The sequence below is a fragment of the Pseudoalteromonas sp. S3178 genome (assembly GCF_005886985.1).
Lineage (GTDB): Bacteria > Pseudomonadota > Gammaproteobacteria > Enterobacterales > Alteromonadaceae > Pseudoalteromonas > Pseudoalteromonas carrageenovora.
Genome location: NZ_PNCW01000012.1, coordinates 1 through 57,671 on the forward strand (window position 1 = coordinate 1; position 57,671 = coordinate 57,671).

The 57,671-nt window shown below is 39.5% G+C and carries 59 protein-coding genes (1 of these 59 running past the window's edge); 12 read left to right on the plus strand and 47 right to left on the minus strand.

The genetic code is table 11. The features are described 5' to 3' along the window. Positions 1-95: 95 nt before the first annotated feature. The 5 genes from rplS to ffh form a co-directional block, all read right to left on the minus strand. On the minus strand, positions 96-455 hold the full coding sequence (rplS, locus tag CWC11_RS02480; protein ID WP_058548501.1) for a 50S ribosomal protein L19: 360 nt from the start codon (positions 453-455) through the stop codon (positions 96-98). A 33-nt stretch (positions 456-488) separates the two neighbouring features. Next, entirely contained in the window at positions 489-1,256 is a 768-nt protein-coding gene (gene trmD, locus CWC11_RS02485; RefSeq protein ID WP_058548502.1) for a tRNA (guanosine(37)-N1)-methyltransferase TrmD, read from the minus strand. Further along, positions 1,256-1,792, minus strand: coding sequence for a ribosome maturation factor RimM (gene rimM, locus CWC11_RS02490; RefSeq protein WP_058548503.1), 537 nt, complete (start codon positions 1,790-1,792; stop codon positions 1,256-1,258). The genes trmD and rimM overlap by 1 nt, the downstream gene beginning before the upstream one ends. Positions 1,793-1,809: 17 nt before the next feature. Next, complete coding sequence (rpsP, locus tag CWC11_RS02495) at positions 1,810-2,058, minus strand: 30S ribosomal protein S16 (RefSeq protein WP_058548504.1); 249 nt, start codon at positions 2,056-2,058, stop codon at positions 1,810-1,812. A gap of 250 nt (positions 2,059-2,308) precedes the next feature. Next, positions 2,309-3,688 carry a signal recognition particle protein gene (gene ffh, locus CWC11_RS02500; RefSeq protein ID WP_138681431.1) on the minus strand — a complete coding sequence of 460 codons (1,380 nt, stop codon included), beginning with the start codon at positions 3,686-3,688 and terminating at the stop codon, positions 2,309-2,311. A 251-nt stretch (positions 3,689-3,939) separates the two neighbouring features. Between ffh and CWC11_RS02505 the strand changes: the two genes are divergently transcribed. Both CWC11_RS02505 and CWC11_RS02510 read left to right on the plus strand, forming a co-directional pair. Continuing rightward, the gene (locus CWC11_RS02505) at positions 3,940-4,746 is read left to right on the plus strand and encodes a cytochrome C assembly family protein (protein WP_138681432.1); all 807 of its coding nucleotides are present in this window, start codon (positions 3,940-3,942) and stop codon (positions 4,744-4,746) included. 61 nt (positions 4,747-4,807) lie between these two features. Beyond that, positions 4,808-6,076, plus strand: coding sequence for an HlyC/CorC family transporter (locus tag CWC11_RS02510; protein ID WP_131692458.1), 1,269 nt, complete (start codon positions 4,808-4,810; stop codon positions 6,074-6,076). A 46-nt stretch (positions 6,077-6,122) separates the two neighbouring features. Here CWC11_RS02510 and CWC11_RS02515 read toward each other — a convergent pair whose 3' ends face one another. Together CWC11_RS02515 and gshA are read right to left on the minus strand one after the other, a co-directional pair. After that, complete coding sequence (locus CWC11_RS02515) at positions 6,123-6,734, minus strand: transglycosylase SLT domain-containing protein (protein WP_058548507.1); 612 nt, start codon at positions 6,732-6,734, stop codon at positions 6,123-6,125. A gap of 138 nt (positions 6,735-6,872) precedes the next feature. Then, positions 6,873-8,447, minus strand: coding sequence for a glutamate--cysteine ligase (gene gshA, locus CWC11_RS02520; protein WP_138681433.1), 1,575 nt, complete (start codon positions 8,445-8,447; stop codon positions 6,873-6,875). Positions 8,448-8,907: 460 nt separating this feature from the next. Between gshA and CWC11_RS02525 the strand changes: the two genes are divergently transcribed. Continuing rightward, on the plus strand, positions 8,908-10,455 hold the full coding sequence (locus tag CWC11_RS02525; RefSeq protein WP_138681434.1) for a methyl-accepting chemotaxis protein: 1,548 nt from the start codon (positions 8,908-8,910) through the stop codon (positions 10,453-10,455). 45 nt (positions 10,456-10,500) lie between these two features. Here CWC11_RS02525 and clpB read toward each other — a convergent pair whose 3' ends face one another. The 3 genes from clpB to rluD form a co-directional block, all read right to left on the minus strand. Further along, entirely contained in the window at positions 10,501-13,077 is a 2,577-nt protein-coding gene (clpB, locus tag CWC11_RS02530; protein WP_138681435.1) for an ATP-dependent chaperone ClpB, read from the minus strand. Positions 13,078-13,174: 97 nt separating this feature from the next. Then, entirely contained in the window at positions 13,175-13,906 is a 732-nt protein-coding gene (gene pgeF / locus CWC11_RS02535; protein ID WP_138681436.1) for a peptidoglycan editing factor PgeF, read from the minus strand. Then, complete coding sequence (gene rluD / locus CWC11_RS02540) at positions 13,906-14,883, minus strand: 23S rRNA pseudouridine(1911/1915/1917) synthase RluD (RefSeq protein WP_058548510.1); 978 nt, start codon at positions 14,881-14,883, stop codon at positions 13,906-13,908. Before rluD ends, pgeF begins: the two co-directional genes overlap by 1 nt. A gap of 141 nt (positions 14,884-15,024) precedes the next feature. Between rluD and CWC11_RS02545 the strand changes: the two genes are divergently transcribed. After that, the gene (locus CWC11_RS02545; RefSeq protein WP_058548511.1) at positions 15,025-15,789 is read left to right on the plus strand and encodes an outer membrane protein assembly factor BamD; all 765 of its coding nucleotides are present in this window, start codon (positions 15,025-15,027) and stop codon (positions 15,787-15,789) included. Between the two features lie 208 nt (positions 15,790-15,997). On the opposite strand, the gene glnB is transcribed toward CWC11_RS02545, so the two are convergent. After that, complete coding sequence (gene glnB, locus CWC11_RS02550; protein WP_058548512.1) at positions 15,998-16,336, minus strand: nitrogen regulatory protein P-II; 339 nt, start codon at positions 16,334-16,336, stop codon at positions 15,998-16,000. 159 nt (positions 16,337-16,495) lie between these two features. Between glnB and CWC11_RS02555 the strand changes: the two genes are divergently transcribed. Together CWC11_RS02555 and CWC11_RS02560 are read left to right on the plus strand one after the other, a co-directional pair. After that, positions 16,496-17,047, plus strand: coding sequence for a GspH/FimT family pseudopilin (locus CWC11_RS02555; RefSeq protein WP_138681437.1), 552 nt, complete (start codon positions 16,496-16,498; stop codon positions 17,045-17,047). Between the two features lie 79 nt (positions 17,048-17,126). Further along, on the plus strand, positions 17,127-17,657 hold the full coding sequence (locus tag CWC11_RS02560; protein WP_058548514.1) for a GspH/FimT family pseudopilin: 531 nt from the start codon (positions 17,127-17,129) through the stop codon (positions 17,655-17,657). Between the two features lies 1 nt (position 17,658). On the opposite strand, the gene CWC11_RS02565 is transcribed toward CWC11_RS02560, so the two are convergent. The 13 genes from CWC11_RS02565 to murJ all read right to left on the minus strand — a co-directional run bounded on the left by CWC11_RS02565 (position 17,659) and on the right by murJ (position 32,718). Beyond that, positions 17,659-18,081, minus strand: a complete 423-nt coding sequence (locus CWC11_RS02565) for a type IV pilin protein (RefSeq protein ID WP_058548515.1) — start codon at positions 18,079-18,081, stop codon at positions 17,659-17,661. A 9-nt stretch (positions 18,082-18,090) separates the two neighbouring features. Continuing rightward, a complete protein-coding gene (locus tag CWC11_RS02570) occupies positions 18,091-21,312 on the minus strand; it encodes a PilC/PilY family type IV pilus protein (protein WP_138681438.1) in 3,222 nt (1,073 codons plus the stop codon). A 1-nt stretch (position 21,313) separates the two neighbouring features. Then, the gene (locus CWC11_RS02575) at positions 21,314-21,817 is read right to left on the minus strand and encodes a pilus assembly PilX family protein (RefSeq protein WP_058548517.1); all 504 of its coding nucleotides are present in this window, start codon (positions 21,815-21,817) and stop codon (positions 21,314-21,316) included. Beyond that, a complete protein-coding gene (locus CWC11_RS02580; RefSeq protein WP_138681439.1) occupies positions 21,805-22,788 on the minus strand; it encodes a PilW family protein in 984 nt (327 codons plus the stop codon). The genes CWC11_RS02575 and CWC11_RS02580 overlap by 13 nt, the downstream gene beginning before the upstream one ends. Before the next feature lies 1 nt (position 22,789). Continuing rightward, positions 22,790-23,350, minus strand: coding sequence for a type IV pilus modification protein PilV (gene pilV, locus CWC11_RS02585; RefSeq protein ID WP_138681440.1), 561 nt, complete (start codon positions 23,348-23,350; stop codon positions 22,790-22,792). 303 nt (positions 23,351-23,653) lie between these two features. Then, complete coding sequence (locus CWC11_RS02590) at positions 23,654-24,358, minus strand: LytR/AlgR family response regulator transcription factor (protein WP_138681441.1); 705 nt, start codon at positions 24,356-24,358, stop codon at positions 23,654-23,656. Continuing rightward, positions 24,355-25,392 (minus strand): sensor histidine kinase, encoded by a 1,038-nt coding sequence (locus tag CWC11_RS02595; protein WP_138681442.1) that lies wholly within the window; start codon positions 25,390-25,392, stop codon positions 24,355-24,357. The genes CWC11_RS02590 and CWC11_RS02595 overlap by 4 nt, the downstream gene beginning before the upstream one ends. A 40-nt stretch (positions 25,393-25,432) precedes the next feature. Next, positions 25,433-26,362, minus strand: a complete 930-nt coding sequence (ispH, locus tag CWC11_RS02600) for a 4-hydroxy-3-methylbut-2-enyl diphosphate reductase (RefSeq protein WP_138681443.1) — start codon at positions 26,360-26,362, stop codon at positions 25,433-25,435. Beyond that, positions 26,362-26,802 carry an FKBP-type peptidyl-prolyl cis-trans isomerase gene (gene fkpB, locus CWC11_RS02605; RefSeq protein ID WP_138681444.1) on the minus strand — a complete coding sequence of 147 codons (441 nt, stop codon included), beginning with the start codon at positions 26,800-26,802 and terminating at the stop codon, positions 26,362-26,364. The genes ispH and fkpB overlap by 1 nt, the downstream gene beginning before the upstream one ends. Beyond that, entirely contained in the window at positions 26,799-27,299 is a 501-nt protein-coding gene (gene lspA / locus CWC11_RS02610; protein ID WP_058548524.1) for a signal peptidase II, read from the minus strand. Before lspA ends, fkpB begins: the two co-directional genes overlap by 4 nt. Before the next feature lie 12 nt (positions 27,300-27,311). Further along, the gene (gene ileS, locus CWC11_RS02615) at positions 27,312-30,140 is read right to left on the minus strand and encodes an isoleucine--tRNA ligase (RefSeq protein WP_138681445.1); all 2,829 of its coding nucleotides are present in this window, start codon (positions 30,138-30,140) and stop codon (positions 27,312-27,314) included. Between the two features lie 29 nt (positions 30,141-30,169). Then, a complete protein-coding gene (gene ribF / locus CWC11_RS02620) occupies positions 30,170-31,096 on the minus strand; it encodes a bifunctional riboflavin kinase/FAD synthetase (RefSeq protein ID WP_138681446.1) in 927 nt (308 codons plus the stop codon). An 83-nt stretch (positions 31,097-31,179) separates the two neighbouring features. Then, a complete protein-coding gene (gene murJ, locus CWC11_RS02625) occupies positions 31,180-32,718 on the minus strand; it encodes a murein biosynthesis integral membrane protein MurJ (RefSeq protein WP_502704790.1) in 1,539 nt (512 codons plus the stop codon). 294 nt (positions 32,719-33,012) lie between these two features. Here murJ and rpsT point away from each other — a divergent pair, with 294 nt between their 5' ends. Beyond that, complete coding sequence (gene rpsT / locus CWC11_RS02630) at positions 33,013-33,273, plus strand: 30S ribosomal protein S20 (protein ID WP_002958225.1); 261 nt, start codon at positions 33,013-33,015, stop codon at positions 33,271-33,273. A 74-nt stretch (positions 33,274-33,347) separates the two neighbouring features. Here rpsT and CWC11_RS02635 read toward each other — a convergent pair whose 3' ends face one another. Next, positions 33,348-33,731 carry a response regulator gene (locus tag CWC11_RS02635; RefSeq protein ID WP_058548527.1) on the minus strand — a complete coding sequence of 128 codons (384 nt, stop codon included), beginning with the start codon at positions 33,729-33,731 and terminating at the stop codon, positions 33,348-33,350. A 104-nt stretch (positions 33,732-33,835) separates the two neighbouring features. Between CWC11_RS02635 and CWC11_RS02640 the strand changes: the two genes are divergently transcribed. From CWC11_RS02640 to smrA, 3 genes are all read left to right on the plus strand, one after another. Next, entirely contained in the window at positions 33,836-34,279 is a 444-nt protein-coding gene (locus CWC11_RS02640; RefSeq protein ID WP_138681447.1) for a hypothetical protein, read from the plus strand. 106 nt (positions 34,280-34,385) lie between these two features. Then, complete coding sequence (locus CWC11_RS02645; protein ID WP_138681448.1) at positions 34,386-34,631, plus strand: hypothetical protein; 246 nt, start codon at positions 34,386-34,388, stop codon at positions 34,629-34,631. Between the two features lie 127 nt (positions 34,632-34,758). Continuing rightward, positions 34,759-35,340, plus strand: coding sequence for a DNA endonuclease SmrA (gene smrA / locus CWC11_RS02650; protein WP_138681449.1), 582 nt, complete (start codon positions 34,759-34,761; stop codon positions 35,338-35,340). On the opposite strand, the gene CWC11_RS22770 is transcribed toward smrA, so the two are convergent. Further along, a complete protein-coding gene (locus tag CWC11_RS22770; protein ID WP_165491319.1) occupies positions 35,337-35,483 on the minus strand; it encodes a hypothetical protein in 147 nt (48 codons plus the stop codon). The genes smrA and CWC11_RS22770 overlap by 4 nt on opposite strands. A 96-nt stretch (positions 35,484-35,579) precedes the next feature. Next, positions 35,580-36,500: a 2-hydroxyacid dehydrogenase gene (locus CWC11_RS02655; RefSeq protein WP_138681450.1), complete on the minus strand. Its 921-nt coding sequence runs from the start codon at positions 36,498-36,500 to the stop codon at positions 35,580-35,582. Positions 36,501-36,629: 129 nt separating this feature from the next. Between CWC11_RS02655 and olsF the strand changes: the two genes are divergently transcribed. Next, positions 36,630-38,336, plus strand: a complete 1,707-nt coding sequence (olsF, locus tag CWC11_RS02660; RefSeq protein ID WP_138681451.1) for a bifunctional ornithine lipid synthase OlsF — start codon at positions 36,630-36,632, stop codon at positions 38,334-38,336. Positions 38,337-38,371: 35 nt separating this feature from the next. Here the strand turns inward: olsF and dapE are convergent, their stop codons facing one another. Beyond that, the gene (gene dapE, locus CWC11_RS02665; protein WP_138681452.1) at positions 38,372-39,559 is read right to left on the minus strand and encodes a succinyl-diaminopimelate desuccinylase; all 1,188 of its coding nucleotides are present in this window, start codon (positions 39,557-39,559) and stop codon (positions 38,372-38,374) included. Positions 39,560-39,821: 262 nt separating this feature from the next. Between dapE and CWC11_RS02670 the strand changes: the two genes are divergently transcribed. Next, positions 39,822-40,475, plus strand: a complete 654-nt coding sequence (locus CWC11_RS02670) for an OmpW/AlkL family protein (protein WP_058548533.1) — start codon at positions 39,822-39,824, stop codon at positions 40,473-40,475. 30 nt (positions 40,476-40,505) lie between these two features. On the opposite strand, the gene CWC11_RS02675 is transcribed toward CWC11_RS02670, so the two are convergent. The 19 genes from CWC11_RS02675 to fliO form a co-directional block, all read right to left on the minus strand. Further along, positions 40,506-40,907: a DUF2802 domain-containing protein gene (locus CWC11_RS02675; protein WP_138681453.1), complete on the minus strand. Its 402-nt coding sequence runs from the start codon at positions 40,905-40,907 to the stop codon at positions 40,506-40,508. Positions 40,908-40,924: 17 nt separating this feature from the next. Next, positions 40,925-41,422: a chemotaxis protein CheW gene (locus CWC11_RS02680; protein ID WP_058548535.1), complete on the minus strand. Its 498-nt coding sequence runs from the start codon at positions 41,420-41,422 to the stop codon at positions 40,925-40,927. 24 nt (positions 41,423-41,446) lie between these two features. Continuing rightward, entirely contained in the window at positions 41,447-42,229 is a 783-nt protein-coding gene (locus CWC11_RS02685; RefSeq protein ID WP_138681454.1) for a chemotaxis protein CheW, read from the minus strand. A 3-nt stretch (positions 42,230-42,232) separates the two neighbouring features. After that, positions 42,233-43,003, minus strand: a complete 771-nt coding sequence (locus CWC11_RS02690) for a ParA family protein (protein ID WP_138681455.1) — start codon at positions 43,001-43,003, stop codon at positions 42,233-42,235. A gap of 12 nt (positions 43,004-43,015) precedes the next feature. Beyond that, positions 43,016-43,975, minus strand: coding sequence for a flagellar motor protein MotB (locus CWC11_RS02695; RefSeq protein ID WP_138681456.1), 960 nt, complete (start codon positions 43,973-43,975; stop codon positions 43,016-43,018). Between the two features lie 2 nt (positions 43,976-43,977). Continuing rightward, positions 43,978-44,742 carry a flagellar motor protein gene (locus CWC11_RS02700; RefSeq protein ID WP_138681457.1) on the minus strand — a complete coding sequence of 255 codons (765 nt, stop codon included), beginning with the start codon at positions 44,740-44,742 and terminating at the stop codon, positions 43,978-43,980. Further along, positions 44,735-45,883, minus strand: coding sequence for a protein-glutamate methylesterase/protein-glutamine glutaminase (locus CWC11_RS02705; RefSeq protein ID WP_138681458.1), 1,149 nt, complete (start codon positions 45,881-45,883; stop codon positions 44,735-44,737). Before CWC11_RS02705 ends, CWC11_RS02700 begins: the two co-directional genes overlap by 8 nt. 58 nt (positions 45,884-45,941) lie before the next feature. Then, on the minus strand, positions 45,942-48,164 hold the full coding sequence (locus CWC11_RS02710) for a chemotaxis protein CheA (RefSeq protein WP_138681459.1): 2,223 nt from the start codon (positions 48,162-48,164) through the stop codon (positions 45,942-45,944). A gap of 15 nt (positions 48,165-48,179) precedes the next feature. Then, entirely contained in the window at positions 48,180-48,947 is a 768-nt protein-coding gene (locus tag CWC11_RS02715) for a protein phosphatase CheZ (protein ID WP_058548733.1), read from the minus strand. A gap of 17 nt (positions 48,948-48,964) precedes the next feature. After that, the gene (gene cheY / locus CWC11_RS02720; RefSeq protein ID WP_008132609.1) at positions 48,965-49,348 is read right to left on the minus strand and encodes a chemotaxis response regulator CheY; all 384 of its coding nucleotides are present in this window, start codon (positions 49,346-49,348) and stop codon (positions 48,965-48,967) included. Positions 49,349-49,388: 40 nt separating this feature from the next. Continuing rightward, a complete protein-coding gene (locus tag CWC11_RS02725) occupies positions 49,389-50,099 on the minus strand; it encodes an RNA polymerase sigma factor FliA (protein ID WP_058548734.1) in 711 nt (236 codons plus the stop codon). 26 nt (positions 50,100-50,125) lie between these two features. Beyond that, positions 50,126-50,986 carry a MinD/ParA family ATP-binding protein gene (locus tag CWC11_RS02730; RefSeq protein WP_104643107.1) on the minus strand — a complete coding sequence of 287 codons (861 nt, stop codon included), beginning with the start codon at positions 50,984-50,986 and terminating at the stop codon, positions 50,126-50,128. Further along, on the minus strand, positions 50,979-52,463 hold the full coding sequence (flhF, locus tag CWC11_RS02735) for a flagellar biosynthesis GTPase FlhF (protein WP_138681460.1): 1,485 nt from the start codon (positions 52,461-52,463) through the stop codon (positions 50,979-50,981). The genes CWC11_RS02730 and flhF overlap by 8 nt, the downstream gene beginning before the upstream one ends. Positions 52,464-52,484: 21 nt before the next feature. Next, positions 52,485-54,596: a flagellar biosynthesis protein FlhA gene (flhA, locus tag CWC11_RS02740; protein ID WP_138681461.1), complete on the minus strand. Its 2,112-nt coding sequence runs from the start codon at positions 54,594-54,596 to the stop codon at positions 52,485-52,487. A gap of 71 nt (positions 54,597-54,667) precedes the next feature. After that, on the minus strand, positions 54,668-55,798 hold the full coding sequence (flhB, locus tag CWC11_RS02745; protein WP_138681462.1) for a flagellar biosynthesis protein FlhB: 1,131 nt from the start codon (positions 55,796-55,798) through the stop codon (positions 54,668-54,670). A 9-nt stretch (positions 55,799-55,807) separates the two neighbouring features. Next, positions 55,808-56,587, minus strand: a complete 780-nt coding sequence (fliR, locus tag CWC11_RS02750; RefSeq protein ID WP_058548545.1) for a flagellar biosynthetic protein FliR — start codon at positions 56,585-56,587, stop codon at positions 55,808-55,810. Between the two features lie 2 nt (positions 56,588-56,589). Then, complete coding sequence (gene fliQ / locus CWC11_RS02755; protein WP_058548546.1) at positions 56,590-56,859, minus strand: flagellar biosynthesis protein FliQ; 270 nt, start codon at positions 56,857-56,859, stop codon at positions 56,590-56,592. Positions 56,860-56,899: 40 nt separating this feature from the next. Further along, positions 56,900-57,640, minus strand: coding sequence for a flagellar type III secretion system pore protein FliP (gene fliP / locus CWC11_RS02760; protein WP_058548547.1), 741 nt, complete (start codon positions 57,638-57,640; stop codon positions 56,900-56,902). A gap of 4 nt (positions 57,641-57,644) precedes the next feature. Beyond that, positions 57,645-57,671 carry the 3' portion of a flagellar biosynthetic protein FliO gene (fliO, locus tag CWC11_RS02765; protein WP_058548548.1) on the minus strand. 357 nt of this gene lie beyond the right edge of the window, so 27 of the gene's 384 nt are visible here — the last part of the coding sequence; its start codon lies off the right edge, out of view — the gene reads right to left on this strand; it ends in the stop codon at positions 57,645-57,647.

Sequence of the window (57,671 nt, forward strand, 5' to 3'; positions counted from 1 at the left end):
GGTGAACGGTGAACGGTGAAAATTATTCCAGAAACCAAAACGGGCTGCAACCCGAAGGATGCAACCCGTTTTTTTGCGTTGATAAACAGCGCGTATTAGTTAAGTTTTTCTCTAATACGTGCAGATTTACCAGAACGCTCACGTAGATAGTAAAGCTTAGCACGACGAACTGCACCGCGACGCTTAACTGTTACGCTATCAATAAGAGGGCTGTGCGTTTGGAATACACGCTCAACACCTTCACCGCTCGAAATTTTACGAACTGTGAATGCTGAGTGAAGACCACGGTTACGCTTAGCGATTACAACACCTTCAAAGGCCTGTAGACGCTCTTTAGCACCTTCTTTTACTTTTACCTGTACAACCACTGTATCACCAGGGCCGAATGTAGGTACGTCTGTTTTAAGCTGCTCATTTTCAAGCGCTTTAATAATATTTTGGTTTACTTTTGCCATTATGTTTCTCACTTTCCTAGGTGTAACTGTCTTCTAGCCACAAGCTTTTTGGTACTCTTGCTGAAATTGTGCGAGTAATACCGCTTGCTCCTCAGTCAGAGCTAGGTTATGCAACAAGTCAGGACGTCGTAACCAAGTTCTGCCTAATGACTGCTTAAGCCGCCATTTTGCTATCTCTTGGTGGTTTCCGCTGAGCAATACAGCAGGCACCTGTTTGTCGTCCAATGTTTCTGGCCGTGTATAGTGAGGACAATCTAGCAAGCCATCCGAAAATGAATCTTGCTCTGCTGATTGGTTATGACCTAATACACCAGGCACTAATCGCGCTACTGCGTCAATTAATGTCATGGCTGGTAGTTCACCACCACTCAAAATAAAATCACCAATTGACCATTCTTCGTCAACGTACGATTCTATTATTCTCTCGTCTATACCTTCATAGCGACCGGCAATTAAAATCAGTTTTTTAGAGTTTGCGAGTTCGCTCGCCCCTTGCTGATCTAATTTGCGCCCTTGCGGGGACATATAAATTACTTTAGCGCCATCACCAGCTGCCTGTTTGGCTTCGGTAATCGCTTTTTTTAATGGCTCAACCATCATTAACATACCCGGCCCGCCCCCGTAAGGACGGTCATCTACGGTTCTATGCTTATCTAAAGCGTAGTCTCGTGGATTAAAGCAGTTAAAATCAATTAAACCATTTTTTACTGCGCGACCAGTTACACCTTGGTGTGTAATAGCATCAAACATGTCAGGGAAAAGGCTTATCACCCCTACCCACAATGAACTAGTTTGAGTCATTAAAACCCAGGATCCCAGTCTACGGTAATTTCTCTTGCATCATGCTTAACTTCTTTGATAACTGAATCAGTTAAAAAAGGAATTAAACGCTCTGCCTGACCAAATGCGTCTTTACTGTTTGCTTTAACAACCAGTACGTCATTTGATCCTGTCTCCATCAGGTCATCAACAGTGCCTAAGCTATAACCTTTATCAGTTACAACCGACATGCCAATGAGATCTCGCCAATAAAACTCACCTTGCGGGAGTTCTGGTAATTGCGCTGAATCCATCGAAATTTCTGCATGGGTATAAGCCATTGCTTCGTCACGATCATTAATTTGCGCAAACTTGGCGATAAAGCCTTTGTTGTGGCGACGCCAGTCGACCACTTCTAAGGTCTGCCATTTACCTTGCTGCCCTATCAACCACGGGCTGAAATCGAAGATCCCTTGGGGATCATCAGTAAATGAATGTACCTTAAGCCAGCCCTTTATACCATATGGGGCACCGAGCTTTCCTACGACAATTATTGATGAGGTGTTCTCTTGACTCATGGTTACACTTACGCCTATTAAGCCGCTTTACGAGCGTCTTTTACTAACTTAGCTACGCGATCTGAAAGAGATGCGCCCTGACCTACCCAGTGATCAACACGTGGTAAATCTAAACGAATTTTTTCTTCTTGACCTGAAGCAATAGGGTTAAAAAAGCCTACTTTCTCGATGAAGCGACCGTCACGCGAGAAACGGCTATCCGCAACCACAATTTGATAGAAAGGGCGTTTTTTAGCGCCACCACGTTGCAAACGAATAGTTACCATACCGTCCTCTAAATAGATTGACTGTTTTCATTAATAAGATTTACTCCCCAGTATGGGGAGCTGGGGAATTGTACGAGTTTTTAGCAACAATGCAAGTAAGAAGTGATGCAAAATGGCAGATTAGTAGGTTAAACCGTGATCTGGGGAGGAAATCAAAGAGAACGCCCTGTTGTGCGCATAATTTATTCAACAAAAAAGGGCTATATAGCCCCTTTGTTATACATTATATAGCACTGTTTAAGTCGCTAGATTAAAATTTAGGGCCACCGCCACCCATCATTCCAGGTGGTAACATGCCTTTCATACCGCGCATCATTTTTTGCATGCCGCCTTTGCCTTTCATTTTTTTCATCATTTTTTGCATCTGCGTAAATTGTTTTAGCAACTTATTAATCTCTTGCACTTGAGTACCAGAGCCAGCTGCAATACGTTTTTTACGTGAGCCTTTAATAATTTCAGGACGAGCACGCTCTTGTTTAGTCATAGAGCTGATGATTGCTTCCATTTGAACAAATGTCTTATCACCCATTTGGCCCTTAACAGCATCTGGTAAGTTAGCCATACCTGGTAATTTATCAAGCATCGACATCATACCGCCCATGTTTTTCATTTGCTTAAGTTGATCAGCAAAATCATCAAGGGTAAAGCCAGCTCCTTTAAATACTTTTTCAGCAACTTTAGCAGCTTGCTCTTTATCCACTTTCATTTCGACTTCTTCGATCAATGAAAGTACGTCACCCATTCCTAAAATACGTGACGCGATACGATCCGGATGAAAAGGCTCAAGTGCGTCAGTACGCTCACCTACACCCATAAACTTAATAGGTTTGCCTGTAATGTGACGAATAGATAAGGCAGCACCACCTCGAGCATCACCATCGGTTTTTGTTAAAATCACACCGGTAAGTGGTAGGGCTTCATCAAATGCTTTTGCTGTATTTGCCGCATCTTGACCTGTCATTGCATCAACTACAAATAAGGTTTCAATCGGGTTAATTGCTTTATGAAGGTCTTTAATTTCATCCATCATATCGCTATCAACATGCAAGCGGCCTGCGGTATCAACTAGCACTACATCAATAAATTTCTTTTTAGCATGTGAAATTGCAGCGGTTGCAATATCAACTGGCTTTTGAGAGATGTCACTTGGGAAAAAACCTACATCAACCTCAGTTGCAAGTGTTTCTAGCTGTTTAATCGCCGCTGGGCGGTAAACATCGGCACTTACTACTAGTACTGATTTCTTTTTTCTCTCTTTCAAAAATTTAGCAAGTTTAGCTACACTGGTGGTTTTACCCGCACCTTGTAAGCCGGCCATCATGACGACTGCTGGCGGTTGTGCATTTAGGCTTAGCTCTTCGTTAGCCTCACCCATTGCTTTTTCTAGCTCTTCACGCACTATTTTTATAAATACTTGACCAGGGCTTAGGCTTTTAGTTACCTCAACACCTACTGCGCGTTCTTTAACTTGTTTTACAAACTCGCGAACAACTGGCAGTGCCACATCGGCTTCTAAAAATGCCATACGCACTTCACGAAGTGTGTCTTTAATGTTGTCTTCAGTCAGACGGCCGCGGCCACTGATATTTTTTAAGGTTTTACCTAATCGTTCTTGGAGGTTCTCAAACATGTAACGGTTCCGATAAGACGTTTATACCAATCCTTTAAATTCACTGTTAATTTGAGTTTTCAATTAACAAGGACTGACTTATTAAATTTCAATTAAAAGTAGTATACCGTATATGGCGCCTTACAATATAGTGTTCAAGTGCAGCTTGTTGAGTTTCTTTTTTTAAGGTCTATGCATTTGCTTTGCTATAAAATACAATGCCCATATAACAACAAGAATTATTTTGTCTCAAATTAAGTGGCCCAAGCACAATGCTGATTATTAGTTTAACTATTATTGCCAGTTTATTTTATGTGTTAGCAACGTCTCACGTGCTATCACGCCTGTTTCATCAACAAGGCCCTAGCCAAAAAGTAACGGTTATTTTAAGTACCGTAGCTATAGTGGCGCATATGCTGCTGTTGGTTAACTCTGTGTTTAGATCCGATGGGCAAGATTTAAGTATTGTTAATGTTGCTTTATTAACGTGCTGGGTGATTGTTGTTTCGGTAACCGCGGTGTCGTTAAAGTTCCCAGCTACGTTGTTACTACCGGTTGTTTATGGCTTTGGTGCACTCTTAACGATTGCCAGCTTGTTTATTCCGCATCATATTATGCTGCAAAGTATTAATATTGAAATTGGTTTAGTGACACATATTTCATTATCGTTACTCGCTTACTGTATTTTAATTATTGCTACTTTATATGGCGTACAATTTTACTTTATTGATAAACGTCTTAAACGTAAAGATTTAGCGATTGTACACAGCCACCTTCCGCCTTTAATGGTTGTAGAGCGCCAGCTTTATCAACTTCTTAATTTAGGCACTATCTTGCTTACATTTGCATTACTATCAGGATTTGTATTTCTTGATGGCATGTTTGCTAAAGAGTTTATTCATAAAACAATTTTATCGTTAGTTGCATGGGCTATTTTTGCTGTTGTAGCACTTGGCCACATGAAAAAAGGCTGGCGTGGTAAACCTGTGGTTGTTACGATCATGGTCGCTGCATTTGTCCTCACACTTGCTTATTTTGGCAGCCGTTTCATACAAGAAGTGATACTAAATAAGTTTTAACTTGACTCTGCTTGCTCACTCTAGCTTAATACGCATTGATTTATAAAAAAAGGATCCATCGTTGGACGACATATCGACAAGTACCCTGTTTATCATTTTAGGATTATTGGTACTTTTTTCTGCTTATTTTTCTGGTTCAGAAACCGGGATTATGTCAATCAATCGTATACGCTTGCGCCACCTTGCAAAAGAGGACCACCGTGCAGCTAAACGAGTCAGTAAACTACTTAGCCGTCCAGATAGACTTATAGGCCTAATTTTAATTGGCAATAACCTAGTAAATATAGCTGCGGCCCAAGTTGCGACCATTATAGGTATTCGTCTTTATGGCGACTTAGGTATTGCTATTGCAACTGGTGTATTAACCTTAGTTGTACTTATATTTGCTGAAGTAACGCCTAAAACGCTTGCTGCTCTGTATCCTGAAAAAGTTGCTTTTCCGAGCTCTGTGATACTTAAAGGGTTACTTAAAATTCTTTTCCCGTTTGTTGTTATTGTTAACTGGATGACCAACGGTATATTAAGGTTATTTGGTATTAGTGCAGAACAAATTGATGAGCACAGCATGAGCAAAGAAGAGCTTAAAACTGTGGTAAATGAATCTGGCGCTTTATTACCTGCTCGCCATCAAAGTATGTTGACTTCAATTTTAGACTTAGAGCAAGTTACTGTTGAAGATATTATGATCCCACGAAATGAAATTGTGGCTATTGATATTAATGACGATTGGAAACTAATTAGTCGTCAATTAACTCACGCACAACATACACGTGTATTACTTTATAGAGACAACATAGATGATGCAGTTGGCTTTATTCACTCGCGTGATGCGCTGCGCCTTCTTACTAAAGAGCAATTTGATAAACCTTCATTACTACGTGCAGTGCGCGAAATTTACTTTATTCCTGAAGGCACCTCGTTAAATACACAGCTACTTAAATTTCAGCAATCGAAAGAGCGCATTGGTTTAGTTGTAGACGAATATGGTGATATTCAGGGCTTAGTAACTCTTGAAGATATTTTAGAAGAAGTTGTTGGCGACTTCACTACTACACAAACTCGCACACCAAGTGAAGAAGTAACAACGCAAAGCGATGGCTCTTGCATTGTTGATGGTGGGGCAAACGTTCGCGATTTAAATAAAGAAATGGGCTGGGAATTCCCGCTTGATGGGCCTAAAACTCTCAGTGGTTTAATTGTGGAATACTTAGAAGATATTCCTGACGCTAATCTCAGTTTACGTATTGCAGGCTACCCTGTTGAAGTTCTTGAAGTAAAAGAGAACATGATAAAACAAGTAAAAATACAGCCTAATATGCGAACCAAATAAATTAAAAAAGGAGTCAATTGACTCCTTTTTTAATATCTACAAAAGCTTAACCAAATAATAAACGCTCAAACCAACCTTTATCTAACTCTTCCTCACAGCGCTTTAACTGCACACCATAACGACTAGCGCGATGCTTAACTTTGTTAGCCACACTCATTAACCACTTCTTCTTTTTGTACGTGCCGCGTTTATATCCACCCCACCCTTCGTGATAATTAAGATACTGTGCGTAAGCGTCCCACTTTGATATTTTGTTTACTTTATGGGTTTTATAAACAAACCACGCCATAAAGTCGATTGCATCATCAAAGTCATCTCTATCTGCGCCATTGTTACCTGTTTCACGAATGTAGTCAGACCATGTAGGTGTTTTAGCTTGAGAATAACCATACGCGTCACTTGCACGGCCTGTAGGAATTATCCATAAAAAGTATTCCATTGGCGGCGCTGCGTCATGCTTAAATGAGCTTTCTTGATACATCATACTCATGAGTACATGTTTTGGTGATCCCCATTTTTCTTGAGCATCTTTTGCGTCAAAATACCAATCTGGCTTTTCTTCAAAAATCTTACATAAATCATTAGGCTGTTTGGGAGGAGCGGTAGCACACCCAGCTAAAGTGAGGGCAAGAGATAAAATAATTGCATTTTTTTTCATTTTTTTAATATCTCACTGAACTTTTTTAAAAAAGCGTGGGTCTGAGCTTATGAATGCAGCAGTACAGCATTGTTTCATCCCTGAAAAATATTTACGCAGCCACCTTGGGCTGCGTTTTTTTTAAACTTTAAAAAGTATTTACTTTTTAAAGTACGCATCTAAAAATGCAGTAAACGTTAAAGTGTCGGCGCTTTCAATTGCAGCTCTAGCTTCATTTGACGCTATAACTTGCTGCTCAAGCCATGGCTTTAAAAACTCACTGTAATCGGTAGATTCATGACTTTGCTTATATTTATTAGCAAGTGCTAAAGCAAAATGCCCATTATCTAAGCCAGACTCTTTAAGCTGTGCTACATAACGCCCAGAATAAGTAAGCTCTGGATTATGAACCCACGTCGCCATGCGCTTAATAGTGTTTGAGTAATAATCAACACCATATGCAGTGTCCATCCACTTAGCAACATCAGCAAGCTGCGTAAATATTTCATCACCCCACGACTGCAAGCTACGAGAACCATTATTAAAATTAAGCATTAAACCTGCTTCTCTACCTTGGTTTACAACTGTATCAAGGTTTTCAGTACTGCGTGCTTGCTCTTTCCAATCCATTTCTGGTGAATCTTTTAATAAGCAGTACGTCAAAAATACATCTAAGAAGTGGATTTGCTCAAGATCAATACCTACTTCACTAAACGGATTAACATCTAAGGCACGAATTTCAACATACTCAATACCCGCTCTGAGTAAAGCATCTGTTGGTGTTTCACCACTTTTTGCATTACGTTTAGGACGAATTGGTGAATAAAACTCGTTTTCAATCTGTAATATATTTTTGTTTAGCTGCTTTGGCGTTTTACTAGTGTAATCGTCAAGGTCGCCGTAAATATCAGAGGGTGTGTTGATTGCTTTTTTAAGACCAGCTACATACTCATCTAGTGAGTTGTACATAACACGTAATGATGACTGAGCGCTATTGGTATACCCTAAATTACCTAAACGAAGTGCTGTACCCACTTCTAAATAAAGTGTTCCTTTACCTAACTTTTTAAATGGTAAGTCAGTTTTTCGACCTTGTAAAAATGAGTTACATAGTGCAGGTGAAGCACCAAACATATAGCTTATTAACCACAGCTCACGTTTAAAATTACGGATTAGCGAAAGGTAACCATCTGAAATAAAGTCTTGAAGGCTTGCATCGCTTTGTTTTAGTGAATGCAGCGACTGCCAAAGCGAGTCAGGAAATGAAATATTAAAATGCACACCAGCTATGGCTTGCATCATACTGCCATAACGGTTTTTTAAACCTTCACGGTACAGGGTTTTCATTTTACCCGTATTAGAATCACCAAACTGAGCAAGCACAATGTCGTCTTGGTGCTCGATAAAACACGGCATACTTATAGGCCAAAGTAATTCATCGCCCATTTTTTCAAGCGTAAACTTTTGCAGATCTTTTAACTGCTTAAGAGTTTGTGTAGAGGACTCACTAACTGGGGTAATAAATTCAAGTAACGACTCTGAGAAATCAGTTGTGATATGTCCATTAGTTAACGCACTGCCCACCCCTTCAGGGTGGCCTTTAGCTGAAATTACGCCATCGCTTTTAATTCTTAGCGACTCTCGCTCTATACCACGTTTAATGCCTTTAACTGCGTATTGGTGCTCATTTACAGATAACGCCTCAAGTGCGTTAGTTAAATCATGTGTTGTCAAAAAATCTTTCCTCGGGCCACGTGGCTTAATCATACGGTTATGGGGGCTAATTGCTTAGACTCAAGATTAAATTAATAAGAAGGGTGCAAATTATCAAAATTAATGAATATTTACCCGGCTCCTATATACGCTTGATATAACCAATATGATTAAATTAAGTCATAATCTTGCCACTGCTGTAGCTATTATACAAATGCTTAAGTGTATATTTACGCAAAAATTAAACTCATAAAACCTCTGCACTCATAAGTAGACCGAAACCAAGTAAAAAGAAGCACAAAATTCAGTTACCTTAATTTTAATCCGCACAGCCCAACAGCCTCTAGCCATTTTAAAATTTGATCTAGATCAATAAAAGCATTTATTTGAGTCGTTACGACTAACCAATTCTCTTCTTTTTTTGCTTTGTACCTACTAAGCAATATAATTGCGCCAACAGTAAAGGATGATAAAAAATATTATGCGCAATAATAAAAGCTTAAAAAATGAAGAAGTACATTTCGAACAATCGCAGGAGCTTGTCTCTACCACCGACCTAAGAGGGGTAGTCACATATGCGAACCAAGAATTTTGCTCAATTGCAGGGTACAGCGAACAGGAACTCATAGGTAAAAATCACAGTATTGTACGCCACCCTGATATGCCTAAAGCAGCTTTTAAAGAAATGTGGGAAACATTAAAGCAAGGCCATTCATGGCGAGGGATGGTAAAAAACCGTTGCAAAGATGGTCGTTATTACTGGGTAGATGCATTTGTAACGCCTATTTTTGCGCATGGCCAACTTATTGGCTACCAGTCGGTTAGAACGAAGCCCAGCGAAGAGCTAAAAAAGCGAGCACAATCACTTTATAATAAAATTAATGCAGGTAAATCAATATCAAGCATTCGTGAACACAGTCAGCTTCGACAGGTTATTAGTTTTATTTGCGCGTTAGTATGGCTTATAAGTATTGCTATATTTGCCTCTATAAGTATGGCTTTAATCAGCTCATTGGTGTTTATAGTTGTTGTTGCCCTTAATTTTGATGAATTAATTACAACCCCTACTATTTTGCGAGAACAAAAAGCAAAAGCTGACTCTGTATCGCGTTATATATACAGTGGAAATACCCCTCACAGCGTCAGTAACTACAGAGAACAACTACTTACAGCTAAATTACGCACTGTTTTGGGTCGCGTTAAAGACTCAACAGAAAGCTTTAACGGTATTGCGATTAATTTAGATGAGCAGTCAACCCTCACTGAAAAAGGAATTGCATCACAGGGTGAGCGTTTAGAACAAATTGCCTCAGCAATGACTCAAATGAGTTCTACGATTGGTGAAATATCAATTAATACCGCTGAAACTGCTGATAAAGTAAATTCAACACATCAAAGCTGTTCGGAAATAAAAGAACACATTGCTGATAATAGTTTTATGGTTACTGATTTGGCTTCTCAAGTTGAACAAGCAGCTTCAACAGCAAGCAGTTTAGCCGATGAGGCTGATAAAATTGGGCAAGTAATGAGTGAAATTGAAGGTATTGCGGATCAAACTAACCTACTTGCACTTAATGCTGCCATTGAAGCTGCTAGAGCAGGTGAACATGGCCGTGGTTTTGCGGTTGTGGCTGATGAAGTAAGAACACTCTCCTCTCGAACTCAAAACGCAACAACTCAAATCCACAGCTCGATTAAAGAAATACAAGATACCTTATTCAACTGGTCAAAAGTAATGCAAAGTACTAAAACCCAAGCTGATAACTGTGTTAATACAACGGCGCAAACTCAGGTTGAGTTAGAGGGTATTTTTAATCAAATAAGTGAAATATCGCAATTAGCAATGCAAATATCTTCAGCTGCAGAAGAGCAGCAAATGGTGAGTAACGACATTAGTCATAACGTTACGCAAATTAAAAGCTTTAGTGATAACAATCTAAGTCTAAGCTTTAACGTAGCAACAGGTGCAGCTGAACTTGTAGAGGGCTCTCGTAAAGTAAATGATTTACTGCTCACATTTAAAGTATAAAAAAAGCCGCTATATAAATAGCGGCTTTGTTTCATAGCTTAAAGGCTAACGATTAGCAAAAACTAACCCTTCGTCATTTGCATCTATAGTGATAACACTACCTGATAAGTAATCTCCACTAAGTAGCTTTTGCGCTAATGGGTTTTCAATAGTTTGTTGAATTGCACGTTTTAGTGGACGCGCCCCATAAACAGGGTCAAATCCACTGGCTGCAATTCGCTCAAGCGCTGCATCACTTATTTCAAGTAAGTAACCCATTTCAGTTAAACGTTCACGAAGTTTCATCAACTGAATATCAGCAATTTCTTTTATGTGCTCGTTAGCTAATGGATGAAATACTACTGTTTCATCTATACGGTTAATAAATTCAGGCCTAAACTCGCTGATAAGTACATCCATTACTTTATTTTTGAGGGTTACATAGTCGTTGTTGCCAGCCTGTTCTTGAATGATATCTGAGCCTAAGTTTGAGGTCATAATGATCACGGTATTTTTAAAATCAACCGTGCGGCCTTGCCCATCAGTTAAGCGTCCATCATCAAGTACTTGAAGTAAAATATTGAATACATCAGGATGTGCTTTTTCAATCTCATCAAGCAATATTACCGAGTATGGCTTACGACGAACGGCTTCGGTTAAATAACCTCCCTCCTCATAGCCTACATAACCAGGAGGTGCCCCTACGAGACGCGCTACTGAATGTTTTTCCATAAACTCAGACATATCAATGCGTACCATGGCATCTTCGGTATCAAACATAAAGCCTGCAAGCGCTTTTGTTAACTCTGTTTTACCAACACCTGTTGGGCCTAAAAATAAAAATGAGCCAATTGGGCGGTTAGGATCGGCAAGCCCCGCACGTGAGCGACGTATAGCATTTGCTACCGCTACAACGGCTTCGTCTTGCCCTATTACTTTACTATGAAGCTTATCTTCCATTTGAAGTAGCTTTTCACGCTCACCTTGAAGCATTCTTGATACAGGGATACCTGTCCAGCGTGAAAGTATTTCAGCTATTTCGTCTTCCCCTACTTGGTTTTTAAGTAAGGTCATTTCTTGCATTTCAGCTTGAGAAGCTAAATCGAGCTTACGCTCAAGCTCTGGAATACGCCCGTATTGCAATTCTGACATACGTTGTAAGTCGCTTGCTCTGCGTGCTACATCTAAGTCTAAGCGTGCTTGTTCGAGCTCAGCTTTAATAACTTGTGTGCCTTGCAGTGATGCTTTTTCTGCATTCCAAATTTCATCAAGCTCTCTGTACTGCGAATCAAGATCTGTGATCAGCTCTTGCATTTCACTGCGGCGCTTTTGACTCGCTTCGTCTTTTTCTTTAGCAAGTGCATTATCTTCAAGTTTTAACTGAATAATTTTTCGCTCAAGCTTATCAAGCGATTCTGGTTTAGAGTCAATTTGCAAACGAATAGAAGAACCTGCTTCATCTATTAAATCAATCGCTTTATCTGGCAATTGGCGGTCACTAATATAACGATGTGACAATTGCGCGGCAGCAACTATTGCAGGATCTGTAATTTCTACAGAATGATGCAACTCATAGCGCTCTTTTAAGCCACGTAAAATTGCGATGGTGTCTTCAACTGATGGCTCTTCAATTAATACTTTTTGAAAACGACGCTCAAGTGCTGCATCTTTTTCTATGTATTTGCGGTACTCATCAAGCGTAGTTGCCCCCACACAATGCAGCTCGCCACGTGCTAGTGCAGGTTTTAGCATATTGCCCGCATCCATCGCACCGTCGCTTTTACCGGCACCTACAATAGTGTGTATTTCATCAATAAATAAGATGACTTGGCCTTCTTCTTTAGCCAACTCATTGAGAACTGATTTTAAACGCTCTTCAAATTCACCTCGGTATTTAGCACCTGCAACTAACGCCCCTAAATCTAGCGATAAAACACGTTTATTTTTTAATCCTTCAGGCACTTCGCCATTAATAATACGCTGCGCTAGGCCTTCAGCAATTGCTGTTTTACCAACACCTGGCTCACCTATTAACACAGGATTATTTTTAGTACGGCGCTGGAGTACTTGAATAGTACGGCGAATTTCGTCATCTCGCCCTATTACAGGATCAAGCTTACCCTGCTCGGCACGCTCAGTTAAATCAATCGTAAATTTTTCGAGTGCTTGACGCGTTTCCTCAGCATTAGGATCATCAACCTTCTGCCCGCCTCGAATTGCTTTAATGGCATTTTCAATTTTTGTAGAAGTAATATTTAATGAACGGAATATATCGCCAAGCGGCCCTTTATCATCACATGCTGCCAGTACAAATAGCTCACTCGAAATATATTTATCTTTACGTTTTTGCGCATACTTGTCACATAAGTTAATAAGTGATGCCATGTTGTTTGACAACTGTACATCGCCTCCAACACCTTCGACTTTAAAGAGTTTTTCAATTTCTTGAGAAAGCTTAGTATTGAGCTCGTCAGCACTGACTCCTGTTTGCGCAAATAGCGCTCGCACACTTGAGCCACTCTGTTGTAGCAATGAATACATTAAGTGCACGGGCTCAATAAATTGATGGTCGCGACCAAGTGCTAACGATTGCGCATCAGAAAGCGCAGATTGAAATTTGCTTGTAAATCTATCTAAACGCATGAGGGTTTACCTATTTAATAAACTAATTGTTTAATAAATGGGTATGTTAATAGAATTGTTCAAGGTGTGGGAATAAATATAATCACTAATGTACGCTTTACTTGCGCCAGATCAAACTTGCCATACGCCCTGTTTGACCATCGCGGCGATACGAAAAAAATTGCTCTTCTTGTAAAACAGTACAATGCTCACCACCGCTAATATTTGTAACCCCTAACTGTTGTAACTGAATACGGGCTATGTGATAAATATCAGCAAGGTATTTTTTATTTTTTTGCAGCTTAAACGCATGAATAAATAAAGCCGAATGTGCTTTAAATAAATTAAAAACCTCTTCACCTACTTCAAACTGAGTGGGTCCAATAGCAGGACCTAGCCAAGCATGAATTTTAATAGGGGTAGTTTTAAAATAGCTGAGGGTATTTTTAATAATCCCCCGTTCTAAACCACGCCAACCACCATGAATCGCCGCTATTTCTCCGCCATTTTCACTAGTAAGTAAAATGGGTAAGCAATCTGCGGTCATTATCGCTAAAGGCTGACTTTTAAGTCTTGTGAATAACGCATCGCCATCATGCAATTTAGTAAAATCAAATTGCTCATCAACAACAATAACATCAGCACTATGTGTTTGATTTACCCATATAGCCGGGGCTGGCAGTTTTTTGGTGAGTAAAGCGCGATTTTGTAATACATGGTTTTTGTTATCACCAACATGAAGCCCCAAGTTCATATTTAAAAATGGCGCTTTTGATACACCTCCTTCACGTGTAGTACTGAGAGTATCTACACTATAAAGGCGTTGCCATGGAGCTGATAACAAATACATTATCTATCGATATCAGGGTTTGCTTTAGTATCTTCTCGCAGAGCAACCGTCATAGCGACCATATCATCAGGAATAGGTGCCTGCCATGTCATCATTTCACCAGTAATTGGATGAGCAATGCTCAGTTTTACTGCATGCAGTGCTTGACGTCTAAAGCTGCGAAGTAATTCAAACAACTCAGGTGTTGCACCTTTCGGTGGACGCGGACGGCCGCCATAAGATTGATCGCCAATTAGCGGATGGTTCAAGTGAGCCATGTGTACACGAATTTGGTGCGTGCGGCCTGTTTCTAAGCGTAAACGTAAACGAGTGTGTGCACGAAACTTCTCAGCAACACGGTAGTGAGTAATCGCGGGCTTACCCATTTCATGAACTGCCATATGAGTACGCTGCGTAGGATGACGGCCAATTGCTTTTTCAACCATACCACCAGCAGTCATGGTGCCATTACATAACGCTTCATATTCACGAGTGAAGTTTTCGCGTTTTTGTAGTGCTTTCACTAAATGCGTTTGGGCCTGAATCGTTTTAGCTACAACCATTAGGCCTGTAGTGTCTTTATCTAAACGATGGACAATACCCGCACGCGGCACATTTATGATTTCAGGATAGTAATGTAATAGTGCATTAAGCACTGTGCCATTTGGATTACCTGCACCTGGGTGTACCACTAATCCCATAGGTTTATTAATAACCAAAATATCATCGTCTTCATAAACAATGTTTAATTTGATATCTTGTGCTTCGTATTCACGTGGTGCTTCAATTGTTGTTTCAACATTTACAACTTCACCACCTAGTAGCTTTTCGCGTGGTGTGTTGAAAATTTCACCGTCTACGGTGATTTTATCATCCAAAATCCACGTTTTTATACGAGAACGTGAATAATCAGGGAACAATTGTGCTAATACTTGGTCTAGACGTTTACCACCTAAGTCGGTAGGAACATCGGCTTGAAGAGAAATTTGCTCTGACATTAGTAACTTTACCCAATTTACCAGTGCAAGCTTTGCTCGACTGGGTTAGAATCGCTTTTAATAAAAGCATAATATAATACGCATAGTTTACTCGGTTTTACCGACTTGGCCTAGCCGAAGACATCGAAGGTAACAAATAAAATGATAAATAAAATAGGGAAACGTGCATTCGCCATTGTTTTTTCAGCTTCTGTACTTAGTTTAGGCGCATGTTCGTCTGCACCAGACCAAGAAGATATTCAACGTGTACCTAATAAATCTGCACACGCTCTATACGAAGATGCAAAAGAAACACTAGATTCTGGTTTATATGCTCGTGCAATTGAACTTTTAAGCGCTATAGATTCACGCTACCCGTTTGGCCCATTCTCTAAACAAGTACAAATGGATTTGGTATATGCACATTACCAATCAGGCAATACTGAACAAGCACTTGCAACAATCGATCGCTTTATTCGATTAAACCCAAATCATAAAGATCTTGATTACATGTACTACATGCGTGGTTTAGTAAATATTAAAGCCGATAAAAATGCATTCCAAGAATACTTTGGCGTAGACAGAGCTGACCGTGACGCAAACCGTACACGTGTAGCGTTTACCGATTTATCTACTCTTGTAAAGCGTTTTCCAAAAAGTGATTACGCACCAGAGGCTAAACGCCGCTTAGTGTGGCTTTTAAACCGTATGGCGCGTTATGAGCTAAAAGTAGCAACTTACTATTACGAACGTGAAGCTTACTTAGCAGCCGCTAACCGAGGCAAGTATGTTGTAGAACATTACTCGCAAAGCAGTTACTTAGAGCCTGCTTTAGAAATGATGGAAAAGAGCTACGATAAACTTGGCTTAACAGAGCTAAGCGAACATGCTAAACAAACCAGAATGGTAAATAGCAGAAATAAATAAACAAAAAAGGCGCTTACTAAAGCGCCTTTTTCTATACCACATTGTCATTATACCAATCTGCTTATATGTGGGGTCTATTTAACGTCAAGAAAATTACGCTAGAACTAGGCAAAAGTTTTTTTATCTAGTTGTTCTAAATAAAAATTTTTAACGACGTAATAGTGCAATTTAATTCATTAAATTGATCAAAGATTTATGCAGGTTGGTATTAAATAGCTTCTTCATCTTCTTCAGCAGTACGAATACGAACAACACGCTCAACATCAGTCACGAAGATTTTACCGTCGCCGATTTTCCCCGTTTGCGCTGTTTTAACAATCACTTCAATTGCACGATCAACGTCTTCATCGCTTAGTACAATATCAAGTTTAACTTTAGGTAAAAAATCAACCATGTATTCTGCGCCGCGATAAAGCTCAGTATGTCCTTTTTGACGCCCAAAGCCTTTAACTTCACTAACAGTCATACCGGTAATACCCACGTCAGATAAGGCTTCGCGAACATCATCAAGCTTAAATGGTTTTATAATTGCTTCTATCTTTTTCATATTAATTACTTTTTAAAGCTTCAGTTGCCTCGATTTTAGACAATCAGGAAGCCCATAGCAAACAAAGCAATTGAATTTGATGATAAAACAATCAACCATGGTATAATTATTTTCATAAAAATAGCTATACTAAACTATTAAGCAGTACATGAGATTAATATGAATAATAAGCAAAATGGATTCACCCTTTTAGAGCTTATGGTCACCGTTGCCATAGTCGGTATTATTGCATCAATCGCGCTTTGGAATAGTAGTGATATGCTTGAGGAAAACAGAGCGGAAAATTTTTTATTGGAATTAAAAAGAAATATTGCATATGCACGCTCACAAGCAGCAAGTACTGACGAAATAGTTGTTGTATGTCCTACAGGACAAGGTCGAATAAAAAACAATAAAGATACGTTCAACTGCAACGCAAAGTGGGATGAGAATAAAATTATTGCTGTATTTATCGATGTAGATAATGACGGACATTACAATAAAGCTACAGATACCTTACTTAGGGCAATGGAAGAAATATCAGACAACGATAAGTTATCGTTTGATGGTAACGATCGTCGTTTACGCTTTAACACCAGTGGTAGAATTACGACGAAGCCTGGAGACTTTATTTTTTGTCCTAATAGTACTAATGAAAATAATAAAGCATTAACCGTATCACAATCAGGTACAGCCTTTTACGTAGGCGATACAAACAAAACCTGTGATTAAAAAACACACAGTTCATATTGTCATATTTTTATCATTTACTACACTGAGTTGATACATTTTAAAACTCAGGACTTCAAGGATGAGGGTAACAATATATAAAAATAAAGGTATGACACTACTCGAGCTAATGATTTCGTTAGCCATTGTGAGTATTATCAGTCAACTTTCAATGTGGTTTTATCCAGATTTTTTAGCGAATAATCGCTTAGATAACCACGTAAACCTTCTGCATAGAAACATTAATTACGGACGACTTTACGCTATTGAAAATGGAACCTATGTCACTCTTTGTGTTTTAAAAGACAACCAATGTAGTAAGGATGAGTGGGACGGGCAAATGTCGCTATTTATCGATAATGATAAATCAACCACCCTAGATGATGACGAGCTTCTGTTAAGTACATTTGAAGACGTTCATGATGCTGATAGCCTTGAATACCCTCGTAGCGCAATTACTTTTAGACCTGATGGTTCATTGAATGGCTTTCAAAATGGGACTTTTATTTATTGCCCCAATAATGATAAAGCCAACCTAGAAGGGCTGGCTTTATCAGTAAGTCAAACTGGGCGTATCCGTATAAAATCAACAGATAAATGCCAGAAAAATTAAATTAACGCCCCCAGCAATATTCAACATCAGAATTACCTTTAGTGCCTTTAGCGCCTTTGTAACCGGTGTCTGTAATTGTAATTTGTTTACAGTCAGTATCCCCTTTTACAGCGCCGGCAATAGGTTTTGCGGTGATGGTGAATGTATTGTCGTCATCATCTACATCTATAGATAATTCAAAATGACCATTTTCGGTTTTATCTTGCAACCCTAAATCATCAAATGATTCTGTATATTCACGATTATCGACAAAGAATTGCTCCTCCCTGTTTGCTGCATCTAATAATGCAGCAGCAGCCTCAGCTCGTGATGCTCGCTTTACATACTCAGTGTAATTAGGCAACGCTACTGCTGCTAAAATACCGACAATAGCAACAGCAATCATTAGTTCGATTAGTGTAAAACCGCGAGTTAGTTTACTCATATATATTCCTTAATTACCCACTTCATCATTTTCTTCGCGTTTAAAGATATAGGTTTGCTGTGTTTTAAAACCAAATCCTACTGTATCAGAATCATTTACTAACTGTATTGTACCGTCCACAACCGTTAAGCCCGGGCCTACTACCTCCACAGGTTTCATAGGATTTTGCGCATCCTCACCTTTAATCCCTGGACCAATTAAATAAAACTGGCTTTCTTGCGTTACTTCAATAGTAGGGTTGTCGTCGCACATGCCGTCGCCATTCCCATCAGCACATGAAGGCCCCTCTCCAAAGTATAATTGAGGAGTATCAGGCACATCATAACTAGTGGTAAATTTCAAATCGTCATACACTTTGGTCCCATAGTGTAAATGGAAAGCATATAACGAACCTCCACCGCCACTTAGCGAGCACTGATTTTCAGTTGACGTGTCAGAAGATGGCGTAAAACTTGTAAAGTATGCAACCCCCCCTACTACTGTAGCTGCCGCTAATGATTTTTCACCCGAACCTAGCTCATACCGCCAGCCTTTAAATTTAGCTAAATCAACTTCTAAATCAACAAATTCATCAACATCATCTAATGCATTACCAAATGGATCGCTATTCATTTGCATTAGATCCGTTGGCTTAATCGCTGTAGGCGACGTAGTAAACGATTTAGTTACTGTATTTTCATCCCGGATCATAAATAACTGATCGTCTTCATTTGTACCGGTTGGTTTAGAGCGATTACCACTTCCAATCACAATTGCATCATACGGTGTATCTAAACGAGTAATGACTGTTTCACCATTAATCGTTGTTTCACTTACTTTACTGTAAAGCGTACGTGCTACAAGTGGTTGATAGAAAAAACGTCTATCCTGGCTCGCTAATGAACTGCCTAACTCAGCAAGTTTAAAGTGTGTAAAGTTACTTGTGCTACTACCTGGCATATCAATACGCCAAATATCTCCGCCAGTATCAGCTGCATATATTCTATCAATATAGCCATCGTAATCAGAGTCTAATGTAGATACATTAGCTGCTATTGAGTGTTTTCCTTTAAAGCCATTTTCACTAGGCGTTAAAGCCCACACTTTTTTACCTGTTTCAGCTTCAACAATATAAATACCACGGCCTACTGAATCTTCACTTCTTACAACAGCGTCTTTATTTGTATCATACCCTGCACCAAATACTAATAATGGTTTATCACCAAACGCTTTAATATAGGCAATTTGTGGCTTTGACCACGTTTGTGCAAGCTCTGTAAAATCGCCTTTACCCCCTTCAATCGGATTATCCCATAATTTTTTTGGTTCATTAGGGTTTGTGATATCAAGCGCATAGTAATTTTTCCCGCCTCGTCGCATTCCTGCAAAGGCCCAAACATCGTCGCCATCGCTGGCATCAACAATACCATCGTTAACACCTTCATCATTTAAGCTTTTATCGCTAAAATAAACACTGATTGGGCCGTCCATACCATACACTTTACCAGTATCTTCGTTACGTAAAGGCTGAATAATATCGTACAAGTCTGAAGGGATGAATGCCCAGCTTTCACTTACTTCGTTATTAGTATCGTCGTCTTTAAACATATGTAAAAAGCCGGCGTTAGTGCCAATAAGTATACGTATATCATCGCTGCCATAGTCTATGGCAACAGGTTTAGAGTGAAGAGGGTCGCCAAAAATATCGCTGCGTTGGTCTGTATTTGAACCATCGTTATCTTCGTCATCAACATCAATGCCCATAGCCCATTTAATATCTGAACTGGCTAAGCTGATCGGGTTGTTGGTTACTAAGTCCAAAATATCGCTGACAATATTAGTTGTAAACTCAACTAGATCGCCTTGTTTATCGGTGTAGAGGTTGCGCCTGTCTTCTGCTGGGGTACCTGTTAATGTAGCTAAATGGTAGTTTACGCCCCCTTGTGCTACTAAGTTACCATCTGCAGACTGACCATCGGGCAACCAAAATGTTTTAGCATCGGTGTCAATTAAACCATCAGAATCAAGCGCTGTATTATCTGCTGAGTCGACTATTTCACTGCCTGATACTTTCAATTTTTTTAAATTACCGCCCCATCTTGTGTTTGTTTCTGGGTAAAACATAGCAAAGTAAATAGCATCACGGCTACGTGTTTGGTCTACGTTGTTACTTGCAACTGAGGGAGATGAAAAGCTATCGTTTACTTCACGAATACGAGAAATAGCGCTATTTAGTGAAGCTGAAAGCTCATCAGGTGTGCTTGCAGGTAAGTTTTCACCACCACCTAAAGAGGCGGCACGTCTTAAAAGTTCCTGTCCGTTTGCGCTCATACCCGAGCCAAAACCTATGGTATATAAACGACCTGTTTCGTGGATGTCGGGAGTAGAAGGGTATAAATCAACTGTTACATCACTTGTACCATGAATAATTTTAGCCATTTGGTGAAGGTAGCTGCTGTAGTAACTATCTGTATTCCAGTTTAGTCCTTCACCAAAGTATTTTTCATGCTCGGCACTAATTTGGCTGTCACTGTCATTATCACCTGATGGGTCGCCATCAGTCATATAAATAATGTTAATTGAATTATCACAACGAGCAGCTTCAGCATCACTGTCTTCAAAAGGGGATATGTAAGTATATTGGTAGTTATCTTTTACTACATTTTCACACTCATATACCCATCCAGAACGTCGCCCTTTCCAAACCCAATCACATTCAACCTCTGTATACTGGCTACCGGTTCTTAATTCAACGCTAGTATCACGTTCAAGTGTTGTTGCTTCAAGACCATATTGAACTCCTTGCCCGGTAATATATAAATAGGCTTCCCATAAAGTCTCTGTAAGCGGGGTTCCGCCATCAGCTGGTAAAGCAGCTATAGAGTTACGCACTACAGAAGAGTCACTCCCAACACCGTTTACAATGTAGCCACCTGTCGTGCTCTTAAAACGCATTAAGCCAAAATCAATAGTGTCTTCGTTATCAGATACTACTTTATTCATTGCAAACTGGGCAGCTGCAAGTCGGCTATCCACACATAGGTTATACAATCCTAAGAAATTATTATAACCACAGTTATTTCCGTTTGAAGATGAAAAAGCCATACTCCCTGATGTATCAAAAATTAATAATACGCGGGGCTTTTCCTCTACATCAACATCATGGTTAACATACAACTCTATATCTTCAGCAAAAGCAGACGCACTAAGCGTTAAACTAATTAATGAGGCAAGTATTTTATTAAGTTTCATTTCAAATCCCCTTACTAGTGCTAGCCATTTCTTGAGCTACACCAGTCACTATGGTTAGTTCGTGCTTAGCTTTAGAGCCATACTTTATAGTGGTAGAGACTTGCAACATGTTGCATGAAATACCTGCCGTAAAATTGAATCTACGCGGGCATTCTAAATCAAGAGCGCCCTGATTGAGGTTAACCATTTTGCTTTTCATCTCATCGTGTTCAGCTATAACCATGCCTTCTGTATCAGCATCAGCCATAGTAGTAACTTCATCAGGCGATAAAAAAAACTGATTTGCAGCTCCCTTATTTGCCTCATCAGAAATCATTCTTTGAACCTCTCCGATAAGCTCATTCTCAGCAACTTCTCGCTCTTGTGCAGCATTAGTAATTTTTATATCAATACTACTACTGCTCATTAAAGTAACCGCAATACCTGTTACTGCAATAACCATGATAAGAGCCGTAATTAGTACAACACCTTGTTGTTTAGCTCGTAACTGTGTTAAATGCGCCATAAGTTGGCTCCTACATTATTCAATCGAATTGTGGTTGTGAACACTGTGCGTCTATAGTTATCGGTAAAGGCAAGCTCTCGCTTATCCTCATCTTCGCCCAAGGTGTATGTTTGATTTTTAATTGTTACTCCAGGATCTTCTTGTAGCGACCTGATCAATAAAAATACTTGTACAGTTAAAATACCTTTACGGTTTTCCCAATCTGTATGTTCCATATCGTTAATACTTCTGTATGTATCAACTCGGCTATCACTATTTGTATCAAGACCAAAAACAAAGCGCATATTTTCAACGCCTTCCATAATAGTTTCGGTTGTAATATTGCCACCAACTAAGCGCTTTCTCATTAATGCCGGCACCTTGAGGCTTTTATTATTTACTGTATAAGTTTGCTCTGATAAGTAATAAACATGGTGGCTATATGGCCATATAGATGCATTTACATTTATAGAGCCTGCACCTATTGCACCACGTTTAAATTGAGCCTTTTCTTGCTCTGCTATAAAATAGTTTTCACCAGCTTGCGTATCACCTGCATCAAGCTGATTACCTTGTAAAAATTTTAACTGAATGATATCTGTATTTTTGATAGGGTTATTTGCACAGTTTAACTCTTTGGTAGAATCAGCCACTTTTGCATAAATAGTTCTAAAGTTACTCGCTGTCGCTAAATCAGGAAAGCTGCCGTTATTTAACCCCTCTGTACAATCAGCACCAGGGTTCGATAACGATGTTGTATTGGCTGATGTAAACGAATCGTCATAATAAGTTCCCCAAAAGCCAATCTGTTCAATATCACGTTGCATAATATTTATAGCTAATCGACCTGACTCCTGAAGCTCACCAATGGTCATCGTATCCTTAGTGGTTACCTTCATCCCTATATAAGTGAACATGACGCCACCTAAAATTAGGCCACCTATAAATAACGAAATCATAACCTCTATAAGTGTAAAACCTGTTTGCTTCATGTTAGCTCCTAAGGTAAATGTAACTAGTTAAAACTACTAAGCGGCGTTTTTTATCCGCTGTACCACATTTTATAGCTGCGGTATCATCATTAGCGTTAAACTCCTGTCGTCCCTGCCATGAAACTATCACTTCTAAGTTAAATGCCCTACCGCCTGAACCTGCAACTGCCGTTGGCGCTATACATACAGTCGCGTCGTCCAGCGACCCTGTATTTTCCCGTGCTCGAATGGCGCGTTTCCATTGCTGTAAATCAAGCGCCGCAACTTGCGCTGCAGTGCATGAACCACTAAAACAAGCCATAGAGGTAGACGTTGAAGTTTCACTATTAAATGTTTGCGTATACAGGGCGACTAACTGAGCAGTATCATTTGCACGAATACGTTGCACAATATCATTACCTAGGGCTACAGCAGCAGCGCGTTGCATAGAATCAAAGCTTGCTTGTTTAGCTTTTGCTTGAAGCGCTACGGCACCTAATAAACCGAAGCTTAAAATGATAAACGCAATAAGCACTTCAATTAAAGTGAAGCCTTTTTGTGTTTTAGTTTGAGGAGAATGCATAGTGAACCAAATAAAAAATTATCTGATTATAAGTTTATGTGATTCTAACTTAGTTTCAATAATTACTAGGATAGGCGGTTAAATTTGTTGATAAACGGTTAATAAGCACTAAAGTCCATTTATCTTTAGAGGTTCAATTTACAGTCATATGATTGGAGTTTAAATAAGTCAGAGCCTATGTAATATAGTTGTTCTCATTAGTAGACGATATCGTAAGAACAGCTCCCAAAAACCCGGAGCTAGGAAACTCGTGCCGTTATCCACCTAGATTTAGCAAACCTCAATCCTAGAAGATAATAGGCTCTAATTTAAAATCTTTTTTACTGTTTTTAGCTCTCGTCTGCTAACAGTTAAGTGAGTTTTACAGCCCATAAGCTCTACATTATGCACACCTGTACTATGGGAATTTAAAGATAAAAGCTTACTTTTATTTACTAATGTATTTCGATGAATTCGTACCAATTGAGCTGGGTACTGTGACTCCAGTTGCTTTAGGCTGGCTTCAATAAAAGCTTCTCCACCTTCAAACACCATATTAGTGTACTTTTCTTGGGCATTAAAATAATAAACATTGTCGAGCTCAACACTTTTAATGGTTCCTCCCAACTGATAACTAATTTTTGTTGGGTGCTGTTTTTGCACATGCGCTTTGTTCAAGCGTCCAACCTGATCTAATACTTTTACTAATGATTGTTCTGTCACTGGTTTAACTAAATAACCTGCTGCGCTCAGTTGCAGAGCATCAAGAGCATGTTCAGAGTGCGCGGTAATAAAAACAACTGCTGGAGGTAAAGCTAAATTATTAAGTTCATTAGCAACCTGCAACCCATTTAAACCGGGCATATCAACATCTAAAAATATTAAATCAGGGGCATATTTTTTAATAAGTAATAAGGCTTCATTACCATTACCGGCTTCGCCTTTAATAACTATATTTTTATTATGTGCTAGTAAACGGGATAAACGCATTCTTGCTAATGGTTCGTCATCAACTATTAATACATTCATAAACCACTCTCAATATTATTTTTGGGAATAACTACTTTCACTCTAAACACATCATTTTTATTGGTGATGATAAGCTGAGCTTTATTTTTATAATAAATATTTAAACGTTGACGAATATTATCAAGTGCCATGCCATTATTAGGCCGAGTTTGATTATTAGTAATAGTGATGGGATTAGAAACAATCATCGTTATATAACCGGTAGTAATATGCAACTCAACATTAATAATTGCGCCACTTTCGCTTATTTCAACTCCGTGACATACCGCATTTTCTATTAGCGGCTGCAGTGTTAAACATGGAATATGTAATATAGGAAGTTCACTTGGTATTTGCCAATCAACCTTTAAACGCTCTCCAAAGCGCCATGTTTCCAAGGCTACATATTGCTTACTCAGTGTTATTTCATCATTGAGTAATACACTTTTACCAGAGCGCATAGCTGCTTGAGATAAGGCAGCTAAAGCTAAAATAGCTTGCTCAGCAGCACCAGCATTATGATGAGTAAGTTCTGCAGCTGTATTTAAGCTGTTGTATAAAAAGTGCGGACGTATCCTAGCTTGTAGGGCATCCAATTCTGCGCGAGAAAGTGCCTTTGTTTGCAGCTCTTTTTCAGTATAAATAAGCAAAAACTGTACAAACAAAGCGGCTGATAGCAAAACTGTAACGCAATTTCGCAATACAAAATATATAAGATTATCGGCTTTATCTATATCAAACGCAAAGTGAGAGAATAAAACACTATATATGCAGGTGAATAAAAAAAATGAGGTAAAAAATAGTGTGAGCTGAAAAGCGTTTGTTCGCTTTTGTAAAAAGCCCTTAAATAGATACAGGGCGGAGGTGCTTGATAAAACAGTTAAGTGTAAAAATAAACTAATCACCCCAAGCCGTAACCAAATGTCACCTTGGATATTTGGCGCGAACGCCAATACAACTGCTATAACTTGAGTAACAACAAGCGAGGCTAGTACCCCTCGCTCATTAAAAAGAGCTGAAAAAAGCAATGCATCAGAATGAACCGACTTGCTCATAACAGCTCTCCTTGTAATCTAAATAATTAATTTATATAGATTAACGCAGCTCAACAGGAACGGCAAATACGATGTTTTCTTCTTCACCTGGGTTTTCTACTACCTGCTTGCCACCAAGCTCTTTTAAGCGTGTTATTACTTGCTGTACAAGTACTTCTGGTGCAGATGCTCCAGCCGTAACACCCACAGACTTAGACTCTAAAACCCACTGCTCTTGCACATCAGTGGCATCGTCAATTAAATAAGCAGTTGTGCCCATTTTATCTGCAAGTTCACGTAAGCGATTAGAGTTTGAGCTATTTTTAGCTCCTACTACTAAAAGTACATCAACTTTATCAGCTAAATCACGCACCGCATCTTGGCGATTTTGCGTTGCATAACAAATATCGTCTTTTCGAGGTCCATCTATTGCAGGGAACTTCTCGCGTAATGCGTCAATGACATCTGCCGTATCATCCACAGAAAGCGTTGTTTGGCTACAATAAAATAAGTTTTCAGCATTTTTAACATTTAGCGCAATAACATCTTCCGCGGTTTCTACCAGGTAAATTCCGCCTTCATCATTATCGTACTGTCCCATTGTACCCTCAACTTCAGGGTGACCATGGTGACCAATTAAAATGCATTCAATACCTTTGCGGCTAGCGCGTGTAACTTCCATATGAACTTTAGTTACAAGCGGGCATGTTGCATCAAATACTTTTAAGTCGCGGCGTTTCGCTTCAGAGCGTACCGCTTGCGATACACCATGAGCACTAAAAATAACAATGCTATCGTCAGGTACTTGATCAAGTTCTTCGACGAACACCGCGCCACGGCTTTTTAGGCCATCGACTACGTAACGGTTATGTACCACTTCGTGACGAACATAAATTGGCTTTTCAAAAATATCTAAAGCACGCTCTACAATGCTGATTGCACGGTCAACGCCCGCACAAAAACCACGTGGGTTAGCTAATAAAATATCCATTAGCCTTCTACCTCAATAATATCTACTTCAAATGTTAGGCGTTGACCCGATAGCGGGTGGTTAAAATCGATAGTAACCGACTCCCCTTGCACTTCTCGAACAAGACCAGGAAGTTCAGTACCATCAGGTTGTGTAAACGCAATAATAGCGCCTACTTGAGCAGGTGTTTCTGGGCCAAACTTACTACGGTCAACATAGTAAATATTATCTGGATTTGGCTGACCAAAAGCATCTTCTGGTTCAAGCTCAAATGTTTTACTTTCACCAGCAGTTAACCCTAATAAACACTTTTCGAAGTTTGCCGTTAAGCTACCATCACCCATTGTTAATTTTGCAGGTTTGTTATGAACCTTTGTAGAGTCTGCGGCAGAGCCATCTTCTAACTTAATAGAAAAATGAAAAATAACGTGCGAGTTTTCACCAATTACAGCTTGGCTCATGCTTTATGCTCCTTCGGACTTTCGCCTGTAAAGGCATCAAATAATAATAACGCGGCACCAATACAAATAGCGCAATCAGCAATATTAAATACTGGAAAGTGTGACTTATCGTAAAATACATGGATAAAGTCAATTACATAACCATAAGCTATACGGTCATATAAGTTACCTATGGCGCCTGCAAGTACTAACGCATAAGCACTGCACAATATTTTGTTTGTAGCTGGTAACCGCTTAAGCCACCAAACAAGTAACCCACTAATGGCAATAGCTATAAAGCTTAAAAACCAACGTTGCCAACCACCTGCTTCACTTAAAAAGCTGTAGGCTGCGCCATAATTATGTACGTAAGTAATACTAAAAACAGGCAGTAAATTTATAGACTCTTGATAAGCCATGGTATTCACAACTAGTGTTTTACTGGCAAAGTCTATTACTAACAGTAATAGACTCAACCAAAGCCACACTAAACCACTTTTTTGGGCTAGTTTGCTCACTGAGTAAAGCTCCTAAGCGAATTGACGCTTTTCACCTTCGCCATCAACATTACTTACACAACGGCCACAAATTTCAGGATGAGCAGGATCAGTTCCTACGTCGTCGCTATAGTGCCAACAACGTTCACACTTAGCGGCGTCTGTTGCTGCAACACTAATGTATAAACCTTCAATTTCTGTTGCTTGTGTATCTGCTGGTTGGCTATCAACCTGCTTAACGTTTACTGCTGATGTTAACAACACAAAACGAAGCTCATCACCTAATGAATCAAGTGTACTTGCAAGGTCTTTATCCGCAAATAAGTTAACTGTTGCTTGTAGTGTTGCACCAATTACTTCTTCTTTACGTGCAGCTTCTAATAAGCGGTTTACTTCATCGCGAACATTTAAAATTGCTTGCCAATCATCATTACTAAACTGACTGCTCGTTGGTGCTTGTAAGCCGTCGTACCATACTGATGTAAATACGTAATCACTGCGCTCGCCTGGTAAGGCTTCCCAGATCTCTTGTGCTGTAAAGCTCATAATTGGCGCCATCCAGCGTGTCATAGCTTCTGCAATATGGTAAAGCGCAGTTTGACAAGAACGACGTGCATGGCTATCACTTTTAGCTGTGTACTGACGATCTTTAATTACATCTAGGTAAAACGAGCCAAGTTCACCAGTACAGAAGTTCATTAGCTTTTGCGTTACTAATAACATTTGGTAGCTATCGTAAGCGGCTAAAATCTCGTCTTGTAACTGAGCCGCACGGCCAACAATCCACTTATCAAGCTCAACCATATCATCTACAGCAACTTGATCAGTTTTAGGATCAAAACCACTTAAGTTAGCCAATAAGTAACGGCTAGTGTTACGAATACGGCGATAACGATCTGCAGAGCGTTTGAATATTTCATCAGACACAGTCATTTCTGCCGTGTAATCGGTAGAAGCAACCCACAAACGTAAAATGTCAGCACCTAGCTTATTCATTACATTTTGCGGAGAGATAACATTACCCAGTGACTTAGACATTTTACGACCGTTTTCATCAACGGTAAAACCATGCGTAAGCACTTGTTTATATGGCGCATGACCATTAATCGCAACCGATGTCATCATTGACGACATAAACCAACCACGGTGTTGATCAGAACCTTCAAGGTATAAGTCGGCTGGGCCAACTAAGTCTTCACGTGCATCTACTACACATGCGTGCGACACACCTGAATCAAACCATACATCTAGCGTATCTTGCACTTTCATGTATTGCTTAGCATCTTCTTCGCCAAGTAAAGTAGCCGGCTCTAGGTCATACCATGCTTGAATACCTGACTTTTCAACAAGCTCTGCAGCTTGCTCGATAAGCTCTTGGGTATTTGGGTGTAAAGCACCGGTGTCTTTATCAACAAATAAAGCAATCGGCACACCCCATGTACGCTGACGCGAAATACACCAATCTGGACGGCCTTCAACCATGTTAGAAATACGGCTTTCGCCCCATTCAGGCAACCACTGTGTATTTTTGATTTCTTTAAGAGAGTCTTGACGTAAATTAGCCTGATCCATACTTACAAACCACTGCGGTGTAGCACGGAAAATTATTGGCGTTTTGTGGCGCCAGCAATGCGGGTAACTGTGTGTAAGTGCATGATGATGTACTAATGCACCACGCTCTTTTAGTACTTCAATTACGCTCGCGTTTGCTTTAAATACATGTTGACCAGCAAATAGCTCAGTCTCAGGTAAGTACACACCATTTGCGCCAACAGGGTTAGCAACTTCTAGGTTGTAATTTAAGCCTGCCACGAAATCTTCTTGACCATGACCTGGCGCTGTATGCACAACACCTGTACCTGAGTCAGTAGTAACGTGGTCAGCAACAATCACAGGTACACTAAAGTCATAAAAAGGATGCGCTACTTGTAAGTTTTCAAGTACAGCACCTTTTACGTAACCTAAAACGTGGTAATGATCAAAACCAAAACGGTCCATTGCATCTTTAACAAGTTCTGAGCCTAAAATTAAACGCTGCTGTGCGCCTTCATCTTCAACTTGTACAAGCGCATATTCTAGATCGGCATGAACAGCAACAGCACGGTTTGCAGGAAGCGTCCATGGCGTTGTTGTCCAAATAACAGTTCCAACACTACCTTGGCCTTCATGGCCTTGGGCTAGGTCAAACGCATTTACTACTGCGTCTTGGTCATCAAAAATAAAACGTACGTCAATTGCTGGCGACTGTTTATCTTGATATTCAACTTCTGCCTCTGCTAATGCAGAGCCACAATCTGTACACCAATGTACAGGCTTAGCGCCTTTGTGTAAGTGACCGTTTTTAATAATACGACCAAGCACACGAATTGCATTCGCTTCAAAATCAAAATTCATTGTTAAGTAAGGCTTATCCCAATCTGCAAATACGCCTAAACGTTTAAAATCAACCTTTTGGCCTTCAACTTGCTTTTTGGCATACGCACGACACTTTTCGCGAAACTCGCTCGCCGTTACTTTTACACCCGGCTTACCTACTTTTTTCTCAACCATTAACTCAATTGGTAAACCGTGACAGTCCCAACCAGGTACATAAGGCGAATCAAAGTCTGATAAAGTTTTAGACTTAACAATAATATCTTTTAAAATCTTGTTTACTGAGTGGCCTAAGTGGATGTCGCCATTTGCATACGGAGGGCCGTCATGCAAAATAAAGGTCTTTTTACCCTTTTTAGCGCTGCGAATTTGACCGTAAAGGTCGTCTTCATACCATGCTTTAAGCATTTTTGGTTCACGTTGTGCCAAATTGCCACGCATTGGAAACGGTGTTTCCGGTAAATTCAAAGTATGTTTATAGTCGCTCATTTATCCTACATTCCGTATCTATCGGCTGCCTAATTTAAACCAAAACACTGCTTAGCGGCGGCAACATCTGTTGCTATTTGCGCCGTGAGTTGTGTTAATGTCTCGAATTTTTTCTCATCGCGGAGTTTTTGTATTAACTCCACGTGCATAAATTGTCCATAAATGTCTTGTGCAAAATCAAAAAGATGAACTTCTAGAAGTGCACGTGTTCCATTAAATGTGGGTTTGTTGCCTATATTTGCAACCCCAAAAATTTGTTTACCTGCAATTGTAGCCTGCACAGCAAACACACCATTAACAGGGCAAACTTGGCGTTTAAGCGCTATGTTTGCTGTTCTAAAACCAAGCTCACGGCCTCTTTTCCAGCCATGTATTACGCGCCCAGAGATAGCGTAGTCGTGGCCAAGCATCACTTTTGCACTGACTAAATCACCAGCAGCTAATGCTTCACGAATCAATGTGCTGCTCACTCTAGCATTTAACTGGCGAAAACTCGCTGTGCTTTGCACATCCATTCCCGCCTGATTCCCCATACTAACGAGTAAATCAAAATTGCCTTTGCGCTGCTGCCCAAATCTAAAATCATCACCTACTGTTAATGCTTTAACACCGAGTTTTTTTATAAGTATGTCGCTTACAAACTGTTCAGCTTGCATATTTGCAAATTGCTGATTAAAGCTAATACAAATTACACGTTCAATGCCTAAATCGCTCAATAAACGCAGCTTATCACGTAATCGCGTGAGCCTTGCTGGGGCATTATTTTTAGCAAAAAACTCTTGAGGCTGAGGTTCAAAAAGCATCACTGTACTTGGTAAGTTGTGCGCTTTAGCATCGGCTAGCAAACCTTTTAATACTTGCGAATGACCTAAGTGAACACCGTCAAAATTACCAATAGTCAGCACACACCCAAAGTGATGCGCTCGAATATTGTGTATACCTCTAATTAACTCCATGCCACCTAAAGCCTTTTTTCAGCGAGTATTATCACGACTTATACCAAGGAAAAGCCACAAGGCTGCCGATTATAATCTTTTTTTTAGTTTGATTCAGTAATTGCTACACTTTTTATCGTATTTAGTCTTACGCCCATTAAAAAGAGCATTGCAAAGTAGCTAACTCCAGCTAACGCAACAAGAGCAATTAACAATATAACTTGCTGCATGAATGCCCAAGAAGCCCAGTAATAGTAACTACTTACATACCATGTAACACACCCCATAACTATACTTGCAACAATACACTTTATAGTGAAACGCAAACTCATAGAAGAAAACTGATAAACTTTTTCTTTTTTAAGCTGCCTGTAAAGTAAAAATGCATTACAACTGGCCGACATCGATGTAGCAAGGGCTAACCCTAAGTAACCTATAAAAGGCGCCAACATAATATTAAACACCATATTTAGCACTAAGGTTATAATACCAATGCGTACGGGCGTTTTAGTATCTTGACGGGAATAAAAACCAGGCGCGAGCACTTTAATCAACATAAAGCTAACTAACCCTACAGAGTAAGCAACAACACCTAAACTTACCGCTTTTACATGATCAACACTGTCCTCTTTAAAAGCACCATGATCGAATAGCACCGTAATTATAAGTGGACTAATTATCATTAAGCCAACCATTGCTGGTATACCTAAAAATATTACAAACCGCACACCCCAATCTAACGTATGCTGAAAATCGCTCAATTTTTTACTGCTGTGCAATTTAGACAATGCGGGTAAAATAACCGTCGCAATACCTATTCCAAACAAACCAAGCGGAAACTCTATTAGCCTATCTGAGTAATAAAGCCATGCTATAGAGCCTGTCATTAATAGTGAGGCTATCATGGTATCTAGTAATAAATTAATTTGGCTTATCGATACGCCAAACAATGCAGGAAGCATAAGCTTACGCACTTTTTTAACATTTTCGTCTTGCCAAGCCCAACGCGGGCGCGCCAACATTTTTGCGCGATATAAAAACGGCAATTGAAATAACAATTGCACAATACCACCGACAAATACGCCTATAGCTAGGGCGTATGCACCAACACTAAACTTATCATGTAAAAAAATAGCGCAGCTGATTATTGATATATTGAGTAAAACGGGCGTAAAAGCAGCGACTGCAAAGCGGTTATAAACGTTCATTACTGCACCACTAAGCGCAACTAAGCTCACAAAAAATAAATACGGAAAAGTTAACTTTAATAACGAACTAGCAAGTTCAAATTTTTCAGCGTTTGGGCCACCCTGCCACCAATCTATAAACCAACCTGTACCAAATAAGGCCGCAATTACCGGTGAAGCAACGACACCAAATATGGTTACTATAAGTAAAATAGTACCGAGCGTTCCGGCAGCTTGCGCCACAAAAAGCTTAACTTTGTCATCACCTTGTTGCTCTTTGATTTCACTAAGAACAGGTACAAACGCCTGTGCAAAGGCACCTTCGGCAAACAAACGTCGTAAAAAATTAGGAATACGGTTAGCAAATAAAAAAACATCGGCAGCGGCGCTGGCCCCTAATAAATTTGCAACTACTGCATCTCGTACTAGCCCTAATATGCGTGAAATCATAGTCATACAACTCACGATCATACCTGAGCGAAATAAACCTTTTGACACCTTAAACCCACTTAAAAATCCCTAATATGGGCAATTATGCCACAGTCTTTTTTATAAATCGCTTTAAAGCACTAGGCTGGGAGTCTGTGCTTTGTTACAATATCGATATTAACTGCTAAAGCGGCAAATTGATGTTCGTTATAAGGAGCAGTTTTTCTTGGATTGTTAAATTTACATTGACATTCATGATAAAAACAGGCATATTCCACGGCCTTTAATTTAAGCTTTATTTAAGATTGTTAGGAGCAAACCTTGGCTAACATCAAGTCTGCAAAAAAACGCGCTATCACTAGCGAAAAAAACCGTCAGCACAACGCAAGCCGTCGTTCAATGATGCGCACTTACTTCAAAAAAGTAATTGTTGCTATTGAAGCTGGTGATAAAGAAGCTGCACAGCAAGCTTTTTCTGTTGCTACACCTATCCTAGACCGTTACGCAACTAAGGGTCTAATTCACAAAAACAAAGCAGCTCGTCATAAGAGCCGTATTGCCGCTAAAATTAAAGCGCTATAATTTGTTTTTGTAGAATATAAAAACCGGCATTTGCCGGTTTTTTTTTGCTTGAATTTTAACTGCACTTAACTTGCTTATGCATTTTCTAAATCTGGGTAAAACTTCTTCAGCATTGCCGCTATTTTTTTAGGTGTAAATGGTTTTACAACAAACCCTTTAGCGCCCTTATCTATTGCATCCTTTACGTTATCAACACCTGAATGTGCAGATACCATCACCACATTTGTCTCTGGGCTTAATTCATTGATTTGCGAAATCAAATCTTTACCATCTCCATCTGGTAATTCAATATCTAAAAAAATCATATCGTAATTGGCAGCCTGACACTCACTAATACATTGCGAGGCCGTAGATGCTTCCTTTACATTATCTATCCCTAAGTGCATGAGCGTTTGGCTCAAAAAACTACGCACCGTGCTAACGTCATCTACAATTAAAATTGATAGCTGCGTATTCATCTTTATTCCTCGTAGGCTATAAGCTAACTTTAAGTTATCATATTGATACATAAATTTATTCATTTAATTATAGAGACCTACGCCAAAAAGGCCAGATTTGCTTTATGTCTAAAACACCAAATAAACAATCACTGCTTGGTAAAATGCCAGCAAGAAAAAAAACACCCCAAAAAAGAAAGCCTCAGCCTTCAACCCAGCGTCCACAAACAAATAACACAAATGCACAAACTCTCAATGATGAACGCAAACACACCAAACCTAAAAAAGGGTTATTTATAACACTTGCAGTTATAGCGGTGATTATTTTAGTGTTTCCAAAACCGACCTTGCTCACCTATAAAAAATTAGGGATGGTAAGTGAAAGTATTTATTGGCCAGGTGTTTTTGGTAAAGGCGCAATGCTTATTGATTCAAACTTACATCCACAGTTTGATTCTAAGCGTAAATCCCTTTATTTATGCAGTGATTTACAAAAGCCACAGAGCTGCCAAAAGTATCAAGTGATAGCTGACAATGGTTTATTTGCTGCAATAGGTAGCTACTTTTAGCATTAAAAAAACTAATCTGAAAATTTAAAATTACTTGGTTGAAAGGTGTGCAAAAGATCAACATAATGGCGCTCCTTTTTTCAACAACTGAACTATTGAAACGACCATGCTAAACGAGCTAGATTGGCTTTTAAACACGACACTACTTGCACTAGGTTTAGGTGCATTCTTTATTAACCAGATAACACTGCTGCGCGTTGCCGCCATTAGTGCTTGTGGTTTGTTATTCTTATCATTTAGCTTAGATCTTATGTCGTCGAGTGTTATTTCAAATATGAGTTTAGTGTTGATCAACACTTTTTACTTGTTTAAAGTTTATACATTTGGGCAATTTAACGTAACCCAAAATTAACAACTTCTCCTTAGAATAATTGATAGCCCAGCATTGCTGGGCTTTTTTATATTAAAATTTAAAGTTTGGGGTTCACAATGAACTGAGATAAAATTTAGTACGTATTATTCTAAATTTAGGTCTTACTATGCCTTTATCTGACTTTGATTTATTTTTATCTTCTATGGAAGATGTAAAACCAATAAACCACGATACTATTACTCCCATTTCAAATAACCACAGTGCAACCCTAGCCCAACAAGAAAAACGTAAAGCAGCACAAATTAATCTAGCAAATGATGAAAATTACTTACAATCTGAGCATGTTGAAATATTAGACCCACTCGCTATATTAAGCTTTAAAAAAGATGGCGTACAAAGTGCGGTTTTTAAAAACTTACGTTTGGCTAAATACCAAGTTGATGCCACGCTTGACCTGCATGGGCAATTACTTAAAAACGCACGTAATACTTTATTTAGCTTTATTGCTGATTGCCACCAGCGAAATATACGTGTTGTATTAATACGCCACGGGATCGGCATAAAAAATAAAGCTAAACCAGGCATTTTAAAAAGTTATGTAAACAAGTGGCTACAAGAGTTGCCTCAAGTATTGGCTTTTCATACCGCACTTAGGCACCACGGTGGAAGCGGTGCTACTTATGTATTACTTAAAAAAAGTGAAGAAAAGAAACACGAAAACCGAGAAATACACAGTAAGCGGGGTTAATCCGCTACCGTTAACTCTTCCTTGGTTTGAACTTTTGAAGGGATATCTTCGGCATTAGCCTGATTAAACCAAGCAGAAACGCCAAGTACTACAATAGAAATGATAACTAGGCTTAATTTAACGCCACTTTGACTCGATTTCATAACACCCTCTTTGTAATTTTTATTAGTGAGAATAGCTTTACACTAATAAAAATTACAAATGTTAACAAGCTGTTTTTTAAACTAATTAGCTATCTCTTAATAACCTTTAGTTCTATCTATTGTATTATTAAGTGAAACGCCCTGATTTAAGCATTCAATATTTTTTGCTATTTGTTCTATTACGCTATCAATATCAGATAATGCTGCACAGTGCGGAGTTAAAGTAACTTTAGGGTGGCACCAGTATGGATGTTCTTGTGCTAGCGGCTCTTGCTCAAATACGTCAAGCGTTGCGCCGCGCAAAGTATTATTATTTAAAGCGTTTAATAAATCTTGTTCTACGACATTTCCTCCTCGAGCCACATTAATAACTACAGCATGTTCAGGTAATTTAGATAGCAAAGAGCCATTGATAATACCTTGCGTTGCCTGTGTAAGAGGAAGTAAACATACTAAGTAATCAACGTTAGGAAGCATATTGCTAAGCCCTTGCTCAGCATAAAAAATATCTACACCAGTTACATTTTTACTACTTTGTGCCCACGCACTTACCTTAAAGCCATTATTAATAAGTTTTTGTGCACATGCTTTGCCTAGCTCTCCATAGCCAAGAATACCAACATGCTTATTTTTTAATGCGCGTTTTGGTTTCCACGTTTGCTGCGCTTGTTTTAGGTAATACTCTTTTAAACGAAGCTTTTGAGCTAACACATGTGTTAGCACATATTCAGCCATATCCTCTGCAAGTTGCTCATCAACAATACGAACAACGTCCACCTTATCATTTAAAAGTGATAAATCTATACTGTCTACACCGGCACCAAATGACGACACAGCTTTTAAGTTAGGTAGCTGTTGCCACATAGCCTCAGGTGCATTCCAAGCAAGTACAAATTCAACACCTTCTACATTTTTACACGCGGGCCATTGCTCTATCAGGGTATTAGGCAAACGCTGTTGTAACTTGGTTATCAGTTTTGTGTTATCTCGTCCAGTTATAGCCACTAATACCGACATAAATTCTCCTAGCAATACAAAGTTTATAAACTAACACTTTAAAAAGTCACACAACTGCAAAGTAATTGTCACACCCTTTTTTTAATCTTATAGGTATGGCGAATAGGCCAAATTGAAGATGAGGTTAATATGATAAGTGTTGATAAAGTAATTGCTGCAAATTTACCACAACTAGATAACTCTCCAAAGGTAAAAGGGTTAGTAAAAAAAGGTCTTGGTTATTTGCTACATGAACAAGAGTTTGTTGCTTTTGGTGATGCATATCCTCACCTACAAGGATTAGAGTTTGTTGAGCAAGTGCTTGATGAGCTCAATTTTGATACTCGTTATAAACCAAAGCAAATAGAGCATATACCAACAGAAGGTAAGTTAGTCATTGTTGCTAACCACCCTATTGGCTCATTAGACGCATTAGCGCTCATTAAAGTGCTCTCAGGTGTTAGGCAAGATTTAAAAGTAGTAGCTAACCGTATGCTAATGTCGGTAACGCCTATGCACTCTCTTTTACTGCCTGTAGATAACTTATCTGGGATGAGTAATAAACAAGAGCTAAACAATATACAAAATCATTTAAAAAGCGAGGGAGCCCTGCTCATCTTTCCTGCTGGTGAAGTATCTCGTTTAGGGCCAACCGGTATAAAGGACTGCAAATGGAATAGTGGCTTTTTACGCATGGCAAAAAAAGCTAACAGCCCTATTCTACCTATTTATATTAAAGCTAAGAACAGTCCTCTGTTTTATGGCACTTCGATGATTTACAAGCCTTTGGCTAGCTTGCTATTAGTAAAAGAAATGTTTAAGCAACGTCAAAAATCATTAGAGTTTGAAATAGGTGCCTCAATCCCTCCAGAGTCATATTTAATAGAAAACTTAAAAGACAAAGAGATTGTAAACCTAATTCGCAAGCAGCTATATCGCCTTACCACTAAAAAAACATTACCACTAAAAACACAAACTCCTATTGCAGTGCCTGAATGCAGAAAAGAGCTTAAAAAAGCCATAGAACAATGTAAGTTACTGGGGAAAACCCTAGATGGTATGCATATCTACCTATACCAATATACAGGTAGTTCACCTATTTTTAGAGAGCTTGGGCGCCTTAGAGAAATTGCTTTTAGAGCCGTGGGTGAAGGAAGTGGTAAACGCCGCGACATAGATAAATATGATATGGACTATCAACATTTGGTACTTTGGGATCCCACCCAATTAGAGCTTGTAGGTGCTTATAGGCTTGCATGTGCAAAAGACATTATAGATAAACATGGCAGAGAAGGTTTATACACCGACAGCTTATTTAGCTATACCGATGCTATGAAACCTTATTTAGAACAAGGTATAGAGTTAGGCAGAAGCTTTGTACAACCTAAATATTGGGGGCGAAAAAGCTTAGATTATCTGTGGTATGGGATTGGTGCTTTTGTAAAAAACTATCCGCAATACCGTTATTTATTTGGCGCTGTAAGCGTTCCAAATACGTTACCCGATCAAGCAAAAGCCATGTTAGTTTATTATTACCAACACTATTATAAAACTGATGAAGCGCTTGCAAGCCCTAATAATGAGTTTAAGCCTAGCGAGCAAGAGCTCATACAATGTAATACTGTTTTTAGCGGTAACGACGTAAAAGAAGACTTTGTTGAGCTTAAACACGTTCTTGCAAATATGAGTGTGCAAGTACCTACTTTATTTAAACAATATACTGAGCTTTGTAAGCCTGGCGGGGTAAAATTTTTAAGCTTTAGTATCGATCCCGATTTTAATAATTGTATCGATGGACTAGTACTCGTGGATATGCAAAACGTGAAAGATAACAAAGCGAAGCGTTACCTAGGTTAATAAGCATTAACTTAACTGCGAGCATGTGCTCGCTGTTAGTTTTCGTTTATAAAAATACGCGATAATAGATTAGTATAAATACCCTTAATCTTAATTAAATCATTAATTGAAACGTGCTCGTTAGTTTGGTGAATCGTTTTATTTAGTACACCACACTCTATTACTTGGGTGTGGTTATTTGAAAAAAAACGCCCATCTGATGTGCCACCGCTGGTACTTAAAAGAGGGTAACTGCCTGTTTGCTCATAAATGGCTTCCTCTACTTGCGCTATTAAGCACCCGTTATTATTAGCGCTGGTGTAATACGGCTCGCATGGACGCTCCCATGTGATAGATATTTTTTCTAAAAACTCATTTAATGTATTTAGTAATAATGCTTTAACAGCCGTACTGTTATAACCGTGACTATAGCGTACATTAAATGTGATTTCGCACTCACAAGGTACTAAATTATCAACCACGTTATTTATATTTATACCGGTTACTTGCAGTGTTGTTTTAGAACTTGCTTCATCTAGAAGCCAAACTTGCTCACTTAACGAATTTACTATTTTTGCGCCCAAATGCGCGGCATTAAGTGTATTTTGAGGATACGCGACATGCCCAGCCTTACCTCTTACGGTTATACGCGCAGAGAGCGCGCCACGGCGTCCGTTTTTAATTGTATCGCCAACTTGTATTGAGCTTGTAGGCTCTCCTACAATACAACCGTCTAATACAATGCCTCGCCTAGTTAGCCTATTTGCTATTTCTAAAGAACCAAACTCAGCTTCACCTTCTTCATCAGACGTAATAAGCCAATAAAGTGTGCCTGCTCTTGCAGACTTACTATTAATTAAATTTTTTGTAGCGCTTAACATCGCCGCTACACCGCCCTTCATATCAGCAGCGCCTCTGCCAAAAATAGCACCATCTACTATTTTACCTTCAAAAGGAGGGCTTAACCACGCGTCACCTGTTGCTGGTACAACATCAATATGGCCAGAGAAAGCAATGCTCGGACCCTCTTTAAATTTAATACTTGCTATTAAGTTTGTTACGCCATTTATAGTAAATTTTTCATAATTAAAGCCTAACTCTGTTAATTGCTTAATTAGCCAATCTATTGCACCCGCTTGCTCAGGTGTTACTGATTTAAAGCGAATGAGCGTCTGTAGGTACTCTACAACATCAACTTTACTATCTGTGTGTTTTATCTGTGATTCAAGCGCCGCTAAAAACATATTAAATATACTATGTAGCCTAAGAAGCTTTTATTAAAACGTGGTTTTATGACTCCCCTATGTCAGCCCTAATACATTCTTGTGACGATGAGCAAAATAAAATGTCAATATTTGCGATTAACGAATAACGCTAAAATTAATCTAAATCAATAAAGTGCTGCACAAGGTTCAAACATTTTTGAAACTTTGATCTAGAACAGGTTTTTAAATTTTTTATTCGTCAATAATAGTGGCAATTAAAAAGTCGTTCTCGGAGAACAGCATGAAAACTCAAATTAGCATTGCATTACTTACTTCTTTACTAGCACTCTCTCCTGCTGCACACGCTAACTTTAGCGTAAATGTTGGCGCTATTAACGTTAACCCTGACAACAGCAGCTCAGCAATTAACGAGGCGCCAACACTGGGTCTTAAAGGCGATTCAGATACACAATTAGGTATTACTATCGATTACGCATTTAACGACAAATGGGTGCTAGAACTTATAGCAGCTACACCATTTTCTCATGATGTAAACGGCGCTGGTGGTTTGGCTGGTAATAAAATTGCCGATATAAAACAATTACCACCTTCACTTGTCGCTCAATACCACTTTTTAGATACTAGTTATGCGCTAAGACCTTTTGTAGGTGTGGGTATAAACTACACTGCATTTTTTGACGAACAGCCATCGCAAGCCCTTAAAACAACACTGGGCACAGATGATGTAGAAGTAAAATTAGATGATTCTTTTGGCTTTGTAGCTCAAGTAGGCGCTAACTATAAAATTGATAAAAACTGGGGCTTGCACGCCATGGTATCGCTTATGGATATTGATACTGATGCAACGGTATACGCTAATGGTGCAAAAGCACTTACCTCAACGGTAGAGCTAGACCCTGTAGTGGCAATGTTTGGTGTTAGATATAGTTTTTAGAAAGTAGTATATGTGTGTGTTAAAAAGGCGCTATGCGCCTTTTTGTTTATGTAGTGAAAAAAGTAATTCAGCTTCAGCTCTTGGTAATTCGCATTCGCGTATAACTTCATCTAAATCAGCCCCGAGTTCAACCATTTTCACAGCACGAGAGTAGATCTTGGCATCGGGATCATCGTACTTTTGAGCCGCTTGTTGCTGTATTAAGTCTTGGTTTTGTTGTTCAACTTCAAGCACTCGCTTACCAATACTCAGCAATCCGGTTCTTAACTCTGACACTTCACTTCTTAAAATATGAGTTTGCTCAGATGATTCTTTAAGTTGCTGAGAAATGGAATCAATTTCTGCAGTGTGTTTATTTTTTAATGCAATAATTAACGCCAGCGATATAAGACCTACCGCTAGCGCCGATATAGCTATACTAAGTAACAGCATAATTTATTTGGTAAAGCTTATATATCGCTTAACTCATCCCATTCATCATCACTAAGTAGTTTATTTAAATCAACTAATATAAGTAATTCATTATCGCGATTACAAACACCTTGAATAAACTTAGCACTTTCTTCAGTACCCACATTAGGAGCACTGTCTATTTCAGAACTTCGCAGATAAACAACTTCAGATACGCTATCGGCTAAAATACCAATGACTTGCTCTTCTGCTTCAATAATCAAAATTCGAGAATTATCAGTAGTATCAGCTGCTGGTAAGCCAAAACGAGAGCGAGTATCAATAACCGTTACCACGTTACCGCGAAGGTTAATAATACCAATAACATAAGAAGGCGCTCCAGGTACTGGAGCTATTTCTGTATAACGAAGTATTTCTTGTACTTGCATTACATTTACGCCGTAGGTTTCTTCCTCAAGCTTAAACGTAACCCACTGTAAAATTTCATCATTATTATCTGCATTTTTATTTGCTGACAGTAATTTATCTTGATTCATGCTATTACCCCGTAATGGTCATTACTACTGACGGCTGTCTAAGCCTTTCTCTAATAATATATTTAAGTTGTCTACATCAATTAAAGCACACATTTTTTCTTTTATAACGCCCGCAAGCCATGGACGCTTGCTTTGGTTGGTACGCCATTTTACATCTTCTTTACTCAATGTAATGTTATTTATCAGCTTTTCAGCTAATAAGCCCCACTGACTATCGCCTAGTGTAATTAAATATTGATAATCTAATGACGCTTCTAATTTTTCATCGTACTTTTCTGGCATTACCCAACGAGCGGTATCAACAACGTTGAGTTTTTCCTCTCGGTTAAGCATGACACCTTTAAACCACTTAGGTTTACCAAACAAATGATTTACTTCACCTAATTGATGAATACCACCTAATGCCTTTAATGGCACAGCAAGTGTGAGCCCTGCCACTTCAAAAAATAACGCCTGAAACTCACCTTCAAAATAATCAGCCTTACCATCAATTGAAAGCTGCGGCTCAGTGCTTTCAAGTGCGGTAGTGGTTGCTTCTACATTGTCGTTATTAGCAACCTCACTAACATTTTCGGTATCAGATATTGGCTCTACATCTGAAGCGAGTAAATCTTGATCGAATACTTTTTCTGCTGCTTTTAATTGCTCTTTAGGTTTTAAATGAACTTGCTCAGGCTGTGTGCCATCTGGGAGCTGCTCGAGTAACTTTGCTACTGGCTCAAGGCTATCTACAGGCTCGTCTTCACAAAGCAAAGCCCCTAGGTATTGTTTCATTACTTTTTCATTAGCAAATAATTGCTTACTCATTCATTAACCTTGTTCAATTAAATACTCCAATAGCGCTTTATATGCATATACACCACGCGAGCGGGGACAAAATTCTATTGGCACTTTTTGCGCTAAGCTTGCATCTCTAAACTTAGTATCCACCGGAATAACACCTGGCCATACTTTATTAGTGTATGTATTTTGTAATGTTTTATATGCCTCTAACGATGCTTTAGTACGCTTGTCATACATAGTAGGAATTATAGTATATTGATAATCTTTCGCCTGAGAGGTTTGCATTAATTCCATTGTGCGCATCATTCTATCGAGCCCTTTAAGCGCTAAAAATTCAGTTTGTACGGGAACTAAAATACGCTCACTGGCGGCTAAAGCGTTAACCATCAACACACCTAAAACAGGAGGACAGTCTAAAATGGCATAGTCGTAATGTTCACTGATTTTTGCAAGCGCTTTTTTTAATATTAGTCCCATTCCCGTTTTATTACCCATACTTCTATCAAGCGTGGCGATGGCCATAGTTGCGGGTAAAATATCTAGATTTTCGAGAGTTGATGGACATAATGCTTGAAGTATTTCTTCGCTTTGCATACTCGTACCACGTGCAAAAATATCGTACACGCTGACTTCTAAGTCTTCAGAGTCTATACCAAAGTAATATGTGAGTGATGCATGAGGATCGGTATCTATAAGCAGCACACGTTTACCCTGCAAAGCTAAAATACCAGCAAGGCTAACAGCAGTGGTTGTTTTTCCAACCCCTCCCTTTTGATTTGCGACAGTCCAAATCTTCACATTTTGTCCTAATTACTGTTCATTGCGTGTGGTTATGCGAATACCACCATGAGGCAATCGAATTATTTTGATAGTATCGTCGTCCGAAGGTAGCTCGACTTCGTGCTCTACCGCTTCAGGCTCACTTTCTTGCTCACCTTTTTTAACTTCTTTTTTAGGCGGTAGGCCATACTTAGAAAGTGCAATTACAACTTTACGATTTTCAGCTCGCCCTGCGGCGGTACTGTTATCTGCAAACGGAGAGTATTGACCATATCCCTCTATAGCCATTCTTGCCGAGTTAATACCTAACGCCTCGAGCTCCACTAAAATACTGGTAGCTCTAGCAACCGATAGCTCCCAGTTAGAGCGAAAAATTTCATTACGAATAGTTTCATCGTCAGTATAACCGCGCACTCGTACATAGTTATCTACAGGAGCAATAATATCTTTAACTATTTTAACTACTTGCTTTGCTCTTGAGTGGGCAACTGAGCTTCCACTTGAAAACAACATTCCAGAACTAAGCTCTATAATCAACCAATCTTGGTTAAGCTCTAAGCTAGCCTCGCCATCACGAATTTCATCAATTAGTGCTGACTGTAATTTAACTAAAAGGCTATCAAGGGGTTTGCCTAAATACTTTTGTTGAATATTACTTGTATCACTTTGGCCATCAAGAAGCTCAGGGCCTTGCTCTTGCTTTTGAATACTTTCACCATAAAGAACTTCTTGCTCTGGCGTCACTCTATCGGTCAAAATTCCATTGCCGTTAACACCTTCACCTTGCTGCGAAAATTGGCGTGCAGACTTATCAAAAACATGTTCAAGTGAGTCAGATAAAACCTGAAAGCTTTCTTCTTTATTAATAGCAATAGCGTATAGCACTACAAAAAAGGCAAACATTATAGTCATGTAATCAGCATACGACACAAGCCAACGCTCTGTGTGTTGGTCTTTAGCGGCTGAATGACGAAGGCGCCTACGCAGCATAGTTACGCATCCACTAAATTAGGGCGCTCAACACGATAAGCCTCAAGCTTTAATTCTATATTCATAGGGCTTTCGCCAACGCTTATAGCAATCACACCTTCAGCAAGCATTTCATGGTATAGCATTTTTTGCTCAACTCGCTGTTTAAGCTTATTTGCCATTGGTAAAAACAGTAAATTAGCGAGTCCAACTCCGTAAATTGTCGCTATAAAAGCAGTTGCCACACCTGCGCCCAACATTTGTGGGTCAGTAATAAAAGACATTGCCTGAATTAATCCAAGCACAGCTCCTAAAATCCCAATGGTAGGACTGTAACCTCCCATGGCTTCATAAACACGAGCAGCTTCTAATAAGCGATCACGTTCAAGTAGTAAATCAATTTCGAGTGTGTCGCGCAGCTTTTGCTCTGAACAGCCATCAATCAGTAAGCTTAAACCTTTTGCAGCATAAGCGTCTGAGTGAGTTAGTGCTTCGTTTTCAAGCGCTAAGTAACCTTCTTGTCGAGCTTTATGGGACCAGCGCTTGACTTGCTCTATTGCTTCGTCAATATCATAGTGAGGAGCAACAAAAACCCAGCTACTCATATTCAGCATTTTTTTAAATGTACTGGCAGAGGTTTGTAACATAACCGCGCCAATAGTGCCGCCTAAAACAATAATTAATGCAGGCCCATTAAAAAGAGCTGAAACAACGCCACCCTCTAAAGAATAACCAATAGCTATTGCACCAAGCGCGACGACTAACCCAAGTATTGAGAGCTTATCCACACCCAGTCTCTCTTTTAATTCTCATAGCAACATCATCAAGTGCTAAATTTTCACTTGCAAGTCCTGCGTTTGCGATCGCTTGTGGCATACCATACACTACGCAGCTTTTTTCATCTTGAGCCCAAATTGTGGCACCAGTTTGCTTGAGCATCCGCGCACCATCACGCCCATCAGCGCCCATGCCAGTTAAAACAATTGCCAACACATCACCTTGGTAAGCCTTTGCTGCACTGGCAAAAGTAACATCTACACTAGGTTTGTAACTTATGCGTTCGCTATTATCTTCAAATACACGCAATGTTCTATTTGAGCCGCGCCCTTCAACCATCATTTGTTGCCCACCTGGCGCTAAGTAAGCCGTTCCAGGTTGTAAACGATCCCCTTGCTGAGCTTCTTTTACTTTAATTTGGCACAATCCATTTAGACGTGCAGCAAATGCTGGCGTGAACGCAGCAGGCATGTGTTGAATAAGTAAAATTGGGTGAGGAAAATTTGCAGGTAACTGAGTTAAAATAGTTTGTAGTGCAACAGGTCCCCCTGTTGATGTACCTATTGCAACAAGTTGGTAGTGTTTACCACTTGCTCGTATTGACGCATTATTTGAGTGAGCTTTTGCAGGCTCAGTACGTTGAAAGCTTCTATCAGGCTGCTTTACAGTGCTAGCCCCTGAAAAACTAGAGCGTACAGACGTTGCTCTTTCTACTGGTTTACTTGTAGTGATTGGCTTAAACGCTCTTGGCGCCCGCCTTCTTCCTATTTCTTTTACTTTTGTTTGTAGTAACTTAATAGCATCTTCGTTATTACGCGCAATATCTTCGAATTTTTTTGGTAAAAAATCCATTGCTCCAGCATCTAGTGCATCTAATGTTGCTGTTGCACCATCACGTGTTAGCGACGAAAACATTAATATCGGCGTTGGATTACTCGCCATTATTTCTTTCACAGCACTAATGCCATCAAGCACGGGCATTTCTACATCCATAGTGATCATGTCAGGGCGTAGCTGCGCTGTTTTTTCTACAGCTTCTCTGCCATTTACAGCAAAACCTATAACGTGTATGTCGCTATCTTGTTCAAGTATTTCGCTTACTCTACGGCGAAAAAAGCTTGAATCATCAACAACTAAAACTTTAACGGCCATTTAGCTCTCTTATTAAGTTTATGCGCAGGTAAGTATTTACTACATACCTGCATTATTATTAGCCTGCGTAATGTTTTAACATGCTTGGAACATCAAGAATAAGTGCAATACCACCATCAGAGGTAATTGTAGCGCCTGCCATACCTGGCGTGCCTTGAAGCAATGCATCAAGCGGCTTAATTACCACTTCCTCTTGGCCTATTAATGAATCGACAACAAAACCAACTTGCTGCGTTCCAATTTGAACAATAACAACATGTCCTTGGGCTTTTCGCTGAGAGCGGTCTGCACCTTTAACTAGCCAATGCTCTAGATAAAATAACGGAATCGCTTTTTTACGCACAATAATTGTTAATTGACCATCAACAACATTTGTCTTAGTTAAATCTAAATGGAATATCTCACTTACCCCAGCCAGTGGTAAGGCAAATGTTTGTGCCCCAACAATAACCATTAGAGTAGGTAAAATAGCTAAAGTTAGAGGAACTTTTATTTCTAAAATAGTGCCTACACCTAGCTCAGACTGTATGCTAACCGAACCATTCAATTGAGTGATTTTAGTTTTTACTACGTCCATCCCTACACCACGGCCAGAAATATCTGAAATTTCTTCTTTGGTAGAAAAACCTGGAGCAAAAATTAGGTTATAAGCTTCAGTGTCAGAAAGTCGACTCGCTTGGTCATGATCGAGAACGCCTTTACTAATCGCTATTTTTTTGAGTTTCTCAGCGTCCATACCTGCACCATCATCTTTAATGGTTAACAAAATATGATCGCCTTCTTGCGATGCAGATAACGTTACATTACCTGTTCGTGGTTTGCCTGCGGCTTCACGGGCGGCTGGCATTTCAATTCCATGATCGACTGAATTACGAACTAAATGCACAAGAGGATCGGCAAGCGCTTCAACTAAGTTTTTATCTAAATCAGTTTCTTCACCAACAAGTTGTAGATTTATATCTTTATTTAAACTACGCGCTAAATCACGAACAACACGAGGGAAACGGCCAAAAACCTTTTTGATTGGCTGCATTCGTGTTTGCATAACCGCACCTTGAATATCAGCAGTTACTACATCAAGATTAGATATTGCTTTACCCATGGCCTCGCTATCAGAGTTAGTGGCAAGACTCACTAAGCGATTTCGAACAAGTACTAGCTCACCCACCATATTCATAATTTGATCAAGACGTTTAGTATCTACACGTACTGTAGTTTCAGCTGGCGGTGGTGCTGCCTTTTTAGGTGCAGGAGGTGCTTTTGCTGCAGGCTTTTCAGGTGCTTTGTCAACTGGTTTTGGTGCAGGGGCTTTAGCTGGTTCCGCTTTTTTTACCGGCTCAGGCTGTTTTGCAGCTGGCGGTGAAACAGGCTCAGGTTGTTTTGCAGCTGGTGCGCTTTCTATCGATTTAGGAGCAGTCCCTTTACCATGAAGCTCATCAAGAAGCGCTTCAAACTCATCATCACTAATTTCATCATCTGACGATGAACTCACATCGTTTGGTGTTGCTTTAGCTTGTTCAACAGGAGCTTGTGCAGTGTTACTTTTTTCTGGTTCTGAGTTTGCTACAGCACCAAAACTACCAACACCATGCAATTCATCTAATAAACTATCGAATTCATCATCTGTTATATCGCCGCTAAAATCAGCACCGCTTGCTGTTGCTTCTTCAGCAATAGGACCTTGTCCTTTACCATGAAGTTCATCAAGCAGGTTTTCAAATTCGTCTTCGGTAATTTCATCTATTTGTGCATCAGCTGCGCTAGGTGCACCACTAAATAATTCATCAAAAGCAAATGGGTCTTCTTCGTCTATATCATTCGCTTCTACAGACTCAGCTTGAGGTTGATCTGGTTCATTTTGGGATGCTGCACCGGCTAGTTCAGCCTCTGTCGGCGGTAAACCAAGTATGTGAAGAGTTTCGAGTAACTGGGGGTCTGCAGGTTCAGGTTTGTCTCTATTTTGAATAGTCGCAAACATTTCGTTAATGGTGTCGAGGGCTTGTAATATAACATCCATCAACTCAGAGTTGACAGTTCGCACTCCTTGACGCAGTAAATCGAATACGTTTTCTGCACCATGACACGCATCAACAAGCTCCGTCATTGCTAAAAAGCCGGCACCACCTTTTACGGTATGAAAACCTCTAAATATAGCATTTAGTAGTTCGGTATCTTCTGGGTTATTTTCCAGCTCAACTAACTGTTCAGATAAAAGCTCTAGGATTTCTCCAGCTTCTACCAGAAAGTCTTGTAAAATATCTTCATCGACTTCAAAGCTCATGCAGTTACTCTCCTCTTAGAAGCCCAAACTTGATAAAAGATCATCGACTTCATCTTGATCAGATACAACATCATTACGTGAATCTTTATCAATAATAGGGCCTTCAGGACCTGCTAAAGTTTGTGTGGCAACTGGTTCTTCTGTTTTTTGTTGTTCTATTATTTCAGCTGTGCTGTCATCTTGTGCAGCAAAGGCTGTTAAAAGATGGAGTAAGCTCTCTTCAACTTCTCTTACAAGTTCTATAACACGACGAATGACCTGTCCGGTTAGATCCTGATAGTCTTGAGCCATTAACACGTTGGTCATTAAGCTCTGTAACTCATCGGTTTTATGATGAGAGTTGTTCATAAACTTATCGATGCTATGACACAGCGTCTTAAACTCACCTAACTCAATTTCGCGACTCATTAAGCGATCCCAAGTCGGTTTAATATGAGATATTTCATCTGCTAATTGCTGAGCAATAGGCAAACTTGCTTCAACGGCATCCATTGTTTTATTAGCTGCATTTTCTGTCATTTCCATAACATAATTAAGCCGCTTTTTAGCATCAGGAATAGCGTCAGTAGTTAAGTCAGTTAAACGTGTATCAAGTTCAAAGCTTTTAAGCGCTTCGTGCAATTGACGGGTTAACTTTCCAACTTCAGCAAATAATTCAGATTGCTCTTGTGAAGCGGTTTCTAAAATTAACTGATTGGCTTTCTCTTGCTCACCGTTTTCTAAAAAAACGACGAGTTGTCGAGCTTGTTCTAAAGTTATTTGAGGCGCAGCAGGTGCTGACATAAGCCTCTCCCCCATCATTAACCTAAACGTTCAAATACTTTTTCTAATTTAGTTTTTAATGTTCCAGCCGTAAAAGGCTTAACAATATAACCATTAACACCAGCTTGAGCTGCTGCAATTATTTGTTCTTTTTTAGCTTCAGCTGTCACCATTAGTACAGGGATATGCTTTAGCTTATCATCTGCACGAATCGCTCTTAAAAGGTCAATACCTTGCATTCCCGGCATGTTCCAATCTGTAACCACAAAATCAAATACTTGATTTTGTAACATAGGCAAAGCTGTAGAACCGTCATCAGCTTCTTGAACGTTAGTGAAGCCTAAGTCACGTAACAGATTTTTAATAATACGTCTCATCGTTGAAAAATCATCAACAACAAGAATTTTCATGTTTTTATCCAAAACATCCTCCAGTGAGGTTTTAACCTTAGTTTACTTACTACTAATTTATCCAGTCATTGATTTTAGCTTTAAGCTTAATCATCGCCTGACCATGTATTTGACTTACACGCGATTCACTTACATCGAGTATATGTCCTATTTCTTTTAAATTCATTTCATCGTTATAGTACAAAGAAAGTACCATTGCATCACGCTCTGGTAATGACTTAATTGCACTAAGCAAAGACTCATTAAACCGTTCATTTTTAACATTATTAAAAGGTTTGTCTAGTGATAAATCTTGCCCTACCGGAGTGATAACATCTTCATCAACTCCAAGATCCTCAATACCTAATACTTTACTTGCGTTAACATCATTTAAAATATGATGGTACTCATTTAACGAAATTTCAAGTTTTTCAGCAACTTCAGTATCTGATGGTTCACGATTTAAGCTGCTTTCAAGCTCCGTGATGGCCTCAGCTACTTGTCTACTTTTACGGTGTACTGAGCGAGGGGCCCAATCACCACGGCGCATTTCATCGAGCATAGCTCCACGTATTCTTATACCTGCGAAGGTTTCAAAACTTGCGCCTTTGGTTGCATCAAAGTTTTTTGAAGCTTCAATTAAACCTATCATTCCTGATTGAATTAAATCATCAAGTTGAACACTTGGCGGTAATCTAGCAATTAGATGGCATGCCACTTTTTTTACAAGCGATGCATGCTTTTCAACAATCACATTTAAGTTTTGTGTTGTTTGATATCCCATAGCTCTATTCACCAATGTTGTCATAATTAGCCGTTTACTAGTTTTTCAATGAAAAACTCTAAATGCCCAGATGGTTGGTTTGGTATTGGCCATTTAACTGCTTTTGTTGCCAGCGTTTTAAATGCAAGGGCTGCTGGCGAATTCGGAAAGAGTTCTACAATTACTTTTTGACGACGCGTTGATTTACGCATATTTTCATCATATGGAACGGTGGCAACAAGCTCCATTGAAATATCTAAAAAACGATCGGTTACTTTAGATAACTTTGCAAATAACTCTTGGCCTTCTCGCATACTGCGGACCATATTTGCAACAATTTTAAATTTATAAACACCATGCTCACGGCTTAATACTTTAATTAATGCATATGCATCAGTTATTGATGTTGGCTCATCACAAACAACAACCATGACATCTTGTGCAGCGCGAGAAAAACTCAGCACCATGTCAGAAATACCGGCGGCAGTATCTACAATTAAAATATCAAATTCAGTGTTGAGTTCACTAAAGGCACGAATTAAGCCGGCATGCTCTGAAGGCGACAGTTCGACCATACTTTGCGAACCCGACGTAGCAGGTACAATTTTTATTCCTGCAGGGCCTTCAACTAAAATTTCATCCAGCTCACATTCGCCAGATAAAACATGTGACAAGTTGCGCTCTACGCGCAAACCAAGCATCACATCACAATTTGCTAAGCCTAAGTCGGCATCAAGCACTAATACTCGATTACCTTGCTGCCCTAATGCAATAGCAGTATTTAGAGAAACATTTGTTTTCCCTACTCCACCTTTACCACCAGTTACAGCGATAACTTTTACGCCGTTGTTATTGTTTTGACTCATTTTGCGCAGGCCGCTTGCTTGATCTAATACTGTGTTAATCATACATCCCTACTGTGCTTGGCGCCACTGCTTGGTGCCTTGAATGTTGTGCTTTTGTTCTTTTTAAATACAATTGCTCAGCCTTTTTAACTAGTTTCTCAGCATTTGCAACTCGAATATCTTCTGGTACTCGTTGCCCGTTAGTAAGATACCCTATTGGAAGGCGATTTTGAATCGCAATACTAATAATCTCACCCAAACTTAAAGACTCGTCTAACTTGGTGAAAATACAACCACTTAACTGTACTTTTTTAAAGTGACGTACGGTTTCTTGTAGTACATTAATTTGTGCTGTTGCACTTAGTACTAAATAACTACGAATATCAACGCGTTGATTACGCATCAATGTATTTAACTGCTCAGTTAAACGCAAGTCTCGCTGGCTCATACCTGCTGTATCAATTAATACTAGACGCTTATTACGTAAATGATATAAAACTTCAGCTAATTCATTAGCATCTTTTACTTGTTTAACTCCACAACCAATGATTCGTCCGTATGTGGCAAGCTGCTCATAAGCACCAATTCTGTAAGTATCAGTTGTGATTAATGCGACTTTATCAGCACCATATTTTTGAGCGCCTAACGCTGCAAGTTTAGCAACCGTTGTTGTTTTACCTACGCCTGTTGGGCCAACTAACGCATAAACACCACCTTGGCGAAGTATCTCGTTGTTAGTTGTTTGCATTTGATCTTCGACCATAGTTAATAATGCTTTCCAACCTTGTTGGCGAGATACATCGTCAGGCACAAAACAAGCCATTTGCTGAGCGACTTCTTTATCTATACCCATACCGACTAAACGGTCAACCATACACGCACGTGTTGGATCGCGACGCGCCATATCTTGTTGCATTAAACTCGATACTTGATGTTCAAGTAATTGACGAATTGCATTCATTTCCTCACGCATATTTGTCATTTCTTCGCTTTCATTATTTTTAGTTTGTGGGCGAGAATTTACAGGCGCTTCTAAATCATCAAAATCACGGTCTAAGTCGTCAAAACCTAAGCTATCAGCTTGCGTATGCGGACGCTGCGGGGCTACATCATCACGTGAAAACATATTATTGGTAGGACGCGCTTTAGCGACAGGCTCTTGGTAGTTGTCGGTAGTATCAATACCCGATTGTGAAAACATTGAAGCAAGCTCTGGAGAACGAGGACGTGGAGACTGGCGCTCTAATAACGCTTGTAAGCTGTCTGCAACTTTTGCTTGAGGCTCTGGTTTAGCACGCTGAGGCTCTGGTTTTACAAAATTATGCATACTTTGTTGTGGGGCTTGAGCACGTGTGTTTTGAGCTGCTTGAGGCTGCGAAGCTACTTTAGGGGCTGCCTTGTCATAATCAACCGCTGCTACAATTTCAACACCGTTAGCAAGCTTCTTATTTGACATAATAACCGCATCAACACCTAACTCATCTTTAACTTCTTTAAGTGCTGTGCGCATATCTTTAGCGAAAAAACGTTTAATTTTCATGGTTTAACCCCTGTTAAAATCTTATTGTTGGCCTACCGAGCTTACAATCTTGATCTGTCTTTCATCTGGTACCTCTTGATAAGACATCACCCTTAAACCAGGTATTGTGTACTTAACAAAACGAGATAACACAGTGCGTAACATTCCTGACGTTAGCAATATCGAAGGTTCGCCAGCCATTTCTTGGTTTTGATGCGCTTCGGTTAATGACACTTGAAGTCGCTCTGCAAGTCCTGGCTCTATACCGGCACCTTCGTCGCCTGCATTTTGCAGTGACTGATGCAACATCTGTTCCAACTCAGGCGCCAAGGTTATGACAGGGATTTCTGACGACATACCCACAGCGTCTTGAACAATCAATCTACGCAGTGAAATGCGCACTGCAGCCGTTAAAACATCGGGGTCTTGGCTTCGCGGGCCATATTCAACAAGGGTTTGTACAATTGAGCGCATATCGCGAATAGCGACACCTTCGTTTAGTAAATTTTGCAGTACTTTTACAATTACAGTCAATGGCAATACATCTGGCACTAGCCCTTCAACTAAGCGAGGGTGGCTTTTAGCAAGCATATCAAGTAGGTTTTGAACCTCTTCGTGTCCTAGTAATAATGCAGCACTATTTGTAAGTAATTGGCTTATATGCGTCGCAACAACGGTGGCTGAATCAACAACGGTGTAACCAAGAGATTGAGCTTCATCTTTTTGATCGGGCTTAATCCAAACAGCATCAAGTCCAAATGCAGGGTCTTTTGTGTCAACACCTTTAATTGGCCCAAATACTTGACCTGGATTTATAGCAAGTTCGTCACCATGCTTAAGCTCACTTTCGCCGGTAGATACACCCATCAACGTGATTCTGTAAGCATTTGGATCTAGCTCCAGATTATCGCGAATATGTACAGGTGGCACTAAAAACCCAAGCTCTTGAGAAAGCTTTTTACGCACGCCTTTAATACGATTTAGTAGCTCGCCACCTTGTGACTGATCAACCAGTGGTATTAATCTGTAACCTACTTCTAGGCCTATAACGTCAATTTGTTGAACGTCATCCCAACCAAGCTCTTTTTGCTCTTGCTTATTAGCAACGCCTGTTGCTGGATTATTTCCATTAGCTGCTGCTTCAGCCTCTAAAGCGGCTGCTTTTAATTTACTTTGTTGTGTGTAATACGCTACATAACCTAATAAACCACCTAGGCTCAAAAAGGCTAAGTGAGGCATACCGGGTACAAGCCCCATTACAATTAAAATACCTGATGCAATAAATAATGACTTTTCGTTGCCTAGTTGCTTCTTAAATTGGTCGCCCATATTAAGCGATTCATTTTGACGCGTTACAACAATTGCGGTGCCAATTGAAAGCAGTAAAGAAGGAAGCTGAGCAACTAGGCCATCACCAATAGTAAGTAATGTATACACTTCCATCGCATTGCCAAAACTCATATTGTGTTGGATCATACCTACAAATAAACCACCAACAATATTGATAACTAATATAACAATACCTGCGATTGCATCGCCTTTAACAAATTTACTAGCACCATCCATAGAACCATAAAAATCAGCTTCGCGAGTAACTTCTTCACGGCGATCTCGCGCTTGCTCAGCACTAATAAAACCAGCATTTAAGTCTGCATCTATAGCCATTTGCTTACCCGGCATAGCATCAAGGGTAAAACGTGCTGACACTTCAGATATTCGCCCTGCACCTTTGGTAATTACCACAAAGTTAATAATAATCAGAATTAAAAAAACCACTAAACCAACGGCGTAATTTCCGCCAATAACTACCGAGCCAAAAGCCTCAATTACTTTACCAGCAGAGTCACCACCATTATGCCCTTCAAGTAATACTACACGTGTACTGGCAACGTTTAGGGCGAGTCGCATTATGGTTGCAATAAGTAACACGGCCGGAAACATACCAAACTCAACGGGCTTCATTGTATAAACAGTCACAAGCAGAACAACTAACGCAAGTGCTATATTGAACGAAAAGAGTATATCGAGAAGAAAAGGTGGGAGCGGTAAAATAACCATACCAAGCGCAGCTAACACCAACAATGGTGTTCCTACGCCTTTGGCGTACTCTTTTTTATCTTTATTAAGTTGTTGTAATACCGCTTTAAAATCCATAAATCTACAATTTCAAAAAATTGACACTACGCTGAAATTGCAATAACTATTCCAAGTTATGATCTTAACGACTAATACTTGTAAGCATCTGGAATTGGGAGTTTTTTATTAAGTGGAACAGGACGTTTACCACGTCCTTTATTAAAGCGTTTAAGCTGAAATACATACGCCAAAACTTGCGCAACAGCGGTAAATAATTGATCGGGTATTTGATCGCCTACCTCAGCGGTATGATAAAGCGCACGGGTTAGCATTGGCGACTCCACAATAGGAACTTCGTTACCTATTGCAACTTTACGAATTTGCATTGCCATTTCATCTGCGCCTTTGGCAAGTACAATAGGTGCGCCTGCACGCTCTGTATCGTATTTTAACGCTACAGAATAATGCGTAGGGTTAGTAACAATAACATCGGCATCTGGGACATCTTGCATCATTCTATTTTGCGACATTTGCCTTTGCGTTTGTCTAATACGCGCTTTAATTTGTGGATCACCTTCAGAGTTTTTATACTCGTCTTTGACCTCTTGCATGGTCATTTTAAGTTGTTTGTTATGGTTATAACTTTGAAATGGCGCATCTATCGCTGCAATCACAATTAAAGTGCATGAAAGACCTAAAAACATCCATCCTAAGATTTCTAGCGCGTGGATTATATTACCGGGCGCACTTTCTAAACTTAAATGAAGTATTTCATCAAAATAAGTATTAATTAAAAAAACAGCAATAGTAGCCACTAAGCCAAACTTTAATAACGATTTAACAAGTTCTACACCCGCTTGAGGGCCAAACATACGTTTAAAGCCTTTCATCGGCGACATTTTACTTGCTTTAGGTGTGGCAGCTTCCCAGCTAAAGTTAAAGCCTCCTAGTAAGGTATTACCAATAAATGCAGCAAGTACGATAATTAATACAAACATTGCCATTGGGAACATTAAGGCATCAGCAACTTCACCCCACACGGCAAACATTTTTGTCGTATCAAATGCTTCATTTCGGTTTAAACTTAGGGTTCGGCCCATTACGTTGTATAAACCTTTACCAATTTCAGGCCCATACATTAATAAAGAAATAGCTGAAAATATGAGTACAAACATAGTCCCTAACTCTTTTGAGCGGGCTATTTGGCCTTTCTTTTTAGACTCATCCAATTTTTTGGATGTGGGTTCTTCTGTTTTTTCTTGCCCGGAATCTTCTGCCATTATTTCCTCCTAGGGCGAACAGCCAACTAAAGTACACATTAGCTCAACCATTTTAAGCCATTGAAACTCAAATTGAGTCACAAAATTGCCCAGCGTAGCCCAAATAATAATAAGCCCAGCCACCAAGGTAAACGGGAAACCAATAGAGAAAATATTCAATTGAGGGGCTGCACGCGTCATAATACCAAACGACATGTTAATAACGAGCATCGCAGTTAATGGCGCAAGAGACAGCACTAAAGCAGTTGTAAACATCCACCCGCCCCACGTAACTATGTCCCAATAATGATCAACAGACCACCAATTACCATCAATTGGCAACACCTGAAAACTATGCACCACCATTTGAATCATCATTAAATGGCCATTAAAAACAAAAAATAAGAGAGTGGCTAAAATCAGAAAGAACTGACCAACTGCCGGTACGCTTGCACCATTTGAGGGGTCGATTACAGAAGCAAAACCTAAACCGGTTTGCATTGCGAGTATTTGACCTGCTAAAACAAACGTATTTAATAAAAGGGTTGATGCAAAGCCAATAGCAACACCTATCAACATTTGCTGAATAACCACCAAAATCATTTCAAACGAAAATAGGTTAGTAAATGTAGCGGGCGGTAATACGGGTACTACTAAAAATGTAACAACAACCGCTAAGCCCATTTTAATTCGAGTAGGTACATTTTTAGCACCTAAGCCCGCCATTATCATGATCATCGAGCTTATACGCACTAACGGCAATAAAAAGTCGCTTAACCACTGAATGATAACGGCAAATGGATATTCCACAGTTAACCTGCAATTTCAGGAATAAGCAAAACTAAGCGCGTAAAAAAGTCCATTAGCTCCTGCGTTAGCCAATGGCCTCCAACTATAAGTGCACTAATTGTTATTAATAGGCGAGGTAAAAAGCTTAGTGTTTGTTCGTTTATGGAAGTTGCAGCTTGAAATACAGCAACCACTAAACCCACAATCAAACCAGGGACAACGATTGCAGACACCAATTTAATCACTAAAAATAATGCGTCACTTAGAATATCAACAAAAATTTCCGGTTCCATGTTGTACTCCTATTTTTGTATTACAGCTAAACTTTGCATTTTAAGTCCCTAAGCCAAAACTTTTAGCTAAAGTGCCCATTACTAAGCTCCAACCATCAACCAATACAAATAACATTATTTTAAATGGTAAAGATACAATCATTGGCGATAGCATCATCATACCCATCGCCATAAGAACCGAAGCCACGACCAAATCTACTATTAAAAATGGGATGAAAAACATAAACCCAATTATAAAAGCAGTTTGCAGCTCGCTGGTTACAAAAGCGGGTATAAGCACAATTAGTGGTGTATCTTCTGGCGAATCTAACTGATCGTAACCCGCTATTTTGGCAAATGTTTCTAAGTCTTTTAGGCGCACCTGCGAGAGCATAAATGCTTTCATTGGTTCTTTTGCAAGTTCTAGCGCTTGTACCGAGGTAACCTGCTCGTTTAAGTAAGGCTCAATGGCTCGCTCATTCACTTGCTGATAAATCGGCGACATTATAAAAATACTTAAAAATAACGACATACCTAGTAGCACTTGGTTTGATGGCGTTTGCTGCAAACCAATTGCTTGGCGCAAAATAGCAAGTACAACAATAATACGGGTAAAAGAGGTCATCATAATGATGGCTGCTGGTATAAAACTCAGCGCCGTCATAATGGCTAAAACTTGTAATGTTACCGAGTAATCCTGAGTACCGTCGGCATTTGTTGTAATGGTCAGCGCATCAATTCCCTCTGCGCTTACATTTGGTACAAACACCATGGCAAAAATAATAAGCAGCCACTTTGTCATAGGTTTAATTCTTTTTATTTTGGTTTGATTG

What these genes read in the sequence shown, in the direction of transcription:
- CWC11_RS02710 (WP_138681459.1), bottom strand. Translation starts at nt 48,164, where the DNA reads ATGAGCTTTGAAGTCGATGAAGATATTTTACAAGACTTTCTGGTAGAA.
- fliP (WP_058548547.1), bottom strand. Translation starts at nt 57,640, where the DNA reads ATGACAAAGTGGCTGCTTATTATTTTTGCCATGGTGTTTGTACCAAAT.
- CWC11_RS02565 (WP_058548515.1), bottom strand. Translation starts at nt 18,081, where the DNA reads ATGAGTAAACTAACTCGCGGTTTTACACTAATCGAACTAATGATTGCT.
- clpB (WP_138681435.1), bottom strand. Translation starts at nt 13,077, where the DNA reads ATGCGTTTAGATAGATTTACAAGCAAATTTCAATCTGCGCTTTCTGAT.
- CWC11_RS02575 (WP_058548517.1), bottom strand. Translation starts at nt 21,817, where the DNA reads ATGGCGCATTTAACACAGTTACGAGCTAAACAACAAGGTGTTGTACTA.
- olsF (WP_138681451.1), top strand. Translation starts at nt 36,630, where the DNA reads ATGATAAGTGTTGATAAAGTAATTGCTGCAAATTTACCACAACTAGAT.
- CWC11_RS02640 (WP_138681447.1), top strand. Translation starts at nt 33,836, where the DNA reads ATGTCTAAAACACCAAATAAACAATCACTGCTTGGTAAAATGCCAGCA.
- CWC11_RS02635 (WP_058548527.1), bottom strand. Translation starts at nt 33,731, where the DNA reads ATGAATACGCAGCTATCAATTTTAATTGTAGATGACGTTAGCACGGTG.
- smrA (WP_138681449.1), top strand. Translation starts at nt 34,759, where the DNA reads ATGCCTTTATCTGACTTTGATTTATTTTTATCTTCTATGGAAGATGTA.
- CWC11_RS02715 (WP_058548733.1), bottom strand. Translation starts at nt 48,947, where the DNA reads ATGTCAGCACCTGCTGCGCCTCAAATAACTTTAGAACAAGCTCGACAA.
- CWC11_RS02655 (WP_138681450.1), bottom strand. Translation starts at nt 36,500, where the DNA reads ATGTCGGTATTAGTGGCTATAACTGGACGAGATAACACAAAACTGATA.
- flhF (WP_138681460.1), bottom strand. Translation starts at nt 52,463, where the DNA reads ATGAAAATTAAACGTTTTTTCGCTAAAGATATGCGCACAGCACTTAAA.
- flhA (WP_138681461.1), bottom strand. Translation starts at nt 54,596, where the DNA reads ATGGATTTTAAAGCGGTATTACAACAACTTAATAAAGATAAAAAAGAG.
- glnB (WP_058548512.1), bottom strand. Translation starts at nt 16,336, where the DNA reads ATGAAAAAGATAGAAGCAATTATAAAACCATTTAAGCTTGATGATGTT.
- CWC11_RS22770 (WP_165491319.1), bottom strand. Translation starts at nt 35,483, where the DNA reads ATGAAATCGAGTCAAAGTGGCGTTAAATTAAGCCTAGTTATCATTTCT.
- CWC11_RS02730 (WP_104643107.1), bottom strand. Translation starts at nt 50,986, where the DNA reads ATGATTAACACAGTATTAGATCAAGCAAGCGGCCTGCGCAAAATGAGT.
- rpsP (WP_058548504.1), bottom strand. Translation starts at nt 2,058, where the DNA reads ATGGTAACTATTCGTTTGCAACGTGGTGGCGCTAAAAAACGCCCTTTC.
- rplS (WP_058548501.1), bottom strand. Translation starts at nt 455, where the DNA reads ATGGCAAAAGTAAACCAAAATATTATTAAAGCGCTTGAAAATGAGCAG.
- CWC11_RS02680 (WP_058548535.1), bottom strand. Translation starts at nt 41,422, where the DNA reads ATGAATCAAGATAAATTACTGTCAGCAAATAAAAATGCAGATAATAAT.
- pgeF (WP_138681436.1), bottom strand. Translation starts at nt 13,906, where the DNA reads ATGTATTTGTTATCAGCTCCATGGCAACGCCTTTATAGTGTAGATACT.
- ileS (WP_138681445.1), bottom strand. Translation starts at nt 30,140, where the DNA reads ATGAGCGACTATAAACATACTTTGAATTTACCGGAAACACCGTTTCCA.
- ispH (WP_138681443.1), bottom strand. Translation starts at nt 26,362, where the DNA reads ATGGATATTTTATTAGCTAACCCACGTGGTTTTTGTGCGGGCGTTGAC.
- CWC11_RS02685 (WP_138681454.1), bottom strand. Translation starts at nt 42,229, where the DNA reads ATGAGTAAGCAATTATTTGCTAATGAAAAAGTAATGAAACAATACCTA.
- CWC11_RS02595 (WP_138681442.1), bottom strand. Translation starts at nt 25,392, where the DNA reads ATGAGCAAGTCGGTTCATTCTGATGCATTGCTTTTTTCAGCTCTTTTT.
- CWC11_RS02525 (WP_138681434.1), top strand. Translation starts at nt 8,908, where the DNA reads ATGCGCAATAATAAAAGCTTAAAAAATGAAGAAGTACATTTCGAACAA.
- trmD (WP_058548502.1), bottom strand. Translation starts at nt 1,256, where the DNA reads ATGACTCAAACTAGTTCATTGTGGGTAGGGGTGATAAGCCTTTTCCCT.
- CWC11_RS02675 (WP_138681453.1), bottom strand. Translation starts at nt 40,907, where the DNA reads ATGCTGTTACTTAGTATAGCTATATCGGCGCTAGCGGTAGGTCTTATA.
- CWC11_RS02580 (WP_138681439.1), bottom strand. Translation starts at nt 22,788, where the DNA reads ATGAAGCAAACAGGTTTTACACTTATAGAGGTTATGATTTCGTTATTT.
- CWC11_RS02670 (WP_058548533.1), top strand. Translation starts at nt 39,822, where the DNA reads ATGAAAACTCAAATTAGCATTGCATTACTTACTTCTTTACTAGCACTC.
- CWC11_RS02645 (WP_138681448.1), top strand. Translation starts at nt 34,386, where the DNA reads ATGCTAAACGAGCTAGATTGGCTTTTAAACACGACACTACTTGCACTA.
- CWC11_RS02560 (WP_058548514.1), top strand. Translation starts at nt 17,127, where the DNA reads ATGAGGGTAACAATATATAAAAATAAAGGTATGACACTACTCGAGCTA.
- dapE (WP_138681452.1), bottom strand. Translation starts at nt 39,559, where the DNA reads ATGTTTTTAGCGGCGCTTGAATCACAGATAAAACACACAGATAGTAAA.
- CWC11_RS02555 (WP_138681437.1), top strand. Translation starts at nt 16,496, where the DNA reads ATGAATAATAAGCAAAATGGATTCACCCTTTTAGAGCTTATGGTCACC.
- fliQ (WP_058548546.1), bottom strand. Translation starts at nt 56,859, where the DNA reads ATGGAACCGGAAATTTTTGTTGATATTCTAAGTGACGCATTATTTTTA.
- ffh (WP_138681431.1), bottom strand. Translation starts at nt 3,688, where the DNA reads ATGTTTGAGAACCTCCAAGAACGATTAGGTAAAACCTTAAAAAATATC.
- CWC11_RS02570 (WP_138681438.1), bottom strand. Translation starts at nt 21,312, where the DNA reads ATGAAACTTAATAAAATACTTGCCTCATTAATTAGTTTAACGCTTAGT.
- flhB (WP_138681462.1), bottom strand. Translation starts at nt 55,798, where the DNA reads ATGGCAGAAGATTCCGGGCAAGAAAAAACAGAAGAACCCACATCCAAA.
- CWC11_RS02705 (WP_138681458.1), bottom strand. Translation starts at nt 45,883, where the DNA reads ATGGCCGTTAAAGTTTTAGTTGTTGATGATTCAAGCTTTTTTCGCCGT.
- pilV (WP_138681440.1), bottom strand. Translation starts at nt 23,350, where the DNA reads ATGCATTCTCCTCAAACTAAAACACAAAAAGGCTTCACTTTAATTGAA.
- ribF (WP_138681446.1), bottom strand. Translation starts at nt 31,096, where the DNA reads ATGGAGTTAATTAGAGGTATACACAATATTCGAGCGCATCACTTTGGG.
- rimM (WP_058548503.1), bottom strand. Translation starts at nt 1,792, where the DNA reads ATGAGTCAAGAGAACACCTCATCAATAATTGTCGTAGGAAAGCTCGGT.
- CWC11_RS02695 (WP_138681456.1), bottom strand. Translation starts at nt 43,975, where the DNA reads ATGCTGCGTAGGCGCCTTCGTCATTCAGCCGCTAAAGACCAACACACA.
- fkpB (WP_138681444.1), bottom strand. Translation starts at nt 26,802, where the DNA reads ATGAGCCAAGCTGTAATTGGTGAAAACTCGCACGTTATTTTTCATTTT.
- murJ (WP_502704790.1), bottom strand. Translation starts at nt 32,718, where the DNA reads ATGACTATGATTTCACGCATATTAGGGCTAGTACGAGATGCAGTAGTT.
- rluD (WP_058548510.1), bottom strand. Translation starts at nt 14,883, where the DNA reads ATGTCAGAGCAAATTTCTCTTCAAGCCGATGTTCCTACCGACTTAGGT.
- CWC11_RS02725 (WP_058548734.1), bottom strand. Translation starts at nt 50,099, where the DNA reads ATGGGATATCAAACAACACAAAACTTAAATGTGATTGTTGAAAAGCAT.
- CWC11_RS02505 (WP_138681432.1), top strand. Translation starts at nt 3,940, where the DNA reads ATGCTGATTATTAGTTTAACTATTATTGCCAGTTTATTTTATGTGTTA.
- CWC11_RS02545 (WP_058548511.1), top strand. Translation starts at nt 15,025, where the DNA reads ATGATAAATAAAATAGGGAAACGTGCATTCGCCATTGTTTTTTCAGCT.
- CWC11_RS02590 (WP_138681441.1), bottom strand. Translation starts at nt 24,358, where the DNA reads ATGAATGTATTAATAGTTGATGACGAACCATTAGCAAGAATGCGTTTA.
- CWC11_RS02515 (WP_058548507.1), bottom strand. Translation starts at nt 6,734, where the DNA reads ATGAAAAAAAATGCAATTATTTTATCTCTTGCCCTCACTTTAGCTGGG.